Consider the following 56046-nt stretch of genomic DNA (forward strand, 5'->3'; position numbering starts at 1 on the left):
AAAGAAGATGATCCGCTTGCACCAGAACAATATGTCGAACAAATTATTGAAGAAGTGAAACGAAATGTCGCATCATTTGATCTACCTTTTCCTGAAATTTGGATCGAACCAGGTCGCTCGCTTGTTGGAGATGCAGGGACAACGATTTATACGATCGGTTCCCGTAAAGAAGTGCCAAACGTTCGTCAATATGTTGCCGTAGATGGTGGAATGAGCGACAATATTCGCCCGGCGCTATATGAGGCAAAATACGAAGCGGTGTTGGCTAACCGCATGCATGAACATTGTGAAGAAGTGGTAGCGATCGCTGGGAAATGTTGTGAGTCAGGAGACATGCTCATCTGGGACTTGCCGCTTCCGAAAGCGCAACCGGGCGATTATTTAGCTGTTTTTTGTACCGGTGCTTACGGTTATGCGATGGCGAATAATTACAATCGCATTCCGCGTCCGGCGGTCGTATTTGTTGAAGACGGTGAAGCAGAGCTTGTCGTGAAACGCGAAACGTATGAAGATTTAATTCGACTCGACTTGCCGCTTAAAACGAAAGTAAAAAAATAACCGAGGTCTTCACCTCGGTTATTGCTCGTTTATGCATAGGTAGGCGTTACGCTCCAAACGCTCCGCGAAGGACGTTCCATATTTCACGCAAAAGATCGACGATGCGTTGAATAAACGTTCGCCCTTCTTCCGTTTGTAAAAAAGCAGATAGCTTGTCTTTCGCTTGAGCAAGCTGTTCGTTTACTTGATTCCAGTCGATGTTCACGTTTTTCATTTTATTAAACAAAGAAAGCAAGCTGTTTATTTCGTCTTCTGTTAGCGTAATGCCAAGTTCTTGAGCAATCCGTTCAATGAGTGCACGCATATCCGCATCTGTTTTTGGCGGATTTTTCGCTATTTCTTCTTTAATTTTTGCGAGCAGCGCGACTGCTTGATCGTTTCCGATGGATTCGCCAAGCTGTGCCGTTTTCACCATTTCTTCATTCGCTACTTTTTTCACTTCATCAGGGATCGTTTCATTCGATGAAAGTTCGTACGCTTTCATTAACCCTGTTAACGCAGCTGTTCCGGATACAGGAAACGGTGCGGTAATGTAAATGACTGCATCTTTCACTCCTGCAGTAATGAGCGCATTCATATACATTTCTTTTGTTACCCAGTTAATGTTATTTGTTTCGACTTGCAGACCGGAACCTGGTGCTCCAATCGTAATTTTTGATGATGAAATGGCTTTCGTTCCGATTTGTCCTTTCGGAATAATGTCGCCGAGATATTTATGTTCTTCTGCATTTGTAACCGTAATGATTTCAGCGTTTTCCGGTGCGTTCATTTCTTTTAATATTTGTTGCTTTTGCTGCTCTGTTAAATTTTCTCCGAGCGTAATAATGACGTCTCCTTCAATCGCATCAGCCAAACTAACTGATGGAATCATAAACAACAATAAAATAAATATCGTAAACCACTTCTTCATTTCATAACCTCCTTCAATCTCTTTCTGTACTATTGTACAAACATTTGCGTGAACATAGAAGCGAAATGTAGTAAAATGAAGCTACATTTGTTTTTACGATAGAAAGGTGGAAAAGTTTCATGAAGAAAAAAGGATATATTTTAATGGAGAATGGCGGAAAGGTGGAATTTGAACTATTCCCGAATGAAGCGCCAACAACAGTCGCAAATTTTGAAAAGCTAGCGAATGAAGGATTTTATAACGGGTTGACGTTTCATCGTGTCATTAAGCGATTTGTAAGCCAAGGTGGCTGTCCAATAGGAAATGGAACAGGCGATGCAGGATATACGATTCCGTGTGAAACAGACAACAATCCGCATAAACATATCGAAGGTGCGATATCGATGGCGCATCGAGGTCGTGATACAGGAAGTTGCCAATTTTTTATTTGCCATGAACCACAGCCGCATTTAGATGGTGTGCATACTGTATTCGGTCAAGTCACCGCTGGAATGGACGTTGTAAAGGCGATGAAAAATGGAGATGTCATGAAAGAAGTAAAGGTGTGGGACGAACAATAAAGTTAAAGGAAGGATGAAGAGATGAAAAAAAACTGGGCGTTATTTTTCATCCTTTTACTCGTTAGTTTCGTTTGGGGAGCAATCTATTGGTTGTTTATTGCAAAGTCATAGACATTTCGTTTTATTGTGATATAATGAATAAAAATGGAATACGCGCATCCTTCGGGGCAGGGTGAAATTCCCGACCGGCGGTAATGAAACGGATGTTTCTTAGCCCGCGAGCCGTTAAGGCATGATCCGGTGCAATTCCGGAGCCGACAGTATAGTCTGGATGGGAGAAGGATTGCCAAAAACTCACGTCACTTATTGGAAAAAATAAGCTTGGCGATGGGTTATTTTTGCTATGCAAAAAAGGCGATCTTTACATACATCTTGCCCTAGGACGTCGTTCCTAGGGTTTTTTTATTCATGGTGGAAAGGTGGTGCGATATGGACGAACGATATATGCGCTTGGCGTTGCAATTGGCGGAATCAGCACGTGGGCAAACGTCGCCAAACCCGCTTGTTGGTGCAGTTGTTGTCAAACACGGTGAAATTGTCGGCTTTGGGGCGCACTTGAAAGCAGGAGAACCGCATGCGGAAGTACATGCGTTGCGCATGGCGGGGGAGAAAGCGGAAGGATCGACGGTTTATGTGACACTTGAGCCGTGTAGTCATTACGGTAGAACTCCTCCTTGTGCCGATTTATTAATTGAAAAAAAGGTAAAGCGCGTCGTCGTTGCGACGACGGACCCGAATCCGCTTGTTGCGGGAAAAGGCATTGAAAAATTGAAGCGAGCGGGCATTGATGTTACCGTCGGCGTATTGAAAGAAGAAGCGGATGTGTTAAACGAAATGTTTTTTCATTATATTTCAACGAACATGCCGTATGTCACGTTAAAGTATGCGATGAGTTTAGATGGAAAAATTGCGACAAAAACAGGGGAAAGCAAGTGGATTACGTCGGAAGAAGCGCGGCGTGATGTGCATCGTGAGCGACGAATGCACGATGCGATTGTTGTCGGTGTCGGCACGATTTTAGCCGACGATCCGAGCTTAACTGTTCGTTTCGGTCATGAAGGAAAACAACCGATTCGTGTTGTGCTCGATACACATTTGCGCACACCGCTTCATGCGAACGTTGTGACAGACAAGATGGCTCCGACATGGATCGTCGTCGGACATCACGTCACTGAGGAACAAATGAAGCCGTATGAACAGGCAGGTGTACAAATGATTCGCATGAATGAAAATAAAATTGATGTTCCGTCTCTTTTACTTGAGCTCGGCAAGCGAAACGTCATGTCCATATTTGTTGAAGGGGGAGCGCAAGTGCACGGTAGTTTTTTACGTTCTCGTTCCGTTCAACAAGTAATTGCGTATATCGCACCGATGTTGATTGGGGGGAATGAAGCTCCTTCTGCCATCGGTGGAGAAGGATTTGGACGAATGATAGATGCGCTTCGTTTACAAGTGAAACATGTCGAAAGGATCGGACCAGACATAAAAATCGTTGCTAAAGGATGATCGCGATGTTTACAGGGATTATTGAAGAAATCGGAACGATTCAACAAATGAAACAAACAGGGGAAGCGATTGTTTTGACGATCGAGGCAAAAAAAGTGCTACAAGACGTACAGCTCGGTGACAGCATTGCAGTCAACGGCGTTTGTTTAACGGTCACATCGTTTACTAATCGCTTTTTTACGGTCGATGTGATGCCTGAAACGGTGCGGGCGACGTCGCTTCGAACGCTTGTGGTAGGAGCGAAAGTCAATTTAGAGCGAGCGATGGCTGCGAACGGTCGCTTTGGTGGACATTTTGTTTCGGGACACGTAGATGGTGTTGGACGCATCGTTCGCAAACAGCCTGTCGCAAACGCTGTGTACTATGACATCGAAGTGCCGAGCCATTTGCGCAAATATATGATTTTAAAAGGTTCTGTAGCTGTTGACGGCACAAGTTTAACGATTTTCGGTTTAACGGATCGAACGTTTACGATTTCGCTCATTCCGCATACGCGTGAAGCGACGATTTTAGGTGCCAAAAAAGTTGGCGATATTGTCAATATTGAATGTGACATGATTAGTAAATATGTTGAACAGTTCGTTAGCGGGAAACGTGAAGGATTGACGATGCAATTTTTGCAAGAGCACGGATATAAGGAGTGAGCGCTGATGTTCCATACAATTGAAGAAGCGATTTACGATTTAATGCAAGGGAAAATTATTGTCGTTTGCGATGACGAAGATCGCGAAAATGAAGGGGATTTTGTAGCACTTGCAGAAAAAGCAACGCCGGAGGTCATTAACTTCATGATTACGCACGGGCGCGGTCTCGTTTGCGTGCCGATCACCGAAGAATTAGCTGATCGGCTCGATTTAGCGCCAATGGTTAACCATAATACAGATGCCCATGGAACAGCTTTTACTGTCAGCATTGACCATAAAGCAACGACGACAGGCATTAGCGCATTTGAACGCTCGTTGACCATTCAAGAAATGCTGAATCCAGAAGCAAAAGCAAGCGATTTTAAACGACCAGGTCATATTTTTCCGCTTGTTGCGAAAAAAGGTGGAGTATTGCGTCGTGCAGGACATACGGAAGCAGCTGTCGATTTAGCTCGTCTTTGTGGAGCGAAGCCAGCAGGTGTCATTTGTGAAATTATAAAAGATGATGGAACGATGGCGCGCGTGCCAGATTTAAAGAAAATCGCGGAACAATTCGATATGAAAATGATTACGATTAAAGATTTAATCGCTTATCGCAATCGAAAAGAAAAGCTCGTCAAACGCGAAGTGGAAATTACGTTACCAACCGATTTCGGCGAATTTAAAGTGATCGGATATTCCAATACGTTAGACGGAAAAGAACATATCGCCATCGTCAAAGGTGAAATCATTCCAGATGAACCTGTGCTCGTGCGCGTTCATTCCGAATGTTTAACAGGCGATGTATTCGGCTCTCACCGTTGCGATTGCGGTCCGCAACTTCATGCTGCTTTAACGCAAATTGAAGAAGAAGGACGGGGAGTATTGCTATATATGCGTCAAGAAGGACGCGGCATCGGCTTGTTAAATAAATTGCGTGCCTATAAGTTGCAAGAACAAGGATACGATACGGTTGAAGCGAACGAAAAATTAGGTTTTGCGCCAGACTTGCGCGATTACGGAATCGGTGCGCAAATTTTAAAAGATATAGGTGTGACAAAAATGCGCTTATTGACGAACAATCCACGTAAAATTACAGGATTGAAAGGGTACGGATTAGAAGTCGTTGAGCGCGTGCCGTTGCAAATGCCAGCGAAGTGCCATAATGAGCGCTATTTGCGCACAAAATATGAAAAACTAGGACATATGTTGCACTTTTAAAGGAGGAGAAGAAAATGAACGTATATGAAGGAAATTTAGTTGGCACAGGATTAAAGATTGGCATTGTTGTTGCGAGATTTAATGAATTTATTACAAGCAAATTGCTTAGCGGGGCACTGGACGGATTAAAACGTCACGGAGTAGAAGAGCAACTGATTGATGTCGCATGGGTGCCGGGGGCATTTGAAATTCCGCTTGTCGCGAAAAAAATGGCGGAGTCGAAAAAATACGACGCGGTCATTACACTTGGTGCCGTCATTCGCGGAGCGACGAGCCATTACGATTACGTATGTAATGAAGTAGCGAAAGGAACATCGCACGCCGCTCTTTCTTCAGGCGTTCCGGTCATTTTTGGAGTGTTGACGACAGATACGATTGAACAAGCGATTGAGCGCGCTGGGACGAAAGCAGGAAATAAAGGTTGGGAGGCAGCGCTCAGCGCCATTGAAATGGCGAATGTCATGCGCACATTTTCTTAAAAAATGTTTAAAAAAGCGGCAAGACCGTTTATAATAGCAATAGCGAGTAAACAATAAGTCTTGTCGATAATGAGGGATTCATATGCTAGTTCGCTATCGAAAAAACTATGAGAAAATTGCGATGGGTCTTTTGTCGTTTATGCCAAATGAAAAAGACTTAAAACAGCTTCAACAAACGATGAAAAACTATGAAACAAACGATGACTGGCAGCTGTTTTTATGGAAGCAAGAAGAAGATCTTATTGGCATTATCGGCGTCATTGTGCGCGAACATGCGGTTGAAGTGCAACATATTAGCGTCAATCCATCCCATCGCCATCAAGGAATTGGAAAGCAAATGGTGAAAGCGTTAAAAGAATTGTATCCAAATAAGTCGTTATGCGCCAATGATATGACTGCTTCATTTTTGGATAAATGCGAACAATGACAGGGATCAACGTCCCTGTCTTTTTTGCTTTTGACGCTCACGCTCAGCAATGACATCGCTTCGGTCGCGCAACTTATGTTTATGAATAATATATTCGTTTGACATATCGCTTTTTTCTCCCCATACAAGCCCTTTTACATCGCATTGCTGTTTACATATATGCAACAAAGAAACATCGTTAATTGGAAGACAAATACTTTCATACGGTTGCCCATGATCTATTCGCTTCACGTACGTATGAAGGAGAGATACAAGTTGCTCGACATGTATGCCGAGTGCTTCGTATGCTTGTTTTTCTTTTTGACATGCACGCATGGCTTTCGTTACCATTCGTTTTGCACCAGCGATATTTCCTCGGCGATAATGGTACATTCCAACAGCAAGCTGAATAAGACCGATCCATATATGTTCCTTTGTTTGTTTCCAATGCTCTTCTAGCACTTCATGACATTCGAAATAGTCGCGCGTGGCATGGAAGTGAAGTAAATATTCGATATATGCCTGTGGATACAAGTGAAAGCCCCCTTTTTTCATATGCTTACGTGTATTATACTATTAGTTGTGAAAAAAGGTGGGATCAATGTGCATTATCATGTGAAATTAGATCAATTTGAAGGGCCACTTGATTTATTGTTGCATTTAATTCATCGATATGAAATTGATATTTATGATATTCCTGTTGCGCAAATTACGGAGCAATATATGGCTTACATTCATGCGATGAAACAATTGCAGCTCGATGTCGCGAGCGAATATTTAGTGATGGCAGCAACGCTCATTGAAATGAAAAGTAAAATGTTGTTGCCAAAACATGAAGAAACGCTAGAAGATCAAGAATTATTTATCGAAGAAGATCCGCGCGAACAATTAATGCAACAGTTAATCGAGTATAAAAAGTTTAAAGAAGCAGCGAAACAGTTGCGCGAGCGGGAAGAAGAGCGAGCGCTTTTATTTACGAAACCGCCGAGCGATTTAACCGCTTATGCGGCGAATGGTGCTCCACTTGCGCTTGATGTAGATTTGTACGATATGCTTGGAGCGCTTGCAAAATTGTTGCGGCGCAAAAAATTACAAAAGCCGCTTCATACGAAAGTGGCGCGTCAAGAAATTCCAATCGGAAGACGGATGGAAGAAATTTTACAAATATTAAAAAGCGGAGAACGAACGAACTTTTATGATTTATTTCCGTATGACGATCGTGAGCAAATTGTCGTGACGTTTTTAGCTTTGCTTGAACTAATGAAACGAGACGAAATTATTGTCGAGCAAGAAAACAATTTTGCTGATTTATATATTCGACGAAAAAGGTGATGCATATGAATGAATTGGCCATTATGGAAGCGTTACTGTTTGCGGCGGGTGAAGAAGGATTGACGTATAAACAAATGGCGGATGTGCTTGATATCCAAGAAGAGCGTGTCTATGAACTCGCCCAACAGTTGAAACGTATGTACGAAACAACAGAGCGCGGTATTACTGTTGTTGAAATGGCAGGAACGCTTCAGCTTGTGACGAAAAAACAATGCGCGCCATATTTGCAAAAGCTCGTTGAGTCGCCAACGACGTCATCGTTGTCACAAGCAGCGCTTGAAACGTTAGCGATCATCGCCTATCGCCAACCGATCACGCGGGCAGAAATTGAACAAATTCGCGGCGTCAAAAGCGATAAACCGCTTCAAACACTATTAGGAAAAGCGTTAATTAAAGAAGTAGGTCGAGCGGAAGGAACAGGTCGCCCGATTTTATATGGGACAACAAAAGAGTTTTTAGACTACTTTGGCTTAAAGACGTTAGACGAACTTCCGCCTTTGCCGCAATGGGATGAACAAGAAGAAGAACGCGAAGCCGACTTATTTTTCGAACGCCTCAACGAACAACTGCAAGAAGCGAATGAGTAAATCAAAGGTGATGGGGGATGAGTTTTCGTTTTTTCTTTGGGCTTCTTTTTATTTTTGTTTTTGGAAGAATGGTTGAATACTATGTAGAGACGTATATTTTACATCCAATTTTGCAAAGTGCCGTGCTCGCTATTTTTGTTGCTGTTGTGTTTATATTAAGTGGGAAGGTGGGCAAGCGCTACGATCTTTTAGATAAAAAAGTGAAGATGCACGTCTGGCTTCCGAGCCTCATCGGTGCATTATGTTTAGCGGTCTTTTTATATGAAATCGGCACATTACCAGGAAAGTAAACAGGTGCTTTTATGCGCCTGTTTTCTTTTCTTTAAAAATGATAAAATTTTTCGCACGATTCGTAATTTATGGTAAAATAAATGTAGCTTCGTTGTTGAAAAAGGGGTGCATCGTTCGTGAAAATTATTTCGTGTCATGGATATGAATTGCAAAAAGCACAGCCGAATACGTCAGAAGATTTTTTTAATCGTTCAGAAGTGACGTTTGTTGACGATGATGGAGTAGAACGTACATTGCACGTATTATATGTTCGTTATTTCGATGAGCGTTTTTCACAATGGACACCATATGAACAAGATCCTGTATTTCAAGCGGGCGGGAAAGACGTATATTTTAAAGACATTGTTGCGCTCGTTTGTTTGCTCGTCGATCCGTCACTTCGGGCACGGAAACGTGTATATATTAGTGAAGAAGAAGAGCTTCGTCGCTACTTTTCATCCATCGATTTAGCGAAATTACCAGAAGTATTTGAGGCGCTTGCCAAAAAACAATCGTATACGCTCAAATCACCGCTTTTATTTATCTCGCAACCGTAAAGGAGGCTTGCATATGGGGAATACTGTTGTTCTTAATCAAACGAAGCAAGTGGAGCAGTTGCTAAGCCGCATTGTAGAACAAATTGCTCGCTATTTAAATGAAACGACGATTGAACAAATGCAGGAAGAATGCGCAGGCGACCGTCGTTATTATGAAGGAGTGCTTGCGGATTTGCGCCGTTTAGCTGTATATGGTGAAGAAGGTGTCGATGCGTGTCGCATTGTGCTTCAAGAAGAGCCGTTTCGGAAAGCAGCAGCCGAACAAGCATTATATAAAATTTATCATTCATGTGTGGCGGAATTTTTTACCCCAAAGCGCGATTTATGGTATGAAGATAGCCGCTCAGCGTATACAGGAAGACATTCGATTAAATTGAGACAACCTGCTCCTCCATCGTTACAACAATTGCTTCATACAATTGAAGCTGATTTTCAAACGATGCGGGAAGAACTCGAATTTTATGAAACAGACTACCGAACAAAAATGATCCAATCGCAATAAGAAGCTGCGTGTGTCAGCTTCTTTTTTTGTTGCATATGATGCCGAAGGAGGTGGGAGTATGCAACAATATATTTATAACGTGCAAGCGTGGCTTGAGAGAGTAAAGCCATATGTTGATGCAGAAACGGTGGAACGTCTAAACGTGGAGCTAGAGCGTGGAGATGTTTTGCGCATTCATGAGGAAGTGACAAACATATATGAACAAATACAACGGAAGCGCGTACCGATTGGAGGGCATACGTTACCTCAGCTGCCTTATGCGTACAATGCCCTCGAGCCGTATATTGCTGAAGAGATTATGCGACTGCATCATGAAAAACATCATCAAAGCTATGTGGACGGTTTAAATCGGGCAGAAAAAATGATGCAACAAGCGCGTGAGAAGAATGATTATGCGTTATTAAAACATTGGGAGCGCGAAGCTGCGTTTCATGGCTCAGGGCATTATTTGCACACAATTTTTTGGAACAATATGAAACCGCGTGGGGGCGGACGTCCAACGGGGGTGCTGCTTCAACAAATTGTGCGCGATTTTGGGAGCTTTGAAGCGTTTCAACGACATTTTACTGAAGCGGCGAAGCAAGTGGAAGGAAGCGGATGGGCGCTTCTTGTTTGGTCACCGTTTGCTGAACGGCTAGACATTTTACAGGCGGAAAAACATCAAAACGGGACGCAATGGACGACAGTTCCGCTCCTTGTGTTAGATGTATGGGAGCATGCGTATTATTTGCAATATAAAAACGATCGCGCAACGTACGTTCAACAATGGTGGAACGTCGTCAATTGGGATGACGTTCAACAGCGATTCATCAAAGCAAAAGGCCGCGTCATGTAGCGGTCTTTTTGTAAAGATAAGAAAGTATAAAATTTGGAGTTGATGTCTAGCTTCAAGCGCCATCGGCTCGAGTCGCTCCGCCCCACACTGCGGCGGCAACAGCCTCCTCGGTGGGGCTTGTGCGATCTTCGCCGATAAGCGGACGCTTTTCGCTTTTCTTATCATACATTGTTGACTAGCGCATACACTTGTACAAAACGGACAAAGGGATGAGGGTGTATGCGACGGCAATGGTTTGTATGGGTGATCGTGCTTTGTTTTTTTTGTTCTCTTTTTCCGAATGAAGCGAAGGCGATGTCGGTGAGTGCGAAAAGCGCGATTTTAATGGAACAGACGACAGGGCGTGTGTTATTTGAAAAAGATGCGCATACAAAGCGGCGTATTGCGAGCATTACAAAAATTATGACGGCCATTTTAGCGATTGAATCCGGAAAATGGGAAGAGCTTGTGACAGTAAGTGAACGGGCGGTTCGTACAGAAGGATCTTCGATTTATTTAAAACCGGGCGAAAAAATTGCGCTCAAACATTTAGTATATGGGCTTATGCTTCGTTCTGGAAACGATGCAGCGGTGGCGATCGCTGAGCATGTTGGCGGTAGCGTCGAAGGCTTCGTTTTTTTAATGAACAAAAAAGCTGCAGAAATCGGTATGACAAATACGGAATTTGCGAATCCACACGGGTTAGATGATGCGGAAAATCATTATTCGACTGCGTACGATATGGCGTTACTGATGCGATATGCGATGCAAAATGAGCAATTTCGCGAAGTATCGGGAACGAAATTGTATCGGGCACCAAATCCAACGGAAGATTGGGACCGCATTTGGCGCAATAAAAATAAGCTGTTAACGCATTTGTATAAATATTGTACCGGGGGGAAAACAGGATATACGAAGCGAGCGAAACGGACATTAGTGACAACGGCATCAAAAGATGGGCTTGATCTCATTGCGGTGACGATTGACGCAGGCGATGATTGGAACGATCATATGGCCATGTATGAACACGGATTTGCGCACTATGAGCTTGTGACCGTAAAAGCGGACGAGATTGTAGAACAAATTCAAGACCCATTTTATGATAAACATCTATTTGTTGTACGCGATTTTATATATCCGGTCACAAAAAAGGAAGAAGCGCTCATTCGTTTAGAGCGGAAATTACTTCGCCCACAAGAACGATGGAAAGAGACAGGCGTGCCATCGATTGTTGGAAAAGCGGAGCTGTATATCGGCAACGAGAAAGTCGATGAAACACCTATTTTTTATAAACAACAAAAGAAAACACGTTCTTTTTTTGACTGGTTGTTAGGGGTGGGGCGCGATGGTTAATCTCATTTGGGTGGCGCTTTTGCTTATTGGGCTTGTGTTTGCGGGCATAAATGGGACGATGAAAGACGTCAACGAGGCGATGTTTCAAGGAGCGAAAGAAGCGGTAACGATTAGCATTGGTTTAATTAGCGTGCTCGTTTTTTGGCTCGGTTTAATGAAAATCGCCGAGCAATCTGGATTGCTTTCTTTTTTTGCTCGTTTGTTCCGACCAATGGCGAAAAAAATTTTCCCAGAGGTGCCGTCCGACCATCCGGCTCTTGGGTATATATTATCAAATATGGTCGCAAACATGTTCGGTCTTGGGAATGCGGCGACGCCGCTCGGCATTAAAGCAATGGAGCAATTGAAAAAGCTAAACGGCCAAAAAGAGGAACCGAGCCGCTCGATGATTACGTTTGTCGCTTTAAATACCGCAAGCGTTACGCTTATTCCTGCAACCGTCATATCGATTCGGATGACATACCACTCTGCTTCACCAGGAGAAATTATTGGCACAACGTTTGTTGCTTCACTCATTGCCACGATATCAGCGATCATGATTGATCGTGCATTTTACATACGGAGGCGTAAAAAAGGAGGGATGTAATGTACGTCATTCAATTTTTGTCGCTTTGGCTTATTCCGATGGTCATCGCTTGTATTTTACTGCATGGGACGTATAAGCGCGTTCCAACGTATGAAGCGTTTGTCGAAGGAGGAAAAGAGGGAATTCAAATTGCTTTTTCTCTTATTCCATATTTAGTAGGTATGCTTGTATCTGTCTCTGTGTTTCGCGCTTCCGGTGCCCTTGATTTTTTTATTTCATATATGAAGCCGTTCATCGTCCCGCTCGGATTACCGCCCGAAGTCGTGCCGCTTGCGCTCATTCGTCCGATTTCAGGAACGGCATCGCTCGGCATCGTGACCGACTTAATCGCCACATATGGCCCTGATTCATTTATCGGTCGGTTAGCTTCTACCATTCAAGGAAGCACAGAAACAACGTTATATGTACTTACCGTCTACTTTGGTGCGGTTGGTATTCGCAAAATGGGTGATGCGCTGAAAGTCGGCTTGCTTGCGGACCTCATTAGCTTTATCGTATCATTTTTTATTGTCTTATGGATGTTTGGGGAATAAAATATAAATATTGTAAATACAGGAGGAAAACTTTATAATTAAGTATTGTATCATTTTAAAAGGTGAGGGAATAAAGTGAAAAGGAAATTTGTCATAAATATCACAGTTTTATCTCTTCTTTTAAGTTTCGTATATAGCTTTTTGCTTCTGATGATTGAACATTCCCTTTTTTCCAACGAGTTGAGTAGTCCATCAAATATTGTTGTTTTTACAGCTATGTTTTTGATTTTATATGTGTTTCATCTATTTATATCTTGGCTATATTACATGATTGTAAATAAAATGGCTGGATCAATTAAAGGAAAAATAACTGTTTTCTATTTGTTTGGTCTAGTTTTACTGTTGATCGTGTATGTGTTTTTTCAAGTGAAGATCGTTTGGTTTTTGTTTCTTTCTTTTCTTATTCTTTCTTTTCCCTCATACAAGAGAGGCTAGGAGGAAGTCGCATTCTGTGCGATTTTCTCCTTTCTTATTTTTGAACTCCTGTACCGAATGTGGTAAAACTATATAGTGAGGTGAATGAAATGGAACGGTTACAAAAAGTGATTGCTCATGCAGGCGTAGCATCGCGAAGAAAGGCAGAGCAATTGATCGTCGAAGGAAAAGTGAAAGTAAATGGAAAAGTAGTCACAGAGCTTGGAGTGAAAGTTAGTCCACAAGATCGCATTGAAGTAGATGGCATTCCGCTTGAACGCGAAGAGCCGGTATATTATTTGCTTTACAAGCCGCGCGGTGTCATTTCTAGCGTAAAAGACGAAAAGGGAAGAAAAGTAGTGACCGACTTTTTCAAGCATGTAAACAAGCGCATTTATCCGATCGGGCGGCTAGATTACGATACGTCAGGATTGCTGTTGTTAACAAACGATGGGGAGTTTGCGAATATATTAATGCATCCACGCTACGAAATTGAAAAAGTGTACATCGCAAAAGTAAAAGGCATTCCAGCGCGCGAAAAAGTGAAACAACTTGAAAAAGGTGTCATGTTAGAAGACGGTGTGACTGCGCCAGCGAAAGCGAAAGTGTTATCAATTGATAAGCGAAAACAAACGGCGATTGTTGAGCTGCGCATTCATGAAGGACGCAATCGTCAAGTGCGGCGCATGTTTGAAGCGATTGGTCACCCTGTTTTAAAGTTAAAGCGGGAACGTTACGCCTTTTTAGATTTAAAAGGTTTAAATCCTGGGGATTACCGCGAATTGTCACCACATGAAGTAAAGCAATTGCGTGCCCTTGCATTAGCTGGTTCGCCGTATGTATCATAATTTTGTCACAGTTTGTTCAAATAATTTTCATTATTTATATAGTGGTAACTTGTATAATGAGGTTGATGAAAACGGTTTATAGGAGAGTTGGCGATGAAAGAAAAGCGATTTTGGCTTCGAACAGTCATTTTAGCCATCATGCTTGCAGCGATCGGTTATACCATTTATTCGAACGTATTTGTCGAGAAAAAAGCGATTCAAGTGGGCGATTCAGCACCAGATTTCGTACTTACTGATTTAAGCGGCAACAAAATTCAACTATCCGACTACCGTGGGAAAGGTGTCTTTTTAAACTTTTGGGGAACGTGGTGTAAACCGTGTGAAAAAGAAATGCCATACATCAATAGTCAATACAACGTATATAAAAATGAAGGAGTAGAAGTGATTGCTGTTAACGTTGGTGAAGCGAAAGTGACGGTACAAACATTCGTTGATCGCTTTCAGCTTGCGTTCCCAGTTGTGATTGATCAACAAGATCAAGTGATGAATGCGTACGATATTAATCCGCTGCCAACGACATTTTTAATCGACAAAGACGGAAAAATTGTAGACATTATTACAGGAACGATGACAGAAGAAGATGTAAAAAAATATATGGAACGAATTAAGCCGTAAGGGGTTTTCAACATGGAACAAGTAAAATGTGAATGCGGGCATGTCAACCCGATCGGAACGGTGCTTTGTGAAGCGTGTGGCAAGCCGCTCGAAGAGGTGCCAGCGTTATTAGATATGCGCTATGAAGGGAGCGCGCGCCGTTCACAAACGTACAATAAAACGATCATTGATAAAATTTGGAACTTTTTTTCATCTGTCAAAGTTGGAGTTTGGCTTATTGTTATTACGCTCATTGCTTCCGCAATCGGTACGATTTATCCGCAACAAATGTACATTCCGCCAACCGTATCACCAGCGGAATATTATGAGCAGCAGTACGGTTTGCTCGGAAAATGGTACTATGCGCTTGGCTTTCATGACTTGTATAGTTCTTGGTGGTACATGTTGCTTATTGCACTTATTGGCGTATCGCTTGTCATTTGTAGTTTAGACCGTGTTGTACCGTTATATCGTGCATTAAACAATCAACGAGTGACGCGCAACGAACAATTTTTACAAAGACAACGTCTATTTAGTCGCTCGAAAGTAGAAAGTGATGAAACGGCATGGCGAAACATCGCGGACAAGTTAACAAAGCGTGGCTATCGCGTTCGAGAAGAAAACGGAAATATTTTAGCTGAAAAAGGGCGCTTTTCACGTTGGGGACCGTATGTAAACCATATTGGGCTCATCATTTTTTTAATCGGTGCCATGCTTCGTTTCGTTCCGGGCATGTATGTCGATGAAAACATGTGGATTCGTGAAGGAGAAATCAAAGAAATTCCCGGAACGAACGGAAAATATTTTTTAGAAAATAAAAAATTTATTTTTGAAGTATATGAGAAAGGAAAAGAGAAAGAAGCATTTCAAGCGGCCATTGATCGCATCGGTAGCGGAATGATGGCGAAAAACTATCAAACGGACGTCGTATTGTACGAGCGTATCGGCCCGGCCGTTCCGGGAGAAGAACCGAAATTAAAAAAAATAAAAAGCTTTTCGATTCGAGTGAATGAACCGTTAAAACACGATCATTACGCATTATACCAAGTTGATTTTAAGCTAGATGAATTAAAAAGCATGTCGTTTCATCTCACCGACAAGGAAACGAACAAATCGTTCGGTACAATTACAGTTGATTTAATTCAACCAGAAAAAGAATATGATCTTGGTAACGGGTATAAAGTGCAACTATTAAGCTATTTTCCAGATTTTTATTTTGATGAAAACGGCAATCCAAATACGCGTTCGAAAGTACCGAACAATCCAGCATTCGTATTTAAAATGTTTGCTCCGGATCGTCCGAAAGGCGAAGTAAGCTTCACCGCCATTCGTCAAACGATTGAACCGCTTGGTAATAACAAATATAAAATGGCGTTTGCGAATATTGAAACACGAAATGTATCCGCATTAACGGTGCGTCGTGATTTTACACTTTGGATTTTAGGCGTTGGCGGCGCGATTTTTATGATCGGCCTTATTCAAGGGATGTATTGGAACCATCGCCGCGTATGGATTCAACGGATCAACGACGAGGTGCTCGTTGCCGCACATACGAATAAAAACTGGTTTGGGCTGAAAAAAGAGTTGGAAAGTATATTTCATGATACGCCGTTTGTCATGCCAATCGATCAAGCGGACAAGCGGTTATAAGGGGGGAACATCGTGGTTCAGCTAAGTAGCACGTTACTATACGTGGCATTTGTTCTATATTTAGTTGCAACGCTTTTCTTTGGTGGCGCGATTCGTGTCAAAAAGAAAGAAGGGGTAGACCGTTGGGCAACGATCGGGATTTTTGTGACGATCATTGGTTTTGTCGCTCAACTCGGTTATTTTATTACGCGTTGGATTGCCGCTGGACATGCACCTGTCAGCAATTTGTTTGAGTTTACAACGTTTTTTGGCATGATGCTTGTCGGCGCGTTTATCGTCATTTATTTTATTTACAAAACGAGCTTGCTCGGCTTATTTACTTTACCGATTGCCATTTTAGTCATCGCTTATGCGAGCATGTTTCCGCGGGAAATTTCACCGCTCATCCCAGCTTTACAAAGCGATTGGTTGCATATTCATGTGACGACAGCAGCAGCTGGAGAAGCCATTTTAGCTATTAGTTTTGCCGCCGGAATCATTTATTTAATTCGTGTTGTCGATCAATCAAAACCGAGTAAGCGAACGTTTTGGCTTGAATTTGTATTATTTTTCTTAATTAGTACGCTTGGTTTTGTCATCGTGACAACATCGTTTCGCGTTGCTGGTTATGAAGCAACATTTGAGTGGATCGATAAAAATGGCAAGCAAGATGAAATGGTATACCATATGCCCGCGCTTGTTGGCCCGCATGAAGGAGTGCTAAAAACAGAAGAGCGCATGAAGCCACTTGTGGACATGCCAGCGATCATTAACGCGCGGAAATTAAATACGGTCATTTGGTCTTTATTTTCTGGGCTTGCGCTATACGGATTGCTTCGCCTGCTTTTACGCAAACGTATCGCAGCCGCATTACAACCGCTTGTGAAAAACGTCAATTTAGATTTAGTTGATGAAATCGGTTATCGTTCCGTAGCGATCGGCTTTCCAGTATTTACGCTCGGTGCGCTTATTTTTGCGATGATTTGGGCGCAAATCGCATGGACGCGTTTTTGGGGATGGGACCCGAAAGAAGTATGGGCGCTCATTACGTGGTTGTTTTATGCTGCCTTTTTACATTTGCGACTATCGAAAGGATGGCATGGTGAACGTTCCGCATGGCTTGCGGTTATTGGCTTTGCGATCATTATGTTTAACTTAGTGGCGGTAAACTTAGTCATTGCCGGTTTACACTCATATGCTGGATCTTAAAAACGCCTTCGCCACGAAGGCGTTTTTTCATGAAAAATCTCGCAGGAAACCCCTGCTTCTAAGCATGGGGAAGAATGCGAGTTTTCTTCACGAGAAGTAGAAAAAAGTTTGGCGGTTTTGTACAATAGAAAAGGAGGAGGTATGACATCATGGAGAAGGAAATTAAAATTTTAGTTGTGGATGATGAAGAACGAATTCGCCGCTTGCTTCGCATGTATTTAGAACGTGAGCAATATGTCATTGATGAGGCGGAAAACGGCGAAGAAGCGCTAGCGTTAGCCATTGAAAATGATTATGATTTAATTTTGCTTGATCTCATGTTACCAGGAAAAGATGGGATTGAAGTATGTAAACAGTTGCGTGAGAAAAAAGCAACGCCTGTCATTATGTTGACAGCAAAAGGAGAGGAAGCGAACCGCGTGCAAGGGTTTGAAGCAGGAACGGACGATTATATCGTAAAACCGTTCAGTCCGCGTGAAGTTGTGCTTCGTGTAAAAGCGCTGCTTCGTCGCACAGCCAACTCTCCATATGTACCGACAGATACGACAGCACGGGATGTGCTTGTTTTCCCGCATTTAACAATTGATCATGATGCGCATCGTGTGACAGCGGATGGACATGAAGTCAGTTTAACTCCGAAAGAATATGAGTTGCTTCACTTTTTAGCGAAATCGCCAGATAAAGTGTTTGACCGTGAACAGTTGTTAAAAGAAGTATGGCATTACGAATTTTTTGGCGACTTGCGCACAGTGGATACGCACGTCAAGCGATTGCGTGAAAAATTAAATAAAGTGTCGCCAGCTGCAGCGAAAATGATCGTCACCGTTTGGGGTGTCGGGTATAAATTTGAGGTCGTGAATGAATGATGGCGTTATGGCGTAGTGTAGTCGGCAAACTATGGCTGACGATTTTGTTGCTTGTTGCTTTCGTCCTTTTTATTTTAACCGTCTTATTGCTCGGTTTTTTTGAAAAATATTATTTAGAAAAAACAAGTGATCAACTTACTCAACAAGCGACAAAAGTGGCTCGCGTTGTCGCTGAACATGACGAGCAGTTTGCGCGCTCCATTGCGTGGACGATGGTGGATGATGTAACAAAGTTAATGATCATTATCGATGATCGTCATTATTGGTATTCGCCAAATGAAAAACTTCCTGATTTGCCGCTCTCGTTCATTCAGCAAGATCAACAGTTAGGGCGCGTATTTGATGGGAAAAAAGTAGTGAAACGAACCCTTATGCCAAATCAAACGATGCGAAACGACGAATATAATGAACTATTTATTGTCGGTGTTCCGCTTCATACGTCGGATGGAAATGGCGCGGTATTTGTATATCAGTCGTTAAAAGCGGTAGAAGAAACGACAAAGCAAACGACAAAATTTATTTTTCTTGCCGCGTTTATCGCCATTGTATTAACGACCGTGTTTGCCTTTTTCTTATCTACACGCATTACAGCGCCGCTTCGAAAAATGAGGCAAGTGGCATTCGAAATTGCGCGTGGAAAATTTGATTCAAAAGTGCCGATTGTCACGCATGATGAAATCGGGGAACTTGCGATGGCTTTTAATCAAATGGGACGGCAGTTGCAGTTTCATATTAATGCGTTAAATCAAGAAAAGGAGCAATTAGCAAGCATTTTAAGTAGCATGGCCGATGGTGTCATTACATTCAATCGAAACGGGGAAGTGCTCATTACAAACCCACCAGCTGACCGATTTTTACAAGCGTGGTATTATGAACAAGGGCAAAGCGATGATTTATTGCCACTTCCTCCCGAAGTGAATGAATTGTTTACGAAAGCGGTCGCGGAGGAAAAAGAACAAGCGATAGAAATGGCTTTACAAGGTCGCAATTGGGTCATTGTTATGACGCCGTTATACAATGGCAAAGTCATTCGGGGTGCTGTTGCGGTGCTTCGCGATATGACGGAGGAACGACGGCTTGATAAGTTGCGCAAAGATTTTATCGCAAACGTCTCGCATGAGTTGCGCACGCCGATTGCGATGTTGCAAGGGTATAGCGAAGCGATCGTCGATGATATTGCCGCGACAGATGAAGAGAAAAAAGAATTGGCAAAAGTAATTTACGATGAATCGTTGCGCATGGGTCGCCTTGTCAACGATTTGCTTGATTTAGCGCGCATGGAAGCAGGGCATTTAACGCTTCATGAAGAACAAGTGCCGCTTAGACCGTATATCGAGCGCATCATTCATAAGTTTCAAGCGTTAGCGAAAGAAAAAGGAGTTCATTTGCTTGTTGAAATGAACGATGAGCTCATCGTTTCATTCGATCCTGACCGAATTGAACAAGTGTTGACGAATTTAATCGATAATGCGCTTCGTCATACAGATAACGGTGGCGAAGTACGTGTCATTGTCGATGCAGGGGAAGAAGTCGTGCGCATCTCTGTGCAAGATTCTGGCTCAGGCATCGCAGAAGAAGATTTGCCGTTTGTGTTTGAGCGTTTTTATAAAGCAGATAAAGCACGCACGCGCGGGCGCTCAGGTACAGGTTTAGGTCTTGCGATTGCGAAAAACATCGTTGAAGCGCATAAAGGAACGATCGCTGTCCATAGCAAACTAGGGGAAGGAACGACGTTTACGTTTACATTGCCATTGAAGTAGAAAATTTTTATTGTCATCAGTGACGTTTTTCGTTATGATAGAAACGTAGAAATTGTTCGACAATTACATACGTTCGTTGCAAAAAGGTGTCGAACGGGCAACCTAGTAGACTTAATAGGGAATCTGGTGCAAGTCCAGAACTGTCCCCGCAACTGTAAATGCTGACGAAATGAAAACCGCCACTGTACAATTCGTACGGGAAGGCTTCAAAGTAGGATGACGCATAAGTCAGTAGACCTGCCTTTTTGCACCGTCATTCGCGTCTTCGGGGAGTGAGACGGCGAAACGACAAGGGGAAGTGATTGTCTTTTGTTGTTTCCAGCTCATTCCATTAGGAATGGGCTTTTTTATTTGACATACATAAAAGGGGGAAAAACGATGAAAAAATGGAAACAATATGTGTGGCTTCTTGCGCTTGTATTGACGCTCGGATTAGCCGCGTGCAGCAATAACGCGGAGCCAGCGAAAGAAACGAAGCAAGAGGCGAAAACAGAGGAGGCTGCATTTCCGGTTACGGTAAAAGATGCGGTTGGCGATGTCACGATTGAAAAAGAACCGACAAAAATCGTTTCACTCATTCCGAGCAATACAGAAATTGCATACGCGTTAGGGCTTGGCGACAAAATTGTCGGTGTAAGCGATTTTGATAACTATCCAGAAGATGTGAAAAACAAAGAAAAAATTGGTGGCATGGAGTTTAATGTTGAAAAAATTATTTCACTTCAACCAGACATTGTGCTTGCGCATGCATCAAGCGCTCACAATTCTGAGGAAGGATTAAAGCAATTAAAAGATGCAGGCATTACAGTGATTGTTGTGCCAAACGCCACATCGTTCAACGATGTATATGCGTCGATTGAATTGATTGGGAAAGCGACAGGGAAAGAGAAAGAGGCAGCCGATGTTGTGCAGCAAATGAAGCAAAAAATTGATGCCATTGCGGAAAAAGCAAAAGAAGTAAAAGAAGAGGCAACCGTTTGGGTGGAAGTTTCTCCTGCACCAGAAATTTATACGGCTGGAAAAGGAACGTTTATGGATGAAATGTTAACGATCATTCATGCGAAAAATGCAGCAGGCGATCAAGAAGGATGGCCGATGTTTACAGAAGAAGATGCGGTGGCGTTAAATCCAGATGTCATTATTACGACATACGGTTATTACACACCGAACGCTGTCGAGCAAGTGCTCGCTCGCCCAGCTTGGAAAGATGTCCCTGCAATTAAAAATAAACGAGTATACGATGTCAATTCTGATTTAGTTTCTCGTCCAGGACCACGTTTAGCTGAAGGGGTCGAAGAAATTGCCAAAGTCGTTTATCCAGACATTTTTAAATAATTACATGAGCGCATCGCTTATTGCAACGATTGCCTTGTTATTAGGGGTATCGATTGGATCACAATCGATTCCCTTTTCTTCTATATGGGAGACGGTATTACATCAGTTGTTTCATACGCCGACAAATGTTCCTGCCACCGTTTCGCAAATTATTGTTGCGATTCGTTTACCGAGAGTGATACTCGCCTTTCTGATCGGGGCATCATTAGCACTGGCAGGGGTAGCGTTTCAAGGACTTTTGAAAAACGTTCTTGCCGATCCGTATACAATCGGGGTATCGTCTGGGGCAGCCGTTGGCGCAGTGCTCGTCTTTTTCTTTCAGCTTCAGTTTTCGCTTCTCGGACGTTTTACGCTCCCGATCGTTAGCATCATATTTGCGCTCGTGACATTATTGTTTGTTTTATTATTTGCACGGCTTGCGGAACGAAATATGGCGATGGAGACGATTGTTTTAATCGGTATTATCATAAATGCGTTTTTCGGTTCGCTCATTTCGCTTATGGTCGCTTTTAGCGGCGAAGAATTGCGTCAAGTCATTAGCTGGCTCATGGGGAGCGTGGCGATGCGCGGCTGGTCGTACGTGTCTTTATTTGTTCCGTTTTTTATCATCGGTTCTCTCGGTTTATTTGCACATATTCGGGAGTTAAACGCTTTTTCATTCGGTGAACGGGTCGCTGCCAATATTGGCGTACATTTGTTACAAAAAAAGCTAGCGATTTTACTTAGCGCCTCCTTGCTTACAGGAGGGGCGGTAGCGGTATCGGGAACGATCGGATTTGTCGGGCTCGTTATTCCGCATATGACTCGCCTTATTTGCGGGGCGAATCATCGAAAATTGTTGCCGCTCTCCTTTTTATACGGCGGAACGTTTTTAGTATTAGCGGATGTCGTCGCGCGAACGATCGTTTCACCGCGAGAGTTGCCGATCGGGGTCATTACCTCTCTCATCGGTGCCCCTTTATTTGCAATATTGTTGTTTAAAAGTTTAAGACGGAAGACGGGATCAACATGATTGATGTGAAAGACGTTTCGTATCGATATGGTGAAAAACAAGTATTACGACATGTTTCATTTACAGTATATGAAGGAGAGTTTTTCGGTATTTTAGGTCCGAACGGATCAGGAAAAACGACGCTAATGAAACTGTTAAGTCGCGAACTTGCTTTACAGCAAGGGGACATTTTTGTTTGTGGTCAACATATTGAAACATATAAGCCGAAACAATATGCAAAATTGATCGCTACGTTGCCGCAACATACAGATGTTTCGTTCGGATATACAGTGAAAGAAATGGTTGAGCTCGGTCGCTATCCTTATCAATCAACTCTTTTTCCGAAATGGACAAAGGAAGATGAGCAAGTGGTTAGTGATTCACTCCATGCGGTGACATTGGCGCATAAACAACATGCTTTATTAGAGCAGTTAAGCGGTGGAGAACGTCAGCGCGTTGCACTTGCTCGAGCGCTGGCACAACAACCGCGCGTATTGCTCCTAGATGAACCGACGAACCATATGGATGTGGCACAACAATTTAAATTGCTTAATTTGTTAAAGCAATCGAAGCTGACGATCGTTGCTATTTTCCATGATATAAACATTGCATCGCTTTATTGCGATCGTCTTCTTTTTTTGCGAGATGGAGAAGCCGTTGCATGTGGTACACCGAAAGAGTTGTTAAATGAATCGATGATTGCATCCGTATTTGAAACAAACATGAAACGATATGAGCATCCGGTGTTGCCAAAACCGCTTGTGACGTTCGTTCCGTTTTTAGAGCAGCCTATGCATGATGTGCTATGGCATGTTAAGCAAAAGGAAACGATGATCGTCATTGAAACAGCAAAACCGTTTAAAGTGCTTTCCTCTGCGCTCGTTGGCGGCGGAACGCGCTGGGCAACGACGTTTGTCAATCGGCATGTGCCGCTTGATTATCGTTGTGATGATGCAAAGCAAGAGATGATTCAATTTTTGCGACAACACGGTTTTGATGAGCAGTGGACCGTTGGGATGATGACCGCTGTTTATGTAAATGATGTCGCGTTTGCGTCTGCTCATGAAGATGTTCGCCTTTTTGTTGCCGTAACGGCTGGGGTTGGAAATGCGGTTGATAGTGCACAGGCGTGGCGCCGTACAGATGTAGTCGCTTCTCCGGGAACGATTAATACGTTCATTTTTATTGATGCGCATTTATCAGAAGCCGCGTTTGTGCAGGCGTTAATGACCGCAACAGAAGCAAAAGCAAAGGCGCTGTACGATAAACAAGTCATCGATCCCCAAACCCACACAATTGCGACAGGAACATCGACAGATTCGACGGTCATCGCTGCATCTCAACAAGGAACGTATTATGAATACGCTGGAACGATTACATCGATTGGTAAACAAATCGCTCGTTTCGTATATGAAGCGACGCAAACAGCCATTGATCGCTACCGACAGCGAAAGGGTGACGGTCGATGACGCACATATGGGCTGTGTGGCTTGCGCTTTTGCTCGATCGCATATTTGCTGATCCTCGCCGCTTTCATCCTGTTTGTTGGATTGGGCAAATGATTGCGTTCATGGATCGTCGTTTGAACAAAGGAAAATGGAGAAAAGGAAAAGGAATATTCACGCTGTTTGTCGTTTGTGCGGTGACGTTAATCATAAGTTACGGACTAATTGCTAGCGCCTACCGACTTTCATTTATATTCGGGATATTCATTGAAGCAATGATCATTTTTACTTCGATTGCGCCGACAAGTTTAGCGAACGCAGCGTATGATGTCCTCGATCCGTTAGAAAAAGGGGATATTGATGAAGCGCGAAAAAATGTCGGGATGATTGTCGGGCGTGATACAAAAACGTTGCAGCAAGAAGGGATCGTACGTGCATGTGTGGAAACAGTAGCCGAAAATACGAGCGACGGAGTAACTGCCCCTCTTTTTTATGCTTTTATTGGCGGGGGAGCGTTAGCGATGTTGTATCGCGCTGTAAATACGTGCGATTCGATGCTCGGCTATAAAAACGAACGATATGCTCAATTTGGTTGGGCATCGGCTCGATTAGATGATGTACTCAATTACATTCCTGCTAGACTGACAGCGTTCGTTATGCTATTTGTTCATCGTGCGAATAAACGAGAATGGAAACTATTATTTCGCGATGCTCGTAATCACCCAAGTCCAAATAGCGGATGGTGCGAAGCGGCGATGGCCGCGTTGTTACATGTTCAACTCGGAGGAGTGAACACATATCACGGTATCATATGTGTCCGACCAACGATTGGAGATGCGTCTGTTCCGCTTGCTGCTCGGCACATTAAACGAGCGGTGGCAATCATGATACGCACGACCGTTGCTTTTACGATAGGAGGGAGTTTGCTTGCGCTTGCCTGCACATGGGGCTAATCCACATCGTTTATATGAAGCGATGCAAATGAATATGCCAAGCTCATATATTGATTTTAGCGTCAATGTCAATCCAATGCGGTACGAATATATACTAACAGAACAGCAGTGGTTACGTTGGATGAGCGAATATCCAGAGGAGCGAAGCGAGTCGCTTCAAACGATGATTGCTGAACGAGAGCGTGTCGCGCGCAGCCATGTATTTGTCGGAAATGGTGCTGCCCAATGCATTTATTTGCTTGCTGAACAATTTGCCGGTCAACATATTGGTATCATTGAGCCGACGTTTACAGAATATCGTCGCGCATGTGAAGCTTACGGTTGTACCGTTCACTCGTTTATGTTAGATGAACATTGGCAACCACCGATTGAACAAATCATAGAAAGCTTGCCGTCTTTACACGCGCTATTCGTTTGTCATCCGAACAATCCAACAGGCACGATATGGCCGAAAGAAACGATGTATGCTTTATTAAAAGCAGCAAATGATGAAGGGGTATATGTCATTGTCGATGAAGCGTTTTACGATTTTTGGCTCGATGGTTATTCCGTTTCTTCTTTTTTGCACACATTTGATCGTTTAATTGTGCTACGGTCATTAACGAAAATGTACCGATTGGCAGGTGTACGGCTCGGTTATGTATTAGCGCATGAGCATGTCGTAAAAAAGTTAACGGAAAAACAACCGCCATGGAGCGTGAACACGATCGCTCAACAAATCGGAAAACAATTATTGAACGATGAGGCATTTGTTGAACGAACAAAAACATACATCGCTTCAGAGCGAAAACGAATATTTTCACAGTTTACTGAGCTCGGTTATCGCTATTCACCGTCTGTTGTCAATTTTTATATGTTGCATGATGAGACGATGACACTTTTTCCTTTTTTGTTGCAACACGGCATTGTCGCTCGTCATACGTTTAATTTTCAAGAACTGGACGGAAAATATGTTCGTTTTGCGGTTCGAACGAAAGAAGAGAATGATCGGCTCCTGCTTTGTTTAAGGCGGTGGAATAAATGATCGTATTTATTAGCGGTGGAGTGCGTAGCGGAAAATCTTCATTTGCAGAACAATGTGCAAAAACGATGGCGGAAACAACACATTCACTTCATTATATTGCGACAGCGATACGCACAGATGAAGAAATGGAAGCGCGCATTGCTCATCATCAAAAACAACGAAAACGTGATCGGTGGCAAACGTGGGAACAACCGTATGATCTCGATCGCATCATTTATATGTTTTGTAAACGTGATATCGTCCTGCTTGATTGCTTGACGAATTTATGGGCAAATGAGTTGTTTCGTGATCATATATGGGATGTACATGGAAAAGTACCGCGCATCGTTCAACAAATGAAACAGTTAAGTGACAAAGCTAAAGGACTAATCATTGTAAGTAATGAAGTGTTTTATGACGGTGTACCTAATGAACGAGGAACGTATATGTATATGCACGGTCTCGGTTTATTGCACCAACATCTTGTTACATTAAGCGATGTGGCGATTTTGATGCGTTACGGATTGCCGATTGTAAAGAAAGGAAGATGGCCATGTGGCGTGGTGTAATGTTGGCTGCACAATTTTTAACTGTGTTTCCGCTTCGTATGCAAGTGGACTGGAATGAGCGAACAGCGCGCGCGGCTGTTCTGTCGTTTCCGTTCGTCGGTGCGATGATGGGAGCGTTTCTCGTTGCTTTGTACATGTTCATGTTTCATCATGTGTCTGTGCTCGTTTTATCATTTTTGCTCATGTTTTTTTCTATCTTTCTTTCCGGAGGTTTGCATGCTGACGGATGGATGGATTGTAGCGATGCGTATTTTTCATATCGCGATCGACAGCGCCGTCTAGATATTATGAGCGATTCGCGTGTCGGAGCGTTTGCGGTGCTCTCCATTTTATTTTTACTTGGTTTCCGTTTCATTTTTATGTTTGAGACCGTTGCGCACATGTCGTTGTTTTCTCTTTTTTGCCTTCCGTTACTTTCACGTCTTGGCATGACGTTGCTTTTATTGACGACGCCACTTGCGAAACAGACAGGGATGGCAGCAGCATTTCGTCAATATGTCGATCACCGCTACGTACCTTTCGTTATGGCCTACGCATTCATTGTTTTGTTATCGCGTGAAACGATCATATTGTTTTTGGCGCTTATGTTGTTTTATGTTGTCGCGCGTGCGTTTGCTATGAAGCAATTCGGTGGAATTACAGGCGATGTGCTTGGGGCGTTTGTGGAAGGAGGCGAAACGTTTTTATGGCTCGTCATTTGGCTATTACATACGTTCGCCATTTTATAACGAAAGAAAATGAAGCGAAACAATATATCGGCTGGACGAATGTGCCGGTAATTAAGCGGAAAAATGTGTCGCATGAGCTAAAACCAGAAATCGTTATGACAAGCGATTTGCTCCGCTGTCGCCAAACGGCGCATTTGTTGTTTCCGAATCACGTCATTGAATGTTCTTATCGTTGGCGAGAACTGAATTTTGGTGATTTTGAAGGAAAAACATATGAACAATTGCAAACAGTCAAAGCATATCACCGCTGGTTAGATGATCCGTTTCGCTATGCGCCTCCAAATGGTGAGACGCTTCCTCAGTTTGAATCTCGTATTGAACAAGCTGTTAGCGATGCGATTCATCGGTCCGTTTCACATCTTGTCGTTGTGACGCACGGCGGGGTCATTCGTTATATATTATCGAAGTACGCACCGGACATTCGTCCGTTTTGGGAATGGCACGTTCCGTTTGGCGAAGGAGTGACGCTTTATAATACGAAGGAACGATGGGAGGAGAGAAAGCGATGCATTTCGTTAGCGGCGGTGCATTTCAAGGAAAGCGAAAATGGGTAAATGCCCATTATTCATTCACGCATACATCATACAGTTGGTATTGCGCGTATGAAAATATGTTTCCGCTTCCACATGACGAAACCGCGGCTGTTGTTGTGCTTGAAGGAATAGAACATTGGATTCGCGAATATTTTTTTCCTTATACGGACGATGAAAAAGAAGCGATCCGATCGTATATGTGTGCGTGGAAGCAATGGGAACAAGCGGGAGAACGGACGGTCGTTTGGATTGGTTGCGATATTGGGCAAGGTATCGTGCCGATCGATGCGCATGAACGAGCATGGAGAGATATGGTTGGCTGGACGTATCAACAGTTAGCGAGCATATGCAACCGTGTCGATTACGTATGGTGTGGAATCAATGAACGAATCAAATAGGAGGGAGAACATGAAGTTATATACAAAAACAGGTGATAAAGGACAAACGAGTTTAGTTGGAGGGCGAGTGGATAAAAACGATGTACGTGTTGAAGCGTATGGAACGATTGATGAAGCGAATTCTGTCATCGGTTGGGCAATGACGTTATTACAGGATGAGAAGTTTCGCGACATTTATGAAGAATTGCAACGCATTCAACATGAACTTTTTGATTGTGGTGGTGATTTAGCTATTGTCGGTGAAAAAATGCCATACAAAGTAAAAGCGGACATGGTGACGTTTTTAGAGGAACGTATCGATGCATATATTCAACAAGCTCCGCCGCTTGAACGGTTTATTTTGCCGGGAGGTTCGCCACAAGCAGCAGCTTTGCATATGGCACGTACCGTGACGCGAAGAGCAGAACGTTGTGTCGTTGCGCTGATGAAGCAACAACAAACGAATGAAGTCGTCTTACAATATATGAATCGTTTATCAGACTATTTATTTGCGATTGCACGCGTTGTTAACGCTCGTTTACACGTAAAAGACGTAGAATATGAACGAAGCGCCATCGTGTTTCGTGATAAAAATGAAAAAAAGGGTGAATCGGAATGAGGCGTTTCACGTTGCTCGTTATGTTTATTAGTTTATCCGTCATCGGTTCACTTATAAAAATCCCATTTACGATTGGAAGCATTGCATTAGATAGTGCACCGGCAGTTGTGGCTGCGTTTTTGCTCGGTCCAACAGCTGCTGCGGTCGTTGCAAGTGTTGGGCATATTGTATCTGCTCTATTTGGCGGATTTCCGCTTGGGCCTTTTCATATACTTGTGGCGGTGGAAATGGCAGCTCTTTTATACGTTGTCGGCTTGTTAATGAGAAGAGGATGGTTCATTTCTAGTTATGTATGTTTTTTCATCGGTAATGCACTAATTGCACCGTTGCCTTTTGTATGGATCATGAGCCCAGCATTTGTATTTTCCATCATCCCTTCTCTTATGCTAGCTACGGGAGTCAATGTGGCGATTGCAGTTGTCGTTTCCAAAACGTTGCAACGAGTATGGAGGGAACGGCATGCGTGACATATTATGTGTGCCGCTTGATGAAGAAAACGAACTCGTTTTGGCGACAGATTGTTCAGGTGGCATTGGTTTAAAACAAGATGATGTTGTAAATGTGCCATACGATGTTGTTGCGTACTATGGTGCACGAGTAGCATGGATGGAATTAATGAGTATAGGAGCCACACCAAAAGCTTTTGTTTTACAAAATTTTGTAAACGATCATGCATGGGATGCACTTGTCGCAGGCGTTCAACAAACGATGGGAGAATTGCAGTTGTCGCTCCCTATAACAGGAAGTAGCGAATCAAATATGCCGCTCATGCAATCAGCTGTCGGTTTTGTAGCTGTCGGCACGGTGCGCAAAACAGAAAAAAGGATAAATGTTACGCCAAATGATGCATGTTGGGCGGTCATTGGCGAGCCGCTCGTTGGAGAAGCGGTTATACAAAAACAAGATCGGATCATTCCACTTTCGTTATTTCGCACGTTGTTGCAGTTAGATGGTGTATATGAAATCATTCCAGTTGGCTCAAAAGGAATATGGCGTGAGTGGAAGCTTGTTCATGGGGAACGACCACTTCGTTGTTCCCTTCCGCTACATGCTTCTGCTGGTCCAGCTACGTGTGTGCTTATTAGCTATCATCGAGCACAACAACATTTCTTGCAATCACTTGCTGGAACACTTTTTTATCCTATTGTAAAGCAATTGTAAAATGTAACCTTCTATCGTTCTAACCGTTTGCATTTTTGCATACAACATATATGGTTATCGCAAACGGGAGGGAATAGACGATGGAAGATATGATGAAACGAGTGCTCGTTGTTGTTGGTATGGCCGCGTGCATTCATTTATTGTTTCTTGTTGGTTTAAATAACTAGAAAAAGAGAGAGATGTGCTATATAATGTAAAACAATACGAGAGAGGGGGAGAGAACAATGTTAACAGATTACCATAATCATTTAGAGCGCGGGACGTTAACGCTCGACTATTTGAAGCAATTTACGGACGAAGCCGCGCGAAAAGGCATTGAACATTTCGGTATTTCCGAACATGCGTATCACTTTTATCAAACGAAAAACATTTTATCGAATGCGTGGATTGAAGAGCGGCGCTATTATGATATGGCTGATTACGTTCGTTTATTTCACGAAGCGTGGAATGCTGGAATTGATGTGAAAATGTCGATTGAAATGGACTACACGCCAGGTAAACATGAAGAAATGGCGCAATTTATTCGCGCTTACGATTTTGACTATGTCATCGGCTCGATTCATTGGGTGGATGACTTTGGCATTGATTTAGCTGAGTTTCGAAAAGAATGGGATCGTCGTGATCTATACGATACATACCGAAAATATTTCGATCAAGTCGTGACGTTAGCTGAATCGAACTTATTTGATATCATCGGTCATTTGGATTTAGTAAAAATTTTTAAATACGTGCCAGAAGATGAGGAATTTTTGCTTGAACAGTACGATCGGGCAACGACAGCACTAGCAAACTCGAAAACGTGCGTAGAAATTAGTACAGCAGGATTGCGTAAACCAGTCGGAGAGCTATACCCTGATCCTCGTCTACTGCAAATGTGCTATGACAAAGGCATTCCGATTGTGTTATCGTCTGATGCGCACGTTCCTCAAGATGTCGGGGCGGATTATGATCGAGCGATCGCTCTCGCAAAAACAGTCGGTTACACTGAAATTATGACGTTTTCTAAAGGACAACGAAAAGCCGTTCCGCTTGGATAAAAAGGTTCAGCCACGAGGCTGAACCTTTTATACTTCCAATCTTTTTACAACGTCAATATCGTCAATTTTCTCAAGTATTTCAACGAGTGCATCATCGAGCGGTTTATCGAGCGAAAGCATCATAATCGCTTTTCCGCCAGCTTGTTGGCGACCGACTTGCATCGTTGCAATGTTTACTTGATGGTCTCCTAAAATGTTTCCGACTTTTCCGATCATTCCTGGTTTGTCATGATGTTGAATGTATAGTAAGTGTCCTTCTGGCGCAAAGTCGATCGCAAAGCCGTTAAAATGAACGATGCGATCGCCATAGTGGGCGATGTGCGTTCCTTTCATCGTAAACGTTTTGTTTTCGCCATATACCGTTAATGTAATGCTGTTGTTATAGTCATTGCCATTAGCTGAAAACTTTTCGCTAAAGGCGATGCCACGCTCTTTAGCAATCATCGCCGCATTCACTTCATTGACTGTTGAAGCGACGCGCGGCTTTAAAAATCCAGCGAGCAAGCTACGTGTAATAAATGTCGTTTCTAAATCGGCGACGGAACCGGAATACGTAATTGCAATTTCTTGTACAGGTTCGCTCATATATTGGGAAGCGACAATGCCCATTTTGCGAGCTAATGTATAAAACGCTTGAATTTTTTCGTATACATCTTTTGATAATGTCGGTAAGTTGATGGACGATGTGACCGGTTTGCCTTGTAAAAATTTTAATACTTCTTCGGCGACTTGTGTCGCGACATTCACTTGCGCCTCGATCGTTGATGCCCCAAGATGCGGAGTGACGATGACGTTATCAAACGAAAGAAGCGGATGATCTCCTGGTGGCTCTTGTTCAAATACATCGAGGGCGACGCCTGCCACGTGTCCGTTTTCTAAAAACGAAACCAGTGCTTGTTCATCGATAATTCCACCGCGCGCGCAGTTAATTAAATAGACACCTTTTTTCGTTTTTGCTAAGTTTTTTGGGCCGAGAAGACCTTTCGTTTCTTTTGTGAGCGGTGTATGTACCGTAATGATATCCGCTTGCGCAAGCAATTCATCAAGCGTGCAAACATCGACGCCAATTTTTTCTGCCCGTGCTTTCGTCAAAAATGGGTCGTACACATGAACGTGCATACCGAACGCGCGCGCCCGTTTCGCTACTTCAGAACCGATGCGCCCAAAGCCGATGATTCCTAAATGTTTTCCGAATAACTCGACACCGACGAAAGCGGAACGATTCCATTCACGTGATTTGACTGAAATGTGCGCTTGTGGAATACGGCGCACTAATGAAGCCATCATCGCAAATGTATGTTCCGCTGTAGAAATCGTATTGCCATTTGGAGCGTTAATGACGACGACACCGTATCGTGTCGCTGCGTCAACGTCGATATTGTCGACACCGACTCCAGCACGCCCAACAATTTTTAAATTCGGCATGTTTTGAAGGAGTTGTTCTGTGACTTTCGTTGCGCTACGAACGAGCAACGCATCAAACGTGTCAAGCTCATTTTCTACTTCTGAGACTTTCTTTTGTACGACTTCAATCGTTGGATCAGCAAGAAGTGGGGCAAGACCTTCTTCGCTCATCGCATCAGATACTAAAATGCGAACCACAAATATCCGCTCCTTTCAAATCATAAGTTTTTAAATTTCTGATAATTTAACATAACCGTATACATGTGTCAATAACTTTCGGAAAGGTCATACAAATGAAAGCGTTTTTATATATGAATGTTCGGAAAAAAGACAAAAAGCTGGCGAAAAGCCAGCTTCAAACGTGACATTATTTATTTTGTTCATTGTAGCGAGCGATGCATTCGTCAATAAGTTTCGCCGCCGCTTCCGGACCTTCCCATGTGCCAATTTCTGTTTTCTTTCCTTCTAAGTCTTTGTAACGCTCAAAGAAATGAGCGATTTCTTTTAACTTATGTTGTGGAAGATCTTCAAGGCTGCGTACATCAGCAAAGCGAGGGTCATCAACAGGAACGCCGATTAATTTTGCATCTTCTTCACCGCCGTCTACCATGTTTAAGTAGCCGAGCACACGCGTTTCGATCACGCAACCAGGGAATGTTGGATTTGTGACGATTACTAAAATATCAAGTGGATCGCCGTCTAACGCAAGTGTATTTTCCAAATAGCCGTATTCAGCAGGATAAAACATCGGTGAATATAAGACGCGATCGAGCTTAAACACACCACGCTCTTTGTCATATTCGTATTTGTTTTGGCTGCCTGTTGGAATTTCAATAAACGCTTCAACAACTTTGTTTTCAAACGCCATGCCAAATTCCTCCTTTTCATTATGTATACTTTTTTATTATAGTCGATTGGACAAGTGGTGACAATGATTGAAAAGAAGAAAAGGGCAAGCTTCAAGTGAAGTTTGCCCTTCGATGCTCTTATTCAAATTTGTTTGGATCGCCATCAAATGGCTCGTCCGCGACTTTGATCGAGTCTGTTGGACAGCCTTCAAACGCATCCATCATATCATCAATCAATACGTCTGGCACTTCCACAATGCCTTGGTTGTCGTCTAATGTAACGTACGCAATGCCTTCATCATCGTAGTCGTAAATATCTGGTGCAGCTGCTCCACACGCACCACAGGCAATACATGTTTCTTTGTCAACAATTGTGTACTTTGGCATACAATGACCCTCCTTAATTATATGGAACCAATCGCTTCATATGAAACGTTGGAAACGTATTCCTCACACTTTTATAATAAATGTGTTCCGACAACTTTTCAATAAAAAACTCCAATGAAAATGCTTATCAGTGCATAGTTTTCCCTCACATCCTTTCGCTTAATCTGGTAAAATGAAAGGGAAAATGGAGTGAATGTTGCATGTTACAACACATCGTTTTGTTTTGTATCGATCGTTTTCGTGGTGATCGGTCACTCGCTGCGATTGACCATTTGCTGAACGGGAAAAAAACGGCGCAAACGCTACAAGATAGCAAGTGGTACAACGCTAGTCGGCTATTTGGAACCGTGCCGATTGATCGTTCTCGGTTGCTTCATATTGCACGCAAATTAGAAGCTAACGGATGGATTAACAAAGTGGATGAGCATATATATCGCATCACTTTAAGCGGAAAAGAGGAGCTTCGTTATTTTGCTTTTCCTCCTTACGTGGATGGGTGGAAATATATGAATGAATCCTCTTTATTTTGGAAACGGCTTTCTTTGCTTATTCAAACGGTCACAAACATCATTCATCGCACACCATTTGAGCCTATACATCGCGATGAGCGCATTCAATCATTTGTAAAGCAGTGGTTGTTTCAACATAAACATATGCAGACGATCGCTCGGTCGCTATATGAAGAGATGTATGAGTTACTCAGCCGTGTAGAAGAAAAAGACGCAAACATTTTTGTTTGGCGGTTGACAAGCCATGCGCGCATCGGATGGACGAACGAACAAATTGCTTATGCGATCAAAGAAGAAGATGTAGCTGTATCGCTATCGTTTCAAAATGTGTTGCATTTTATACTTGAGACGACAGAAAAAGAGAAGGAAACATTTCCGCTTCTCTTCTCGTTACGTGAACAAATGCGCACACAATTAACAAGCTCAGCCCAAAAAACTTGGGAAATGTTAAAAGAAGGATATTCACTAGAACAAATTGCCGAGTTGCGTCGATTGAAAAAAGGGACGATTGAAGATCATGTTGTAGAAATCGCGACATATGTGCCGTCATTTGTGACGATGCCGTTTTTAGATGAGAATAAACGTAAGCGCATTATACAACAGGCACGACAATTAAAAACGAAAAAATTGCGGGCAATTAAAGAAGCATTGCCAGACGTTTCTTATTTTGAAATTCGGCTCGCGTTAGCAAGGTGGGATAAGGAAGATGATTAACATATTAAAGGAGCGATTTGGCTACGATTCGTTTCGCATCGGACAGAAAGAAATTATTGAAGATGTGCTTCATGGACGAAATTGTGTCGCTATGCTCCCGACCGGTGGGGGGAAGTCGCTTTGTTATCAGCTTCCTGGCTACATATTGGACGGTAGTGTGCTAATTATTTCACCGCTCGTCTCTCTCATGGAAGATCAAGTACAACAGCTTAAAAATCGCGTTGAAAAACGTGTTGTCGCACTGAATCGTTTTCTTTCCTATCGCGAAAAAAAAGACGTGCTACATGAATTAGCATCGTACCGTTTTATTTACGCTTCACCTGAAATTTTACAATCTCCCTTGCTCATTGAAGCGCTAACGCGCATAAACATTTCGTTGTTTGTTGTAGATGAAGCGCATTGCATTTCACAATGGGGACACGATTTTCGTCCTGATTTTTTAAAGCTCGGTCTTCTTCGTGAAACGCTCGGCAACCCGCCTTGTTTAGCGCTAACAGCAACGGCAACTCGTCAAGTGATTGATGATATTGTCGCAACGCTTAAACTTGATCGAGTGAAACAGCATATGTACCCACTTGATCGAACGAACATTTGCTTATATGTTCAATACGTTCATACGTTAGAAGAGAAAATGGAAGCGTTAAAACAACTGATCGCTATATTGCCTAAGCCAGGCATCGTTTATGTATCGAGTCGGCAATGGGCAGAAACGTTAGCAAACATGTTACATGGAGATCATCGTGTTGGTTACTATCATGGAGGCATGGATGGCGAACAGCGACTTCTTATTCAACAACAGTTTGTTTATGATCAGTTAGACGTCATTTGTTGTACGAATGCGTTTGGAATGGGTGTTGATAAACCAAACGTTCGCTTCGTTATTCATTTTCATTTGCCGACGCAACCGGAAGCATATTGGCAAGAAATTGGACGCGCCGGGCGAGATGGAAACGAAAGCATAGCGATATTATTGTATGCGCCAGGAGACGAGCAACTCGGACAAGCGATGATCGATGCGGAATTTCCGACAAAAGAGCAAATCGTTTATGCGCTGGACGCTTTACGTCATGGACAGAAAGAGACGGGATTAACAGATGTACAACAACGGCTTCTTTTATATTGGTTAGAACAAATGAATGTTCAAGAAGATGTGAACATATTAGCAAAACAACTGTATGCCCATATCGAGCAAAGAAAAAAAGAAAAAATGAACAAATGGATATTTATGCAACGATGGGTACACGAACAAACTTGTCGCCGGCGTGCGATGCTTTCATATTTTGAACAACAACCACTTCCGAATGAACGTTGTTGTGACCGATGTGGCGCCCATATATACGTAAATGCCCCTGTAAAACATATGAAACAAATACAGTTACGTCCATGGCATGAAGAGCTTCGGGCGATGTTTTCGATAAAGGTGGAAAACAAATGATAAAAAAACAAATGGACATTGCCAATCAAATAAGTGAACAGGAAATAGTATATCACTTGTATTTCACACAAGCGCTTATTTTTCTTGTAGCGCTCGCATTAGGCATATATTTATTTACACCTGCAACATTTTTTGCGATATGGCAATGGGATGTGCGGGAAATATTATTATATGGTGGCGGTTGTGCAGCGCTCGTTCTTTTTGTCGATTTTTTACTCATTCGTTATGTACCTGAACAGTGGTATGATGATGGTGGGATTAATGAAAAGCTGTTTCGTTCTCGCTCGGTTCCGCACATTTTTATCATGACTGCAATGATTGCATTTTGTGAAGAATTGTTATTTCGCGGTGTCATTCAGACGCACGTTGGCTTACTTTTTGCGAGCGTCATTTTCGGTTTATTGCATATTCGTTATTGGAGAAGATGGCTTCTTCTTGTTGCTGTCGTTAGTTTAAGTTTTTGGATTGGTTTTATATATGAATGGACGGGCAATTTATGGGTCACGATTTTTGCCCACTTTCTCATTGATTTTATTTTAGCGTTACACATCCGGTATCGGACAGAAGAGGTGAATAGCGATGCGTGAAGATCAAGCAGAAAATTTGCGTAAAAAAATGGAAAATGTCAATAGGCAACAAGAAAGCGATGAACTTCATTTGCCGCCACGAAGTGAAGTGCATAAAAAGAAAAAAACGAAATGGAAAATAAAACACCCACTCGTTCGTATTCTTGCGCTCTTTTTCGTCTTATTGCCGATTTCGATTTATAGCATATACCATTTAGTTGACAAACGTCCAGTCCAAGTTGTGACGATTGATGACGACAGTTATGAGACCGTTGATGTCGATCAACAAAAAGAAGAGATGACACAACGAAAACCGCTCGAAAATGAAGCAAAACAAGAGGAAGATGGATCCGATGAAACAGAGCCGTCTTTTATTTATCATACAGTACAAGAAAATGAAACGTTATATAGCATTGCAATGAAGTATTATGGAAATGAAAAAGGAATGGACCTTATTAAAGAATGGAACCGTTTAACGAGCACGAAGCTCCAAAAAGGACAAGTATTAAAAATCCCAAATATGAACGGAAAATAAGGTATACACCTCTGCCGATGGACATACAATCGTAGTAAAACACGATCGGTAGGGGTGGCTATGATTTTCCCAATGGAATTAGATGAAGTGACAAAAGTCATTTTACAGCGCATCATCGCTCACAAAAAAGAATGGGACGATATGAAAAAAAGAATGAAGTGGTCGTTCAGTTTATTTTTATTTTCTCTCGCTTTATTTGGCATGTATATATATCAAACAGTTTTCGTTTTACATCGCACGTCTGTGGAGCGATTCGTGATGGCTCTTATTGACCAACGTATTTTTTGGTTTGTTGCATTGATTTCGTCATTTGGCTGGCTCGTCTCTTTTTATAAAAAGAAAAGTGAAAAAGCGGAGCAAGATTTTCATGCACTCCGCTGCGAGCTTATTCAAAAAAGTAGCGAGTTACTTCAAAAAGAAACATGGGAAAACCGACATATTCTTTATGCTTGGCTAAAAGATAAATATGATATTTCGCTTTACCATGAAAATAAATAGCTAGAAAATTTTTTTCGGTCTCGCTCTTCTTTCAATATTTCAACGGCTTCTCGGAATCGTTGTGCATGAATGATTTCACGTTCGCGTAAAAAGCGTAAACTGTCGTTTAAATCGGGATCGTCGCTCATATCAATGATCCATTGATACGTGGCGCGAGCTTTTTCTTCTGCAGCGATATCTTCATACAAATCGGCAATGGGATCGCCTTTTGCTTGAATGTATGTCGCTGTCCACGGCGCTCCTCCTGCGTTATGATAAAATAATGCATGACTGTGGTTCACGTAATGTTCACCTAAACCAGCTTCTTTTAACTGCTCAGGTGTAGCGTCTTTTGTTAGTTTATAAATCATCGTTGCAATCATTTCGAGGTGGGCAAACTCTTCCGTTCCGATATCTGTCAGTAAACCGACTACTTTATCAGGTATCGTGTATCGTTGATTCAAATATCGTAATGCGGCAGCAAGTTCTCCATCTGCTCCGCCATATTGTTCAATTAAATATTTCGCAAGCTTCGGATTACACGTACTGACGCGTACAGGGTATTGTAATTTTTTTCATAAATCCACATGATGTTTTCTCCCTTCCTTATACTTGCCAAGGCCAAGGTGTTTTTGACCAATCCCATGGATATTGGGAATAGCTATTTCCATATTGCTGTAAGGGGCCGAATTGCGTTTCGAACTGTTTTTTTAACTTTCTTCGCTCTAAAGATCGTTCGTTAAATTGCCGAATGGCCTCATAATCGTTCGGATGCGTATTTAAATAAAGCGCTAAGTCAACGAGCACAAAATCGATCGCTTGAAGTTGATGAAGAAGATCATAATACTCTTTAGGCATTTGGTTCATCTGCTCTCCCTCCTTTTTCACGTGCGTTGTAATAAGGATCGTAAAATATTTTCCATAGTGTTCCTTTTTTTAACGCTTCACTTGGCGAAAATTGTGGCAAGTTTGGCGGTTGGAATCCGACATATAAATTTGGAGCTGTGACATATGTTTTTTGAGTGATTGGTGGACAAGGATCGAACGGGCTTGTATATGGGTAATACGTTTTTCGAGTTGTAAACATGAATGCGCCTCCTTTTCATAAACATCATTCATATATATGAAAACATGACATGTCTGTATACACTGTGTCATTTTATTTTTTTATTCATATGTTTATGTTGAGAAAAGGAGGGAGGCATATGTGGCTTTTTTTGATCATCGGTTTGATTTGTGGTTATTTTATGATTGCTTGGACGCCAACGGTGGAGCCATTTGAACTTGAGTTGCTTTTGACTGATATGATTTTTGATCCAATGAAAACATTTTTTGCACTTGTTAGTTTTTTGATCGGTTTTATCGCCAATGCTGTTTTAATTCGCACAGCCATTTGGCAGACGTTACGGGCATGGAAGAAGGAGACGATGAATCGAAAAGAATGTTTTCTTTCGTACAGTGTTTTGGTAACGTTTATAATATTAGCAACCATTGATGTGGAAAAAACGGTGATTTTTTTTCTCTTTTCTTTCGTATATGGTATGATGTCAATGAGTGTATACAAAGAGAGGGAAAATTGAAATGATGTATGTTGTCATAGCGTTCGTTAGCTTCATCATCTACATGTGGATCGAAGCGCATCGCAATCGGGTCATTGTTCAGTCATTATCGTTTCCGACATTTCCAAAAAGCTTTTCTCGGTTTCGTATTTTCTTTATTTCAGATATTCATCGGCGGCGTTTGTCCGAAACGTTCATTCGTTCGTTGAAAGGAAAAGTTGATCTTGTTGTCATCGGCGGAGATTTAATAGAAAAAGGAGTACCGTTCTCACGTGTCAAACAAAACGTCGAATTGTTAAAGCAGCTCGGCCCTGTCTATTTTGTTTGGGGAAATAATGATTATGAAGTAGATTACCATGAATTAGATGCCTTATTGCTTGAAAGTGGTGTGAAAATATTAGATAATACCGCGGTTATATTTGAAAGTGAACAAGGTGATCGCATCGCTTTGCTTGGTGTGGACGATATGAATAAAAGGCGAGATCGGCTTGATTTGGCGTTAAGTGATGCAGGCGATGCGGCGTTTCGCATCGTTGTTAGCCATGATCCGCGCATCATGCAAAAAATAAAGCCAGAACATAACATTTCTCTCGTTTTAAGCGGACATACGCACGGTGGGCAAATTCGTTTTGGTCCATTTGGCTTATATGAAAAAGGGCGTTTACAAAACGTGAATGGGACGATGCTACTTGTTAGCAACGGATATGGAACAACGACGCTTCCGCTTCGTTTAGGTGCGCGTGCGGAGACACATCTGATCGAATTAGAACATAAAAGTTAAGCAAAACTTATACAAATTTTACACACCTCCCTCCTGTTCGCTATAATGTTGACAGAATGATGCGAAAGATGGAGGATTTTATATGTCAACGCAAGAAGGAAAATATAATGTCAAAGCCGTATCAAACATGTTAGGGATTCAGCCTGGGACATTGCGAGCATGGGAGCGTCGCTATCAAATCATCGCTCCACCGCGTAACGAAGCTGGGCATCGGCTATATACGGAGGAACAAGTCCAAATATTAAAATGGCTTGTTGATAAAGTGAATCAAGGTTTTACGATTAGTCAAGCCGTTTCTCTTTTAGAACAACAACCTTCAGAAGTGCGCGTGCAAGCAGAAGATCATGTGACAGGGCTTCGCGAACGTTTGTTGCAAGCACTTTTATCGTTTGAAGAGTGGACAGCGCATGAATTGCTAAATGAGGCGTTTAGCTTATATACGGTTGAAAAAGTGGCACTCGATATATTAAGTCCGCTTCTTGTACGAATTGGGGACTTATGGGAAAACGGAAAAATTACGAGTGCACATGAACATTTCGCCTCTGCTTTTTTACGTTCAAGAATTGGAATGGCGTTTTCGATGTTACCGGTAAACCGCTTGCTGCCGAAGACGATTTCTGTCTGTGGACCGAACGAATGGCATGAACTTGGGCTGCTCATTTTCACCTTATATTTGCGTCGAAGAGGGTACGAGACGATTTATTTAGGGGCAAGTATTGACCAACATGATTTACCTATTGTCATTGATGAAGTGAAGCCATCTTATATATTCTTATCGTGTACGTTACAACAAAACGTACAGGCGACGCTACAACTTGTCGATCAATTGAAACAAACGTATCCATCCATTCGTATTGGAGTAGGTGGACGGGCATTTGACGAAGTGGATGAACAAATGAAAAAAACGTACGGTGCTCATTTTCTCGGACAATCAAAAGAACAATGGGACGAATGGCTAAAATCGAATGAAAAATACTTGTCTAAAAGGGAGAAAACGATGTAAACTCATTAGTAATATGACGAACGTTTTTATGCGTTCGTCATATGCTAACAGTAAAGTCTGTGTAGGTAAGGAGGGATGTTTATGCGGCTTGAACGCTTAAACTACAATAAAATTAAAATATTCCTCACATTTGACGATTTAGTCGAGCGCGGTTTAACGAAAGAAGATTTATGGAAAGATACGTTCAAAGTGCATGAGCTATTTCGTGATATGATTGAGGAAGCAAGTGAAGAGCTCGGCTTTGAAATTAACGGGTCGGTCGCTGTGGAAGTGTACTCTTTACCGGCACAGGGGATGGTTGTCATCGTAACGAGCGAAGGTGAGATGACAGATGAGGAAGATGAGTTTAGCGATGATTATATTGAAATGCAAGTCACGCTAGATGAAAGCGATGATATATTTTTCGAATTTCAAACGTTTGAAGATGTCATTCAGTTAGCGACGCGTCTCTATTCGCTCGGTTGCCATGGTGGCTCGCTTTACAGTTATGAAGGACGCTTTTATTTACATTTTGCTGAATCTGTCATTCAAACAGATAACTTTGTTGCCATTTTGGCTGAATATGGTAGTCCGTCCACATTAACGATTTATCGTGTCGAAGAGTACGGGAAAAAATTGATCGCAAATGAAGCGATCGCCCACATATATCAATACTTTGTGAAAAAATAACCTTCGCGTATAAGCGAAGGTTATTTTTAAAATGGGTAAGGTGGTTCGCTTTCTTTTGACCATGCGCGGATGAAGTATTCGCGATTTTGAAACTTATGAAACGAATCATGATGAACAGTTGGAAATACACGTTCGACGGATAAATGTTGCGTACGGTGCACAAGCAACGCTTGCCGCACTTTTTTTGCCTCTTCATCTGTAAACGTGAAGACGATATCAATGTTTTCAATCGGATCACCGTAGCGATCCGGACGACCGACGACAGTCACGTAATAGAGCTGTTCTACGATATGATCCATTGCTTTGACCGCTTGATACGTTGCCCGTTGAATCGCTTGATGGTCTCGATGACCGGAAATGCCGTGTGGCGGAAACGTAACGACAACGGACGGTTTATACTGTTCAATGATATGACAAATCGAATCGACAAGTTGTTCTTCATATTCAGGCAGCTTTCCATCTGGATATGTACCAGTAATGACATGATCGACGCCTAAAATAGCTTTCGCCTGTTCTAATTCTTTTTTACGTACGTGAGGTAATTCTTCTTTTGTACAAACCGGTGGATTCCCACATTTTCCTGCATCGCCAAGCGTCGCGCTATATACAATGGTTTCTACATCTTCACGTTTCGCTAATGAGGCAAGCAACCCTCCAACAGTAAACGTTTCGTCATCCGGATGTGCAAAGCAAAATAAAATTCGTTTTTTCATTTTTTCGCCCCTTTCTATCGGTACGTTCATTAGGTTATCAATTTTATTAAAATCATAGAATAATGATAAAGATTTTAATAAAATTGTTTATCCGTCCACGTCGTTTAAGCGACATGTACTCGGATCGGGTGTAACCCCACACCCACTATCCCATTGGCAAACGCCTTTGGGAATACTTTTCTCATGATGTTGTATGCCCCATTGACATCTGCGTGGATGAACGTTCCGTTTTCAGATTGAAACAGTCCACGCTTGATTCGTTTTCCTTTGTATTCCTTTTGTTTCTTCATTTCTTCCATGTCTAAAAAACTGCATTTCGATGTATAGCTTTCTTCTGTCACGACGACGCGAATGCCATGCTGTACCGCTTTGTACTGCAACTGATGAAGAAACGTTTGATACGGAATGTGAACGAACGCTTGATTCGTACGCTTTCCGAGATGGACTTCACGCTTCCAATCTTTATTCATCCCCACCACAATCGTATCGCAGTCTAAAGACAGCGCATGTTTGATGACAAAGGCACTCGCTTGGTGCATAAAGTTTTCTACGATGCGGTTTCGTTTTTCTGTCATTTTGCTCATTCGTTTTGTCCAATCGAGTCCATTCATCTGTTTCGCTACTTTGCGATAATGGCTCATCTGTTTGTTGTAGTATTGATTGGCGGATTTTAGACCTTTACCATTGATGACGATCGGTTGTTTCCCCACATTGTTCACAATGGTTGCGAAGTTATCTAATCCTAAATCAATACCGATGTATCTGTTGTGATCTTGTTTTTGCGGTGGAATAGGGATTTTGTAAACGACTTCGATGATGATATGGCGGTGTTTCGGAATGAATCGGACTTGTTGTAGCTTCCCTTTGATGTTTGTTTTTAACCGAAACCCTTGGAAACAGGCAGGAAACGTGATGTGTTCATCGACGACTTTGCATGATTGATTCGTTAGCACAAGTACATATCGTCCGTCTTTTTTGAGATATTTGGGCGGTTTCGGTCTGCCTGTATATTTGTCTTTGTTTTTTGTCCAATCTTTCATCGACTTAAAAAATGATTGCCAATTTTGATGCAACATTCTTAACGTTTGTTGGGCACATTGAGCCATTGGCATCGCTCGATAGTCTGTATCCATCCCTTCTGTTTTCAGCAGCTTGTCTAGCTTGTTGTAAGAAAGATACGTGCCGTGTTGAAAAAACGTTTGCCTCACTTGATAGTTGGCGAAGTTGTACAAGTTTTTTGACCGAAAACAATACTCGTCGATCATCGGATAATACGGATGAGTGGCGCAAATCATATGCCTTTCCACTCGATTCGCCATCATGATCGTTGTTCACCTCGCTCTCTCTTTTACTATACATGTTCATCAGAGAGCCATGCAATAAGATGTAAAGATAATCACAAAAGAAGTGGGATCTCAAATATATTTTATCAAAATGTTTAATATATTTTTATAATTATATATTTTTATGATTGAATGAAAAAACAGAACCATATCGCTTTCGTATAATGATGTGAATGATCGATTTTTTGAAAACGATTACAAAAAATCAATAAAAACTTCTTTGCATATGCGCATAGAAGGTGTATACTATGACATGAAGGGCGGACAATATTTTACAAAAGGTCATGGGAGGTTTACAAATGGTAGCCGAAAAGCATACCAACGAAGAAAAACATGATGTCTTACGAGCGACGCAAATCGTCATACATAGAGCGCTTGAAAAGCTCGGATATCCTGAAGAAGTATACGAGCTGTTAAAAGAGCCGTTGCGCATGTTAACGGTGAAAATTCCGGTGCGCATGGACGATGGCTCAGTGAAAGTGTTTACTGGCTACCGTGCACAGCATAACGATGCGGTCGGTCCAACTAAAGGGGGTATTCGCTTTCACCCGAACGTAACAGAACGCGAAGTGAAAGCACTTTCCATTTGGATGAGTTTAAAATGTGGCATTGTCGATTTACCGTATGGTGGTGGAAAAGGCGGAATTGTATGTGATCCTCGTACGATGTCATTCCGCGAGTTAGAGAGACTCAGTCGTGGTTACGTTCGCGCCATTAGCCAAATCGTCGGTCCAACAAAAGATATTCCTGCGCCCGATGTGTTTACAAATTCACAAATTATGGCGTGGATGATGGATGAATATAGCCGCATTGATGAATTTAACTCACCGGGATTCATTACCGGAAAACCGCTTGTATTAGGTGGTTCACACGGTCGTGAAACGGCCACAGCCAAAGGGGTTACGATTTGTATTCGTGAAGCAGCGAAAAAGCGCGGCATTGACTTAAAAGGCGCGCGTGTTGTTGTGCAAGGATTTGGAAATGCTGGAAGTTATTTAGCAAAATTTATGCACGATGCGGGAGCAAAAGTGATCGGCATTTCTGATGCATACGGCGGTTTATATGATCCAAACGGTCTTGACATTGATTACTTATTAGATCGTCGCGACAGCTTTGGTACGGTGACGAAACTATTTAAAAATACAATTACAAATAAAGAGCTGCTTGAATTAGATTGTGACATTTTAGTTCCAGCAGCGATTGAAAATCAAATTACAGAAGAAAATGCGCACAACATTAAAGCGAAAATTGTCGTTGAAGCCGCAAACGGTCCGACGACATTAGAAGCGACAGAAATTTTAACAGAACGCGGAATTTTAATTGTTCCTGACGTCCTAGCAAGCGCTGGTGGAGTCACCGTTTCTTACTTTGAATGGGTACAAAACAACCAAGGATATTATTGGACGGAAGAAGAAGTGGAAGAAAAGCTTGAAAAAGTGATGGTCAAAGCGTTCAATAACGTATATGAAACGTCGCAAACACGTCGCGTTGATATGCGTTTAGCTGCATATATGGTCGGGGTGCGGAAAATGGCGGAAGCGTGCCGTTTCCGTGGCTGGATTTAATATTTGCACGAATGCGAAAAATCTCCTATCATTGTATGATAGGAGATTTTTCATTGAGGTGAGCGTCAAGTGAAAAAAGAACAAATCATTATTGTTGGTGGAGGACCGTGTGGATTAGCTGCTGCGATCGCATTGCAAAACGCGCACTTTTCACCGCTTGTCATTGAAAAAGGAAATATCGTGAATTCCATATACCACTATCCGACACATCAAACTTTTTTTAGTTCGAGTGACCGTTTAGAAATTGGTGGCGTGCCGTTTATTACAGAAAATCGAAAGCCGAAACGGAATCAAGCTCTTGCTTACTATCGTGAAGTGGTGACGCGGAAAAACATTCGCGTTCATGCGTTTGAAAAAGTAGAGCGTGTCACGAAGCAAGCGGATGGAACGTTCATCGTTGAAACGAGCAAAGATACGTACGAAGCAACGTATGTCGTTATTGCGACAGGATATTATGACAACCCAAACTATATGAACGTGCCTGGGGAACATTTGCCGAAAGTGACGCATTATTTTAAAGAAGCACATCCTTATTACAATACAGATTGCGTCGTCATTGGTGGAAAAAACTCAAGCGTCGATGCAGCATTAGAACTCGTGAAAGCAGGGGCGCGCGTCACCGTATTATATCGCGGCTCACAATATTCTTCGAGCATCAAACCGTGGATTTTGCCCGAATTTGACTCGCTTGTACGCCAAGGGGTCATTCAAATGGAATTTAACGCCCATGTGCAAGAAATTACGGAAGACGCGGTTATTTATCGCGTTGGCGATGAAGTGAAGTCAATCAAAAACGATTTCGTTTTTGCAATGACAGGATATCACCCTGATCATCATTTTTTAAAGAAAATGGGCGTTCATATCGATGCTGAAACAGGGCGGCCGATGTATCATCCAGAAACGATGGAAACGAATGTGGAAGGTATTTTTATTGCCGGTGTCATTGCCGCTGGAAATAACGCGAATGAAATTTTTATTGAAAACGGTCGCTTTCATGGCGATCTAATTGCTGCGTGTATCGCAAAAAGAGAGGGAAAAGTGTCCGAATAACTTTCGGACGCTTTTTTTTATTGTTTCTTTTTGTTAACTATCGTAAAATATAAGTTAACAAAAAAGGAGGGAAGAGGATGAGAGGATTTTTTATTACAGGTACAGATACAGATGTAGGGAAAACATTTGTCACCACTTGTATGTTGCGCACCCTGATCGATAAACGTATACGTGCAACGGCTTATAAACCTGTTCAAAGCGGAGCGCAATGGAAAGAGGGAAAATGGATTGCACCTGATGTGGACATGTATCGAAAAATCATCGATGTCACCGATGAAGAAGGATGTACATATGTATTGAAAACCCCTTGTTCTCCGCATTTAGCTGCTCGAATCGATGGGGTAACTATAGAGCCGGAACGGATTGTGGCGCATATGCAAAAGCTGCAACAAACGTATGATTTCGTGCTTGTCGAAGGGGCGGGAGGAATTGCTGTTCCGATCGTTGACGAATCATTTCTCGTTGCTCATTTAGCTCAATTGTTATCGCTTCCGCTCATTATCGTTGCGCGAGCGAGCGTCGGAACGATTAACCATACGGTGTTAACGGTACAATATGTGAAAGCGTTTCGTTTGCGCATTGCTGGCATTATCATGAACGGCTTTTCTACACCGAAAAATGAAATCGAACAAGACAACATACGGATGATTGAAACGATGACAGGTGTTCCGGTGATTGGTGAAATTCCACATATGCCGAACGTTTCTTATAGTGACATTGTATGGAGAAAGGAATGGTGGCAATGAACGAGTGGGTCGAAAAAAGCAAAACATACTTATGGTTGCCGTTTACGCAAATGAAAGATTATGAACAACATCCGCTCGTCATTGAAAGCGGGGAAGGAATTTTTTTAACAGATGTGAACGGAAAAACGTATTATGATGGATATTCATCACTTTGGCTCAACGTGCATGGACATCGCAAAAAAGAAATTGATGATGCGATTCGCGCCCAACTTGAGCAAATTGCCCATTCGACGCTTTTAGGTGCAGCGAATATTCCTGCGATTGCATTGGCAGAAAAATTAATTGAATGGACGCCAAGTCATTTGACGCGCGTGTTTTATTCAGATAGCGGAGCGGAAGCTGTAGAAATTGCGCTCAAAATCGCCTTTCAATATTGGCGAAACATCGGAGAACATAAAAAACAAAAATTTGTCACATTGACAAATGGGTATCACGGAGATACAGTCGGCGCCATTAGCGTCGGGGCGATTGATCTTTTTCATAACGTATATGAACCGCTCATGTTTACAAGCTATAAAGCGCCGTTTCCGCTCGTCTATCGCCATCCGAGCAACGATCCAAACGTTGTGCGCGATGAAGCGTTGCACGCATTAGAAACGTTACTCGCCGAACGTCATGAAGAAATTGCTGCGATCATTGTAGAAGGGATGATTCAAGGAGCGGGCGGCATGCATATTATGCCAGCGGGGTATTTAAAAGGAGTTGAACAATTATGCCGCCGTTATGACATCTTATTCATTGTCGATGAAGTGGCCACTGGATTTGGACGAACGGGAAAACGATTTGCCATTGAACATGAAGACGTGAAACCGGATATCATGACCGTTGCAAAAGGAATTACAGGTGGCTATTTGCCGATTGCCGCTACGTTGACGACCGAAACGATTTATGAGGCGTTTTATGGCGATTATACGGAGTTTAAAACGTTTTTTCATGGACATTCTTATACAGGAAATCAGCTTGGCTGTGCCGCTGCTTTAGCAAATATACAAATTTTTGAGCGCGAGCGACTCATTGAACAAATAGAGCAAAAAGCTACATTCGTTGCCGAACAGCTCGCATCTTTTACTGAACTGAATCATGTCGGTGATGTGCGACAGCTTGGGCTCATGTGCGGCATCGAGCTTGTGCGCGATCGACATACACATGAACCGTATCCGTGGACGGAACGGATGGGATATAAAACAACGTTAAAAATGAGAGAAAAAGGGATGTTAACACGTCCGCTTGGCGATGTGATCGTCTTCATGCCGCCGTTAGCGAGTACGTTTGAGCAGTTAGAGGCGATGATTGCGATCATGAAAGAGGCGATTATTGAAACGACAGAAAAAAGGGGCTAATTGTCAGCCCCTTATATTTCACCATATATAGGTTCAGGATTTTGAAGTTTCTCTACTTTCTCTTCAATCCCATTTTGCGCATTAATAAAAATGCGGTACGTGTCATCTCCGAGTGTTCCTAAAAACTCATAGCAAAGCACTTCTTGATTCATATTGTTCATAATGATCGCTTTTCTTTCTTCCATAATGGCGACATTTGGGTTCATTTTTTTTCGTGCTTGTTCAATAGAAATAGATGGTTTTGGAATCTTCCGTTCGCGTTTCGACGATAAGTAATCGCGAGCGGAAAAGCCGATAATGTTTCCATCGTCTAATGCGATCTTCATTTTAATGGATTCAGGGTAAATACGAACGCCATCTTTTGCTGTGACGAATGTGAGAACAGCGACATGATCATATTGTGTGCTTTCGTACAATTCGAAGTTGTTAAATTTATGTTGTTTTAAAAACTGAAGCCCGCGCATCGTTGCTTCATTTAAACTAATGTTTTGTTTATTGACGGGACGGTTTTCAATGACCCAAATCGGATATCCTCCTTTTTCGGTAATATCCATATACGTTTCACTTTTTGTTTTCGGATGTTTAATCGTTACACTATAAAAAGCATCGCTTGCTCCTTCTCCGCTATGAACGACTTGTATGTCCTCATTTCCTTTTAAACCGAGAAACGTTTTTGCAATTTGTTTTGCTTCTTCTTTTGTAATCTTTTTCCCAGAAATATGTTCAAACCCTTTCGTCCTCTTTTCGATGCTTGTAAACGACGGACCGAAGTCGGTTTCGTTATAAGATTGAACGTTTTTCTCTACGGTTTGAAATCCATCAATAATGGTGTTGTCATTTGGGCGATTGTTTGTCGCCAGCGCTAATTCGACATCCATCCAACGCAAGTTATTTTCTAATACGAGATGCTGTACATTTCGCAACTCTTGTTGAATGTCAGCAGATTTTTTATATAGTTGTTGCAACGTTTTATATTCTTCAGCGTTCAATGGCTGTTTATCTAAATCGCGAATAGCTGCACGATAGCTGAATGAGCCAATATTAGACAAAAACTCTTCTGTTTTATTGAACGGTAAAAGTGAGAGCGGAAGTTGTCCGACTGTCGCATGTGCTTCTGACGCAAGACGCCACACTTCCGCAAGTGCTGGTGACAGCGATTGGCGGGAATTCATTGCAAGTGTTGTTCCAATTTGATCATGAAGTAAGTCGATTTGATATGTTAAATCATGAAATGCGCGTTGATAATTGTTTTCTGCATGAATTAAAATCGCATTTTTTTGTTGATGCTCGCGATATCCCCAGTAGGCTGTGCCAGCAATGCCGATCGATAGTGCTCCAATAAGTAAAATTCGTAGCAAAAAACTCCCCTCCTATTTACAAAAAATATGTTTTCCAATTCGTTTAATTTGCGGACGGCTCCAAATCCACCCGTTTGTCGCTGTATGTGGATTAAAATAATATAACGCTCCACTTGATGGATCCCATCCGTTTAAGGCATCAAGTACCGCTTTGCGAGACGTTTCGTTTGGGGTGAGCCAAATTTGTCCGTCTGCGACAGCTGTAAACGCTCCTGGCTCAAAAATAACGCCTGCGACGGTGTTCGGAAACGAAGGGCTATTGATGCGATTTAAAATGACTGCGGCAACAGCCACTTGTCCGATATATGGTTCCCCGCGTGCTTCACCGTGTACAGCGTTTGCCATAAGCTGTATATCATTTTGTGAGAATCCGTTTGGAACGTTTACTGCAGCGGATTTGACGCGCTTTACAGCCATTTGTTTTGTATTTGTCGCTTTTGTAGCAGTGGCTTGATTTTTTGTTTTTGTTTTACGTGCTTTCACTTGTTTGCTTAACGGAACGCCGCCGTAATGAGTAAACGTATTTCCTTTTCGCAAATTGTTATGAACAAATGATTTGTAATATTTTGATGCGCGTACGAGTTTTTGCTTCGTCGTTTCTCCTGCTAACCCATCGACAGGCAATTTAAATTTGTATTGAAAGTTTCTTAGCGCCCAATACGTTCGCCAACCGAACACTCCATCAATTTTCCCTCTGTAAAAGCCGAGATATTGCAATCGTGCTTGTAGTTCAATCACATCATCGCCGACAGCTCCGCGTTGGATGACTTGTTTGGAAAACGCGTGCGTCTGCGATGTATAACTAAATGAAAAAATCAAAAATAAACAAATGAACCATTTGCGCATTGTGACTCCTCCCTTGTTGTGTAAACAATACCTTTTGACGCTATTTTTTGTCACAATAACGTTTTTATACATAAGAAAAGCGAAAGGACTTGCATAAATAAAAAAAGCCAAGCGTTACGCCTGGCTTGATGATTGGGTCATCTCGATCGTCATCCCTCTCGCAAGTTTGACTTTTCGCAAAGCGAGCCACCATAAAAAAATCATAAATGGGAGCATGTAATATATCCAACGTTCTTGCGTTAATAAAATATAGTCGTATATGCCGTGAAATAAAAACGGAAGGAGAAAAGATAACCATATATAGTTTTTTTCTTTTTTAGGTAAACCGAATTTTGCCCTTCCTAAGTAAAAACCCATGATGACACCAAACAACGCATGGCTTGATACAGGTAAAAGGGCGCGAGTAACCGCAAATTCAACACCATTTGCAAATAAATATAAAATGTTTTCAAGCGTAGCAAATCCGAGCGATACACTTACTCCGTAAACGATGCCGTCATATGGTTCGTTAAATTCCCGATGGTCATAAATCGCATAGTAAAACACAAACCATTTAAAAAACTCTTCTAGCAAACTTGTTGACAAAAACGCTTCAACAAAGGCGTTGGGGAGCATATGCTCAACTTTTAACACGTGTTGAATAAACATGAGTGGAAACACTAAAAACGTACCGTATAAAAACATGCGCAAAACGAGTGATAACGGTTCCGTTTCGTATTCATCTTTTAAATAAAAATAACTGAGCAGCGCTAATCCGGGAGCAATCCCTGCAGAAATAATAGCCCACATCATTTTTTCCTCGTTCCCAATTCTTTTCTTTTCATTTTGATGGTATCATGTTATTGTCAAATTGAAAATGCTATGAGGTGTATTTTTCAATAAAGAAAGAACTGTTTTTAGCGAGGGAGGTTTATACGTTGATTAAAATTGGAGTGCCGTTAATGCTTGAACCGAAATATAGTGAAAAAATAGAAAATTATAAATGTAAAGTGGCAGAAATGGGAAATGGGAAAATTTATATTGATTATCCGATTGATATGAGCACGAATCGCACTGCATTTTTGCTCGACGGAACGCAATTAAAAGTAAGTTTTGTCGGGGAAGATGAAGCGGTTTATGCGTTTGAAGCAGAAGTGTTAGGTCGAACAAAGCGCAATATTCCGCTTCTTATTTTGTCATATCCTGGAGATGAGCATCTTATTCGTATTCAACGTCGTCAGTTTTTACGTGTCGATGCGATTGTAGATGTTGCTGTTCATCCGCTCAATGACGAATTCGCCCCGTTTACGACCGTTACAAGTGATATCAGTGCGGGTGGTGCAGCCATTGTATTGCCAAACAATGAAACAGGAGTAAAACATGGGATGACGATTGACATTTGGCTCGTGCTCCATATGCGTTCAGGAGATTATCACTATTTACATTTTCCTGCGCGCGTTGTTCGCATTTTTGAAGAAAATGTTTTAAAAGCCTCTTTAGAATTTTTGGAAGTGAACGATGTAGATCGTCTGACATTGATTCGTTACAGCTTTGAAAAACAGCTGAAAACGAGGAAAAAAGAACAGTTGGACGCATAAATATAGCCGTTTTCTCCCATAATAAAAATAAAAAAATTAGCGAGGGAGAAACGAATGAAGAAGATTGAACGAATGTTATGGAAGCTAGCGATCATTCAATTTATTTTTTTATTTATTGCTCAGTTTGTCGTTTCTTATTCGTCCATTGCTCCTTATATTGTGAAAGTCATTCGTTACGAAGGGGTAATGAAAAATTCCGCTACGAAAACGATTGAAACATTCGACCAACGATAAACGGTATGATACAATATAAGAAGCAGGAGTGTTCCTGCTTTTTTGTTGAAAACAAAACGATGTATAGGAGGCAGTATGGAAAAGAAAATTTCGATCGCGATTGACGGACCGGCAGCTGCTGGAAAAAGCACGGTCGCGAAACGGTTAGCTGAAGCATTATCTTACGTTTATATTGATACAGGAGCGATGTATCGCGCCTTAACATATTGCGCTCTTCAGCGCGGAGTAGATGTTCATAATGAAAAACAATTAATGAACGTCCTTCATGATACATATATTGAATTAAAGCCGTCTCCAATCGGACAGCTTGTATTGGCAAACGGTGAAGATGTAACGGAGGCCATTCGAAAAAACGATGTGACAAACAACGTATCGTATGTCGCTAAACATCCGGCAGTGCGAGAAGAAATGGTGAAACGCCAACGTGAGCTAGGGCAGCATGGCGGTGTTGTGATGGACGGTCGCGATATTGGTACGCACGTGTTGCCACACGCTGAAGTAAAAATTTTTTTGCTCGCTTCTGTGGAAGAACGGGCAAAACGTCGTCATGAAGAAAACGTGGCACGTGGCATCCCTTCTAATTTAGAGCAACTCAAAGAAGAAATTGCTCAGCGTGATCGAATTGACTCTGAACGTAGCGTCGCTCCGTTAAAAAAAGCAGAAGACGCTATTGAAATTGATACAACATCGCTATCCATTGATGAAGTTGTTGATCGCATTATGCGCATTGTCCAAGAAAGGGTGAAGGGGTAGTGAGTTTTTACACGTTTGCCCGCGCGCTTGTGAAACAAGTGCTTACTCCACTTTATCGTATTGAAGTTAGTGGAGTCGAACATATTCCAAAAGAAGGTGCGGTTATCATTTGTGCGAATCATATTAGCAACTTAGATCCGCCGGTTGTTGGTATTACATGTCCGCGCCCGGTTCATTTTATGGCAAAAGAAGAACTGTTTCGCACCCCTATCGTTAAACAACTCGTCTCTCGCCTACATGCGTTTCCCGTTCGTCGCGGAATGGGTGATCGCGAAGCGTTGCGAACAGGATTAGCTTTATTAAAAGAGAAACATGTACTCGGGTTATTTCCTGAAGGAACGCGAAGTAAGGATGGAAAGTTGAAAAAAGGGCTAGCCGGGGCAGGATTTTTTGCATTGCGTAGCGATGCGGTTGTCGTGCCTTGTGCGATTGTCGGTCCTTATCGTATTGGAAAAAAATTAAAAGTTGTATACGGTGCCCCAATTGACTTTACACCATGGCGAGAAAGAAAAGCGAGTGCCGATGAAGTGACGGCCGTGATTATGGAACATATTCAACAACTTTTACATGAACATCAATAGTTATGACTTGACAAAATGAATGTTTTAATACAGATTAGTAAAAAAGGAAGTTTTTTCTTTGTGTCAAATGGACGAGCATATTGTTGTTCGCCCATTGAACATATATTTCTGTCGTCGAGCAGGTGTGGAGTGTAAGGAGGTATTCACTATGGAAGAGATGAATCAAGTCGATGTGCGCGTCTATGAAGTAGGCGACACAGTGAAAGGTCAAGTAACGAAAGTAGAAGACAAACAAGTGCTCATTGATGTGGAAGGAAGCAAGCTTGTCGGCATTATCCCGATCAGCGAGCTATCAAGTCTTCATATCGAAAAAGCAAGCGATGTTCTGTCAGTCGGAGATGCAGTCGTCGCCAAAGTGAAAAAAGTAGAAGATGAAGCGCTTATTTTATCGAAAAAGGCAGCAGATGCAGAACAAGCATGGGAAGTGCTTGAGCAAAAGCTTGCAAGCGGTGAAACGTTTGATGTAGTCGTGAAAGATATTGTAAAAGGCGGGCTCGTTGCGGATGTCGGTGTTCGCGCGTTTATCCCGGCGTCGCTTGTGGAAAAAGATTTTGTCGAGGATTTCTCAGACTATAAAGGACGTACATTAACTGTAAAAGTAGTTGAGCTCGATCGAGAAAAAAATCGCGTTGTTTTATCACATCGGGCGGTTGTAGAAGAAGAAGAGGCGGCGAAAAAGAAAGCTGCATTACAGTCGATTCAAGTTGGTCAAGTGCTTGAAGGAACAGTCGTGCGCATGACGAACTTCGGCGTATTCGTCAATATCGGCGAGGTTGATGGTCTCGTACATATTTCTCAACTTGCCCATACGCGTGTAGATCATCCGTCAGACGTTGTAAAAGAAGGCGATGTCGTCAAAGTAAAAGTGCTTGCGATTGATGAAGAAAGCGGTCGCGTTTCTTTGTCTGTTAAAGCAGCATTGCCAGCTCCTTGGGATGGAATTGAACAAAAAATAAAAGAAGGCGATGTATTAGAAGGTACAGTGAAACGTTTAGCTCCATTTGGAGCATTCGTTGAAGTATTGCCGGGCGTTGAAGGGCTCGTTCATATTTCGCAAATTTCAACAAAGCATATCGGCACGCCACATGAAGTGCTAAAAGAAGGCGATATCGTCAAAGTAAAAGTGCTTGCAGTAAGCGAACAAGAAAAACGATTATCGTTAAGCATTCGTGAATTGCTTGAAGAAGATGTAGAAGAAGACTATCGTGAATATACAACTTCAACAGAGACGACGACAGGATTTCAAATTGGTGAAGTCATCGGAGAACAGTTAAAAAAATTAAAATAAACGGTGATGGCAGTGGAACGTGCAAAACGAAAACTACAACATATTGAATATGCGCTCTCAACGGGGCAACGTCGCTTGCACGGGTTTGAAGATATTACGTTTGTGCATAATAGCTTGCCGAATATTTCCACTGCTCATATCGACTTACAAACAAAAATCGGCGAACTTTCTTTCCGTTCGCCGATTTTTATTAATGCGATGACAGGTGGCGGAGGCGAAGAAACGACAAAAATTAACGAGCAGCTCGCTTATGTTGCGAACGAATGCGGCATTGCGATGGCTGTTGGTTCACAAATGGCCGCTTTAAAAGATGAACGAGAGCGACAATCGTTTACAATTATTCGTCAAGTCAATAAACGTGGCATTGTATTTGCCAACTTAGGTAGCGAAGCAACGGTTGAACAAGCAAAACGAGCGATCGATATGATCGAGGCGAATGCCCTTCAAATTCATTTAAACGTCGTTCAAGAGCTCGTTATGCCTGAAGGCGATCGCAATTTTTGTGGAGCTCTTTCACGCATTGAACAAATTGTGTCTGCTGTTGATGTACCTGTTATCGTAAAAGAAGTCGGATTTGGAATGAGTAAAGAAACGGCGCGACAGTTAGAAAACGTAGGGGTATGTGCCGTTGATGTCGGAGGTTTTGGAGGCACAAATTTTGCGCAAATTGAAAACAAGCGACGCGAAAAACAGCTCGCTTATTTTAACGAGTGGGGAATCACGACGACGGCATCTATTGCGGAAGTAGCAGCGGAAGTTCAACGCATTCGTATTATTGGAAGCGGAGGGGTGCAAAATGCGCTTGATGTGGCGAAATGTATTGCACTCGGCGCTTCCGCGGTAGGAATGGCTGGCTATATGTTGCGCCTTCTGATCGAGCAAGGAGTGGAAGCGTTA

Annotated in this window: 66 protein-coding genes, 1 pseudogene and 2 riboswitches (2 of these 69 running past the window's edge); of the genes and pseudogenes, 54 read left to right on the forward strand and 13 right to left on the reverse strand. The window is 42.3% G+C overall.

The window, feature by feature from the left end; all coding sequences use genetic code 11:
* Positions 1-558, forward strand: the end of a protein-coding gene (gene lysA, locus K1I43_RS05985) for a diaminopimelate decarboxylase (RefSeq protein ID WP_026011837.1). The gene continues 762 nt to the left of window position 1, outside the view; only the last 558 of its 1320 coding nucleotides appear in the window; its start codon lies off the left edge, out of view; the stop codon is at positions 556-558.
* Positions 559-604: 46 nt separating this feature from the next.
* Here the strand turns inward: lysA and K1I43_RS05990 are convergent, their stop codons facing one another.
* Positions 605-1468 carry a DUF1002 domain-containing protein gene (locus tag K1I43_RS05990; RefSeq protein WP_026011838.1) on the reverse strand — a complete coding sequence of 288 codons (864 nt, stop codon included), beginning with the start codon at positions 1466-1468 and terminating at the stop codon, positions 605-607.
* A gap of 119 nt (positions 1469-1587) precedes the next feature.
* On the opposite strand from K1I43_RS05990, the gene K1I43_RS05995 reads away from it, so the two are divergent.
* The 6 genes from K1I43_RS05995 (at position 1588) to K1I43_RS06020 (ending at position 6284) form a co-directional block, all read left to right on the forward strand.
* Positions 1588-2028 carry a peptidylprolyl isomerase gene (locus K1I43_RS05995; RefSeq protein WP_009373790.1) on the forward strand — a complete coding sequence of 147 codons (441 nt, stop codon included), beginning with the start codon at positions 1588-1590 and terminating at the stop codon, positions 2026-2028.
* 154 nt (positions 2029-2182) lie between these two features.
* Positions 2183-2315: riboswitch (FMN riboswitch) on the forward strand.
* Between the two features lie 142 nt (positions 2316-2457).
* Complete coding sequence (gene ribD, locus K1I43_RS06000) at positions 2458-3534, forward strand: bifunctional diaminohydroxyphosphoribosylaminopyrimidine deaminase/5-amino-6-(5-phosphoribosylamino)uracil reductase RibD (RefSeq protein ID WP_019418507.1); 1077 nt, start codon at positions 2458-2460, stop codon at positions 3532-3534.
* 5 nt (positions 3535-3539) lie between these two features.
* Complete coding sequence (gene ribE, locus K1I43_RS06005; RefSeq protein ID WP_026011839.1) at positions 3540-4178, forward strand: riboflavin synthase; 639 nt, start codon at positions 3540-3542, stop codon at positions 4176-4178.
* Positions 4179-4184: 6 nt separating this feature from the next.
* On the forward strand, positions 4185-5378 hold the full coding sequence (locus tag K1I43_RS06010) for a bifunctional 3,4-dihydroxy-2-butanone-4-phosphate synthase/GTP cyclohydrolase II (RefSeq protein ID WP_019418509.1): 1194 nt from the start codon (positions 4185-4187) through the stop codon (positions 5376-5378).
* Positions 5379-5392: 14 nt separating this feature from the next.
* Entirely contained in the window at positions 5393-5857 is a 465-nt protein-coding gene (ribH, locus tag K1I43_RS06015; RefSeq protein ID WP_019418510.1) for a 6,7-dimethyl-8-ribityllumazine synthase, read from the forward strand.
* A gap of 82 nt (positions 5858-5939) precedes the next feature.
* A complete protein-coding gene (locus K1I43_RS06020; protein WP_019418511.1) occupies positions 5940-6284 on the forward strand; it encodes a GNAT family N-acetyltransferase in 345 nt (114 codons plus the stop codon).
* 6 nt (positions 6285-6290) lie between these two features.
* On the opposite strand, the gene K1I43_RS06025 is transcribed toward K1I43_RS06020, so the two are convergent.
* Positions 6291-6797 (reverse strand): DUF309 domain-containing protein, encoded by a 507-nt coding sequence (locus K1I43_RS06025; RefSeq protein WP_026011840.1) that lies wholly within the window; start codon positions 6795-6797, stop codon positions 6291-6293.
* A gap of 69 nt (positions 6798-6866) precedes the next feature.
* Between K1I43_RS06025 and K1I43_RS06030 the strand changes: the two genes are divergently transcribed.
* The 28 genes from K1I43_RS06030 to K1I43_RS06165 all read left to right on the forward strand — a co-directional run bounded on the left by K1I43_RS06030 (position 6867) and on the right by K1I43_RS06165 (position 30868).
* Positions 6867-7595 (forward strand): segregation/condensation protein A, encoded by a 729-nt coding sequence (locus tag K1I43_RS06030; RefSeq protein WP_193551710.1) that lies wholly within the window; start codon positions 6867-6869, stop codon positions 7593-7595.
* A 5-nt stretch (positions 7596-7600) separates the two neighbouring features.
* Positions 7601-8182 carry an SMC-Scp complex subunit ScpB gene (gene scpB, locus K1I43_RS06035; RefSeq protein WP_009373778.1) on the forward strand — a complete coding sequence of 194 codons (582 nt, stop codon included), beginning with the start codon at positions 7601-7603 and terminating at the stop codon, positions 8180-8182.
* Between the two features lie 17 nt (positions 8183-8199).
* Complete coding sequence (locus tag K1I43_RS06040) at positions 8200-8472, forward strand: hypothetical protein (protein ID WP_019418513.1); 273 nt, start codon at positions 8200-8202, stop codon at positions 8470-8472.
* A gap of 117 nt (positions 8473-8589) precedes the next feature.
* Positions 8590-9009: a hypothetical protein gene (locus K1I43_RS06045; RefSeq protein ID WP_019418514.1), complete on the forward strand. Its 420-nt coding sequence runs from the start codon at positions 8590-8592 to the stop codon at positions 9007-9009.
* Between the two features lie 13 nt (positions 9010-9022).
* Positions 9023-9511, forward strand: a complete 489-nt coding sequence (locus K1I43_RS06050; protein WP_020424601.1) for a YpuI family protein — start codon at positions 9023-9025, stop codon at positions 9509-9511.
* A gap of 58 nt (positions 9512-9569) precedes the next feature.
* Entirely contained in the window at positions 9570-10346 is a 777-nt protein-coding gene (locus tag K1I43_RS06055) for a superoxide dismutase (RefSeq protein ID WP_009373768.1), read from the forward strand.
* Positions 10347-10565: 219 nt separating this feature from the next.
* A complete protein-coding gene (locus K1I43_RS06060) occupies positions 10566-11678 on the forward strand; it encodes a D-alanyl-D-alanine carboxypeptidase family protein (protein ID WP_019418517.1) in 1113 nt (370 codons plus the stop codon).
* Entirely contained in the window at positions 11671-12264 is a 594-nt protein-coding gene (locus tag K1I43_RS06065) for a nucleoside recognition domain-containing protein (protein ID WP_009373766.1), read from the forward strand. The genes K1I43_RS06060 and K1I43_RS06065 overlap by 8 nt, the downstream gene beginning before the upstream one ends.
* Entirely contained in the window at positions 12264-12797 is a 534-nt protein-coding gene (locus K1I43_RS06070) for a spore maturation protein (protein WP_009373765.1), read from the forward strand. Before K1I43_RS06065 ends, K1I43_RS06070 begins: the two co-directional genes overlap by 1 nt.
* Positions 12798-13321: 524 nt before the next feature.
* Positions 13322-14059, forward strand: a complete 738-nt coding sequence (rluB, locus tag K1I43_RS06075) for a 23S rRNA pseudouridine(2605) synthase RluB (RefSeq protein ID WP_009373764.1) — start codon at positions 13322-13324, stop codon at positions 14057-14059.
* Positions 14060-14152: 93 nt separating this feature from the next.
* Positions 14153-14674 (forward strand): thiol-disulfide oxidoreductase ResA, encoded by a 522-nt coding sequence (resA, locus tag K1I43_RS06080; protein ID WP_026011843.1) that lies wholly within the window; start codon positions 14153-14155, stop codon positions 14672-14674.
* A gap of 12 nt (positions 14675-14686) precedes the next feature.
* Positions 14687-16303: a cytochrome c biogenesis protein ResB gene (resB, locus tag K1I43_RS06085; RefSeq protein WP_019418520.1), complete on the forward strand. Its 1617-nt coding sequence runs from the start codon at positions 14687-14689 to the stop codon at positions 16301-16303.
* Between the two features lie 12 nt (positions 16304-16315).
* A complete protein-coding gene (gene ccsB / locus K1I43_RS06090) occupies positions 16316-17491 on the forward strand; it encodes a c-type cytochrome biogenesis protein CcsB (protein WP_019418521.1) in 1176 nt (391 codons plus the stop codon).
* 149 nt (positions 17492-17640) lie between these two features.
* Positions 17641-18357 carry a response regulator transcription factor gene (locus K1I43_RS06095; protein WP_009373760.1) on the forward strand — a complete coding sequence of 239 codons (717 nt, stop codon included), beginning with the start codon at positions 17641-17643 and terminating at the stop codon, positions 18355-18357.
* A complete protein-coding gene (locus K1I43_RS06100) occupies positions 18354-20117 on the forward strand; it encodes an ATP-binding protein (protein ID WP_019418522.1) in 1764 nt (587 codons plus the stop codon). The genes K1I43_RS06095 and K1I43_RS06100 overlap by 4 nt, the downstream gene beginning before the upstream one ends.
* Before the next feature lie 67 nt (positions 20118-20184).
* A riboswitch (cobalamin riboswitch) is annotated at positions 20185-20376 on the forward strand.
* A 119-nt stretch (positions 20377-20495) separates the two neighbouring features.
* Positions 20496-21452 carry an ABC transporter substrate-binding protein gene (locus K1I43_RS06105; RefSeq protein ID WP_019418523.1) on the forward strand — a complete coding sequence of 319 codons (957 nt, stop codon included), beginning with the start codon at positions 20496-20498 and terminating at the stop codon, positions 21450-21452.
* Positions 21418-22464 carry a FecCD family ABC transporter permease gene (locus K1I43_RS06110; RefSeq protein WP_019418524.1) on the forward strand — a complete coding sequence of 349 codons (1047 nt, stop codon included), beginning with the start codon at positions 21418-21420 and terminating at the stop codon, positions 22462-22464. The genes K1I43_RS06105 and K1I43_RS06110 overlap by 35 nt, the downstream gene beginning before the upstream one ends.
* Positions 22461-23912: an adenosylcobinamide amidohydrolase gene (locus K1I43_RS06115; RefSeq protein ID WP_019418525.1), complete on the forward strand. Its 1452-nt coding sequence runs from the start codon at positions 22461-22463 to the stop codon at positions 23910-23912. Before K1I43_RS06110 ends, K1I43_RS06115 begins: the two co-directional genes overlap by 4 nt.
* Positions 23909-24841: an adenosylcobinamide-phosphate synthase CbiB gene (gene cbiB / locus K1I43_RS06120; RefSeq protein ID WP_019418526.1), complete on the forward strand. Its 933-nt coding sequence runs from the start codon at positions 23909-23911 to the stop codon at positions 24839-24841. Before K1I43_RS06115 ends, cbiB begins: the two co-directional genes overlap by 4 nt.
* Positions 24816-25865 (forward strand): threonine-phosphate decarboxylase CobD, encoded by a 1050-nt coding sequence (gene cobD, locus K1I43_RS06125; protein WP_019418527.1) that lies wholly within the window; start codon positions 24816-24818, stop codon positions 25863-25865. The genes cbiB and cobD overlap by 26 nt, the downstream gene beginning before the upstream one ends.
* Entirely contained in the window at positions 25862-26413 is a 552-nt protein-coding gene (locus K1I43_RS06130; RefSeq protein ID WP_019418528.1) for a bifunctional adenosylcobinamide kinase/adenosylcobinamide-phosphate guanylyltransferase, read from the forward strand. The genes cobD and K1I43_RS06130 overlap by 4 nt, the downstream gene beginning before the upstream one ends.
* Entirely contained in the window at positions 26392-27141 is a 750-nt protein-coding gene (locus K1I43_RS06135) for an adenosylcobinamide-GDP ribazoletransferase (protein WP_019418529.1), read from the forward strand. The genes K1I43_RS06130 and K1I43_RS06135 overlap by 22 nt, the downstream gene beginning before the upstream one ends.
* Complete coding sequence (locus K1I43_RS06140) at positions 27099-27695, forward strand: histidine phosphatase family protein (protein WP_019418530.1); 597 nt, start codon at positions 27099-27101, stop codon at positions 27693-27695. The genes K1I43_RS06135 and K1I43_RS06140 overlap by 43 nt, the downstream gene beginning before the upstream one ends.
* Positions 27647-28072, forward strand: a complete 426-nt coding sequence (locus K1I43_RS06145; protein WP_019418531.1) for a bifunctional adenosylcobinamide kinase/adenosylcobinamide-phosphate guanylyltransferase — start codon at positions 27647-27649, stop codon at positions 28070-28072. The genes K1I43_RS06140 and K1I43_RS06145 overlap by 49 nt, the downstream gene beginning before the upstream one ends.
* 10 nt (positions 28073-28082) lie before the next feature.
* Positions 28083-28670, forward strand: coding sequence for a cob(I)yrinic acid a,c-diamide adenosyltransferase (locus tag K1I43_RS06150; protein WP_009373741.1), 588 nt, complete (start codon positions 28083-28085; stop codon positions 28668-28670).
* The gene (locus K1I43_RS06155) at positions 28667-29137 is read left to right on the forward strand and encodes an ECF transporter S component (protein ID WP_019418532.1); all 471 of its coding nucleotides are present in this window, start codon (positions 28667-28669) and stop codon (positions 29135-29137) included. Before K1I43_RS06150 ends, K1I43_RS06155 begins: the two co-directional genes overlap by 4 nt.
* Positions 29130-29831: a hypothetical protein gene (locus tag K1I43_RS06160; protein WP_019418533.1), complete on the forward strand. Its 702-nt coding sequence runs from the start codon at positions 29130-29132 to the stop codon at positions 29829-29831. Before K1I43_RS06155 ends, K1I43_RS06160 begins: the two co-directional genes overlap by 8 nt.
* 224 nt (positions 29832-30055) lie before the next feature.
* The gene (locus K1I43_RS06165) at positions 30056-30868 is read left to right on the forward strand and encodes a histidinol-phosphatase (RefSeq protein ID WP_009373738.1); all 813 of its coding nucleotides are present in this window, start codon (positions 30056-30058) and stop codon (positions 30866-30868) included.
* Between the two features lie 27 nt (positions 30869-30895).
* On the opposite strand, the gene serA is transcribed toward K1I43_RS06165, so the two are convergent.
* The 3 genes from serA to K1I43_RS06180 form a co-directional block, all read right to left on the reverse strand.
* On the reverse strand, positions 30896-32470 hold the full coding sequence (serA, locus tag K1I43_RS06170) for a phosphoglycerate dehydrogenase (protein WP_026011845.1): 1575 nt from the start codon (positions 32468-32470) through the stop codon (positions 30896-30898).
* Between the two features lie 169 nt (positions 32471-32639).
* A complete protein-coding gene (locus K1I43_RS06175) occupies positions 32640-33140 on the reverse strand; it encodes an inorganic diphosphatase (RefSeq protein ID WP_019418534.1) in 501 nt (166 codons plus the stop codon).
* A gap of 118 nt (positions 33141-33258) precedes the next feature.
* Complete coding sequence (locus K1I43_RS06180) at positions 33259-33507, reverse strand: ferredoxin (protein WP_003394452.1); 249 nt, start codon at positions 33505-33507, stop codon at positions 33259-33261.
* Between the two features lie 200 nt (positions 33508-33707).
* On the opposite strand from K1I43_RS06180, the gene K1I43_RS06185 reads away from it, so the two are divergent.
* From K1I43_RS06185 to K1I43_RS06205, 5 genes are read left to right on the forward strand one after another with little or no spacing between them, the layout of a single operon-like run.
* Positions 33708-34730, forward strand: a complete 1023-nt coding sequence (locus K1I43_RS06185) for a YpbB family protein (RefSeq protein ID WP_019418535.1) — start codon at positions 33708-33710, stop codon at positions 34728-34730.
* Positions 34723-36165 carry a RecQ family ATP-dependent DNA helicase gene (locus tag K1I43_RS06190; RefSeq protein WP_083842738.1) on the forward strand — a complete coding sequence of 481 codons (1443 nt, stop codon included), beginning with the start codon at positions 34723-34725 and terminating at the stop codon, positions 36163-36165. The genes K1I43_RS06185 and K1I43_RS06190 overlap by 8 nt, the downstream gene beginning before the upstream one ends.
* Positions 36162-36752 (forward strand): CPBP family intramembrane glutamic endopeptidase, encoded by a 591-nt coding sequence (locus K1I43_RS06195; protein WP_019418536.1) that lies wholly within the window; start codon positions 36162-36164, stop codon positions 36750-36752. The genes K1I43_RS06190 and K1I43_RS06195 overlap by 4 nt, the downstream gene beginning before the upstream one ends.
* Positions 36745-37266: a LysM peptidoglycan-binding domain-containing protein gene (locus K1I43_RS06200; protein WP_019418537.1), complete on the forward strand. Its 522-nt coding sequence runs from the start codon at positions 36745-36747 to the stop codon at positions 37264-37266. Before K1I43_RS06195 ends, K1I43_RS06200 begins: the two co-directional genes overlap by 8 nt.
* A 60-nt stretch (positions 37267-37326) precedes the next feature.
* On the forward strand, positions 37327-37764 hold the full coding sequence (locus K1I43_RS06205) for a YpbF family protein (protein ID WP_009373730.1): 438 nt from the start codon (positions 37327-37329) through the stop codon (positions 37762-37764).
* Here K1I43_RS06205 and K1I43_RS06210 read toward each other — a convergent pair.
* From K1I43_RS06210 to K1I43_RS06220, 3 genes and pseudogenes are all read right to left on the reverse strand, one after another.
* Positions 37746-38332 (reverse strand): annotated as a pseudogene (locus K1I43_RS06210) (manganese catalase family protein). The gene K1I43_RS06205 and the pseudogene K1I43_RS06210 overlap by 19 nt on opposite strands.
* A 17-nt stretch (positions 38333-38349) precedes the next feature.
* A complete protein-coding gene (locus K1I43_RS06215) occupies positions 38350-38610 on the reverse strand; it encodes a spore coat protein CotJB (RefSeq protein ID WP_009373725.1) in 261 nt (86 codons plus the stop codon).
* Positions 38594-38830 carry a spore coat associated protein CotJA gene (locus K1I43_RS06220; protein ID WP_009373723.1) on the reverse strand — a complete coding sequence of 79 codons (237 nt, stop codon included), beginning with the start codon at positions 38828-38830 and terminating at the stop codon, positions 38594-38596. Before K1I43_RS06220 ends, K1I43_RS06215 begins: the two co-directional genes overlap by 17 nt.
* Positions 38831-38948: 118 nt before the next feature.
* On the opposite strand from K1I43_RS06220, the gene K1I43_RS06225 reads away from it, so the two are divergent.
* The 4 genes from K1I43_RS06225 (at position 38949) to K1I43_RS06240 (ending at position 41755) form a co-directional block, all read left to right on the forward strand.
* The gene (locus K1I43_RS06225; RefSeq protein WP_019418539.1) at positions 38949-39323 is read left to right on the forward strand and encodes a hypothetical protein; all 375 of its coding nucleotides are present in this window, start codon (positions 38949-38951) and stop codon (positions 39321-39323) included.
* A gap of 1 nt (position 39324) precedes the next feature.
* Positions 39325-40083: a metallophosphoesterase gene (locus tag K1I43_RS06230; protein ID WP_009373720.1), complete on the forward strand. Its 759-nt coding sequence runs from the start codon at positions 39325-39327 to the stop codon at positions 40081-40083.
* An 82-nt stretch (positions 40084-40165) separates the two neighbouring features.
* Positions 40166-41086: a MerR family transcriptional regulator gene (locus K1I43_RS06235; RefSeq protein WP_019418541.1), complete on the forward strand. Its 921-nt coding sequence runs from the start codon at positions 40166-40168 to the stop codon at positions 41084-41086.
* 81 nt (positions 41087-41167) lie between these two features.
* Entirely contained in the window at positions 41168-41755 is a 588-nt protein-coding gene (locus tag K1I43_RS06240) for a genetic competence negative regulator (RefSeq protein WP_009373715.1), read from the forward strand.
* A gap of 26 nt (positions 41756-41781) precedes the next feature.
* Here the strand turns inward: K1I43_RS06240 and K1I43_RS06245 are convergent, their stop codons facing one another.
* Positions 41782-42468 carry a PIG-L deacetylase family protein gene (locus K1I43_RS06245; RefSeq protein WP_019418543.1) on the reverse strand — a complete coding sequence of 229 codons (687 nt, stop codon included), beginning with the start codon at positions 42466-42468 and terminating at the stop codon, positions 41782-41784.
* Between the two features lie 104 nt (positions 42469-42572).
* A complete protein-coding gene (locus K1I43_RS06250; protein ID WP_116052127.1) occupies positions 42573-43790 on the reverse strand; it encodes an RNA-guided endonuclease InsQ/TnpB family protein in 1218 nt (405 codons plus the stop codon).
* 320 nt (positions 43791-44110) lie between these two features.
* Between K1I43_RS06250 and K1I43_RS06255 the strand changes: the two genes are divergently transcribed.
* The 4 genes from K1I43_RS06255 (at position 44111) to bioA (ending at position 48512) form a co-directional block, all read left to right on the forward strand.
* Entirely contained in the window at positions 44111-45376 is a 1266-nt protein-coding gene (locus tag K1I43_RS06255; protein ID WP_006319394.1) for a Glu/Leu/Phe/Val family dehydrogenase, read from the forward strand.
* Between the two features lie 69 nt (positions 45377-45445).
* Complete coding sequence (locus K1I43_RS06260) at positions 45446-46426, forward strand: YpdA family putative bacillithiol disulfide reductase (RefSeq protein ID WP_009373711.1); 981 nt, start codon at positions 45446-45448, stop codon at positions 46424-46426.
* Positions 46427-46503: 77 nt separating this feature from the next.
* Positions 46504-47172, forward strand: a complete 669-nt coding sequence (gene bioD, locus K1I43_RS06265; protein ID WP_019417638.1) for a dethiobiotin synthase — start codon at positions 46504-46506, stop codon at positions 47170-47172.
* The gene (gene bioA, locus K1I43_RS06270; RefSeq protein ID WP_019417637.1) at positions 47148-48512 is read left to right on the forward strand and encodes an adenosylmethionine--8-amino-7-oxononanoate transaminase; all 1365 of its coding nucleotides are present in this window, start codon (positions 47148-47150) and stop codon (positions 48510-48512) included. The genes bioD and bioA overlap by 25 nt, the downstream gene beginning before the upstream one ends.
* A gap of 11 nt (positions 48513-48523) precedes the next feature.
* Here bioA and ypeB read toward each other — a convergent pair whose 3' ends face one another.
* The 3 genes from ypeB to prsW form a co-directional block, all read right to left on the reverse strand.
* Positions 48524-49870: a germination protein YpeB gene (ypeB, locus tag K1I43_RS06275; RefSeq protein WP_019417636.1), complete on the reverse strand. Its 1347-nt coding sequence runs from the start codon at positions 49868-49870 to the stop codon at positions 48524-48526.
* A 12-nt stretch (positions 49871-49882) separates the two neighbouring features.
* Positions 49883-50716 carry a spore cortex-lytic enzyme gene (sleB, locus tag K1I43_RS06280; RefSeq protein ID WP_009373706.1) on the reverse strand — a complete coding sequence of 278 codons (834 nt, stop codon included), beginning with the start codon at positions 50714-50716 and terminating at the stop codon, positions 49883-49885.
* 114 nt (positions 50717-50830) lie between these two features.
* A complete protein-coding gene (prsW, locus tag K1I43_RS06285; RefSeq protein WP_019417634.1) occupies positions 50831-51505 on the reverse strand; it encodes a glutamic-type intramembrane protease PrsW in 675 nt (224 codons plus the stop codon).
* A gap of 128 nt (positions 51506-51633) precedes the next feature.
* Here prsW and K1I43_RS06290 point away from each other — a divergent pair, with 128 nt between their 5' ends.
* The 6 genes from K1I43_RS06290 to fni all read left to right on the forward strand — a co-directional run.
* Complete coding sequence (locus K1I43_RS06290; RefSeq protein ID WP_026011664.1) at positions 51634-52293, forward strand: flagellar brake protein; 660 nt, start codon at positions 51634-51636, stop codon at positions 52291-52293.
* Between the two features lie 54 nt (positions 52294-52347).
* Positions 52348-52527 carry a YpfB family protein gene (locus K1I43_RS06295; protein WP_019417632.1) on the forward strand — a complete coding sequence of 60 codons (180 nt, stop codon included), beginning with the start codon at positions 52348-52350 and terminating at the stop codon, positions 52525-52527.
* A 75-nt stretch (positions 52528-52602) separates the two neighbouring features.
* Positions 52603-53280 carry a (d)CMP kinase gene (gene cmk / locus K1I43_RS06300; RefSeq protein WP_019417631.1) on the forward strand — a complete coding sequence of 226 codons (678 nt, stop codon included), beginning with the start codon at positions 52603-52605 and terminating at the stop codon, positions 53278-53280.
* Complete coding sequence (locus K1I43_RS06305) at positions 53280-53861, forward strand: lysophospholipid acyltransferase family protein (protein ID WP_009373701.1); 582 nt, start codon at positions 53280-53282, stop codon at positions 53859-53861. The genes cmk and K1I43_RS06305 overlap by 1 nt, the downstream gene beginning before the upstream one ends.
* A 148-nt stretch (positions 53862-54009) precedes the next feature.
* Positions 54010-55149, forward strand: a complete 1140-nt coding sequence (gene rpsA / locus K1I43_RS06310; RefSeq protein ID WP_026011663.1) for a 30S ribosomal protein S1 — start codon at positions 54010-54012, stop codon at positions 55147-55149.
* Positions 55150-55161: 12 nt separating this feature from the next.
* On the forward strand, positions 55162-56046 hold the 5' portion of the coding sequence (gene fni / locus K1I43_RS06315) for a type 2 isopentenyl-diphosphate Delta-isomerase (protein WP_026011662.1). It continues 165 nt past the right edge of the window; only the first 885 of its 1050 coding nucleotides appear in the window; the start codon lies at positions 55162-55164; the stop codon falls past the right edge of the window.

Source organism: Anoxybacillus sp. ST70 (genome assembly GCF_019553625.1).
Lineage (GTDB): Bacteria > Bacillota > Bacilli > Bacillales > Anoxybacillaceae > Anoxybacillus > Anoxybacillus gonensis.

Excerpts from the sequence above, each read along its gene's own strand:
- K1I43_RS06105 (WP_019418523.1), top strand. The coding sequence starts at position 20,496 with ATGAAAAAATGGAAACAATATGTGTGGCTTCTTGCGCTTGTATTGACG.
- K1I43_RS06100 (WP_019418522.1), top strand. The coding sequence starts at position 18,354 with ATGATGGCGTTATGGCGTAGTGTAGTCGGCAAACTATGGCTGACGATT.
- prsW (WP_019417634.1), bottom strand. The coding sequence starts at position 51,505 with ATGTGGGCTATTATTTCTGCAGGGATTGCTCCCGGATTAGCGCTGCTC.
- sleB (WP_009373706.1), bottom strand. The coding sequence starts at position 50,716 with ATGCGCAAATGGTTCATTTGTTTATTTTTGATTTTTTCATTTAGTTAT.
- K1I43_RS06060 (WP_019418517.1), top strand. The coding sequence starts at position 10,566 with ATGCGACGGCAATGGTTTGTATGGGTGATCGTGCTTTGTTTTTTTTGT.
- K1I43_RS06040 (WP_019418513.1), top strand. The coding sequence starts at position 8,200 with ATGAGTTTTCGTTTTTTCTTTGGGCTTCTTTTTATTTTTGTTTTTGGA.
- K1I43_RS06140 (WP_019418530.1), top strand. The coding sequence starts at position 27,099 with ATGGCTCGTCATTTGGCTATTACATACGTTCGCCATTTTATAACGAAA.
- K1I43_RS06150 (WP_009373741.1), top strand. The coding sequence starts at position 28,083 with ATGAAGTTATATACAAAAACAGGTGATAAAGGACAAACGAGTTTAGTT.
- K1I43_RS06220 (WP_009373723.1), bottom strand. The coding sequence starts at position 38,830 with ATGTTTACAACTCGAAAAACGTATTACCCATATACAAGCCCGTTCGAT.
- K1I43_RS06245 (WP_019418543.1), bottom strand. The coding sequence starts at position 42,468 with ATGAAAAAACGAATTTTATTTTGCTTTGCACATCCGGATGACGAAACG.
- K1I43_RS06235 (WP_019418541.1), top strand. The coding sequence starts at position 40,166 with ATGTCAACGCAAGAAGGAAAATATAATGTCAAAGCCGTATCAAACATG.
- K1I43_RS06165 (WP_009373738.1), top strand. The coding sequence starts at position 30,056 with ATGTTAACAGATTACCATAATCATTTAGAGCGCGGGACGTTAACGCTC.
- K1I43_RS06225 (WP_019418539.1), top strand. The coding sequence starts at position 38,949 with ATGTGGCTTTTTTTGATCATCGGTTTGATTTGTGGTTATTTTATGATT.
- ribD (WP_019418507.1), top strand. The coding sequence starts at position 2,458 with ATGGACGAACGATATATGCGCTTGGCGTTGCAATTGGCGGAATCAGCA.
- K1I43_RS06180 (WP_003394452.1), bottom strand. The coding sequence starts at position 33,507 with ATGCCAAAGTACACAATTGTTGACAAAGAAACATGTATTGCCTGTGGT.
- K1I43_RS06020 (WP_019418511.1), top strand. The coding sequence starts at position 5,940 with ATGCTAGTTCGCTATCGAAAAAACTATGAGAAAATTGCGATGGGTCTT.
- rluB (WP_009373764.1), top strand. The coding sequence starts at position 13,322 with ATGGAACGGTTACAAAAAGTGATTGCTCATGCAGGCGTAGCATCGCGA.
- K1I43_RS06200 (WP_019418537.1), top strand. The coding sequence starts at position 36,745 with ATGCGTGAAGATCAAGCAGAAAATTTGCGTAAAAAAATGGAAAATGTC.
- cbiB (WP_019418526.1), top strand. The coding sequence starts at position 23,909 with ATGACGCACATATGGGCTGTGTGGCTTGCGCTTTTGCTCGATCGCATA.
- K1I43_RS06135 (WP_019418529.1), top strand. The coding sequence starts at position 26,392 with ATGGCCATGTGGCGTGGTGTAATGTTGGCTGCACAATTTTTAACTGTG.
- bioD (WP_019417638.1), top strand. The coding sequence starts at position 46,504 with ATGAGAGGATTTTTTATTACAGGTACAGATACAGATGTAGGGAAAACA.
- K1I43_RS06155 (WP_019418532.1), top strand. The coding sequence starts at position 28,667 with ATGAGGCGTTTCACGTTGCTCGTTATGTTTATTAGTTTATCCGTCATC.
- ribH (WP_019418510.1), top strand. The coding sequence starts at position 5,393 with ATGAACGTATATGAAGGAAATTTAGTTGGCACAGGATTAAAGATTGGC.
- cmk (WP_019417631.1), top strand. The coding sequence starts at position 52,603 with ATGGAAAAGAAAATTTCGATCGCGATTGACGGACCGGCAGCTGCTGGA.
- K1I43_RS06130 (WP_019418528.1), top strand. The coding sequence starts at position 25,862 with ATGATCGTATTTATTAGCGGTGGAGTGCGTAGCGGAAAATCTTCATTT.
- rpsA (WP_026011663.1), top strand. The coding sequence starts at position 54,010 with ATGGAAGAGATGAATCAAGTCGATGTGCGCGTCTATGAAGTAGGCGAC.
- ribE (WP_026011839.1), top strand. The coding sequence starts at position 3,540 with ATGTTTACAGGGATTATTGAAGAAATCGGAACGATTCAACAAATGAAA.
- K1I43_RS05990 (WP_026011838.1), bottom strand. The coding sequence starts at position 1,468 with ATGAAGAAGTGGTTTACGATATTTATTTTATTGTTGTTTATGATTCCA.
- K1I43_RS06195 (WP_019418536.1), top strand. The coding sequence starts at position 36,162 with ATGATAAAAAAACAAATGGACATTGCCAATCAAATAAGTGAACAGGAA.
- K1I43_RS06175 (WP_019418534.1), bottom strand. The coding sequence starts at position 33,140 with ATGGCGTTTGAAAACAAAGTTGTTGAAGCGTTTATTGAAATTCCAACA.
- K1I43_RS06295 (WP_019417632.1), top strand. The coding sequence starts at position 52,348 with ATGAAGAAGATTGAACGAATGTTATGGAAGCTAGCGATCATTCAATTT.
- K1I43_RS06050 (WP_020424601.1), top strand. The coding sequence starts at position 9,023 with ATGGGGAATACTGTTGTTCTTAATCAAACGAAGCAAGTGGAGCAGTTG.
- K1I43_RS06115 (WP_019418525.1), top strand. The coding sequence starts at position 22,461 with ATGATTGATGTGAAAGACGTTTCGTATCGATATGGTGAAAAACAAGTA.
- K1I43_RS06160 (WP_019418533.1), top strand. The coding sequence starts at position 29,130 with ATGCGTGACATATTATGTGTGCCGCTTGATGAAGAAAACGAACTCGTT.
- resB (WP_019418520.1), top strand. The coding sequence starts at position 14,687 with ATGGAACAAGTAAAATGTGAATGCGGGCATGTCAACCCGATCGGAACG.
- K1I43_RS06145 (WP_019418531.1), top strand. The coding sequence starts at position 27,647 with ATGCATTTCGTTAGCGGCGGTGCATTTCAAGGAAAGCGAAAATGGGTA.
- K1I43_RS06255 (WP_006319394.1), top strand. The coding sequence starts at position 44,111 with ATGGTAGCCGAAAAGCATACCAACGAAGAAAAACATGATGTCTTACGA.
- K1I43_RS06065 (WP_009373766.1), top strand. The coding sequence starts at position 11,671 with ATGGTTAATCTCATTTGGGTGGCGCTTTTGCTTATTGGGCTTGTGTTT.
- K1I43_RS06240 (WP_009373715.1), top strand. The coding sequence starts at position 41,168 with ATGCGGCTTGAACGCTTAAACTACAATAAAATTAAAATATTCCTCACA.
- K1I43_RS06190 (WP_083842738.1), top strand. The coding sequence starts at position 34,723 with ATGATTAACATATTAAAGGAGCGATTTGGCTACGATTCGTTTCGCATC.
- K1I43_RS06095 (WP_009373760.1), top strand. The coding sequence starts at position 17,641 with ATGGAGAAGGAAATTAAAATTTTAGTTGTGGATGATGAAGAACGAATT.
- K1I43_RS06055 (WP_009373768.1), top strand. The coding sequence starts at position 9,570 with ATGCAACAATATATTTATAACGTGCAAGCGTGGCTTGAGAGAGTAAAG.
- K1I43_RS06230 (WP_009373720.1), top strand. The coding sequence starts at position 39,325 with ATGATGTATGTTGTCATAGCGTTCGTTAGCTTCATCATCTACATGTGG.
- scpB (WP_009373778.1), top strand. The coding sequence starts at position 7,601 with ATGAATGAATTGGCCATTATGGAAGCGTTACTGTTTGCGGCGGGTGAA.
- K1I43_RS06185 (WP_019418535.1), top strand. The coding sequence starts at position 33,708 with ATGTTACAACACATCGTTTTGTTTTGTATCGATCGTTTTCGTGGTGAT.
- K1I43_RS06215 (WP_009373725.1), bottom strand. The coding sequence starts at position 38,610 with ATGAACCAAATGCCTAAAGAGTATTATGATCTTCTTCATCAACTTCAA.
- resA (WP_026011843.1), top strand. The coding sequence starts at position 14,153 with ATGAAAGAAAAGCGATTTTGGCTTCGAACAGTCATTTTAGCCATCATG.
- K1I43_RS06070 (WP_009373765.1), top strand. The coding sequence starts at position 12,264 with ATGTACGTCATTCAATTTTTGTCGCTTTGGCTTATTCCGATGGTCATC.
- K1I43_RS05995 (WP_009373790.1), top strand. The coding sequence starts at position 1,588 with ATGAAGAAAAAAGGATATATTTTAATGGAGAATGGCGGAAAGGTGGAA.
- bioA (WP_019417637.1), top strand. The coding sequence starts at position 47,148 with ATGGAGAAAGGAATGGTGGCAATGAACGAGTGGGTCGAAAAAAGCAAA.
- K1I43_RS06010 (WP_019418509.1), top strand. The coding sequence starts at position 4,185 with ATGTTCCATACAATTGAAGAAGCGATTTACGATTTAATGCAAGGGAAA.
- K1I43_RS06250 (WP_116052127.1), bottom strand. The coding sequence starts at position 43,790 with ATGATGGCGAATCGAGTGGAAAGGCATATGATTTGCGCCACTCATCCG.
- K1I43_RS06205 (WP_009373730.1), top strand. The coding sequence starts at position 37,327 with ATGATTTTCCCAATGGAATTAGATGAAGTGACAAAAGTCATTTTACAG.